Below are 56432 nucleotides of genomic sequence, written 5' to 3' on the forward strand. Positions count from 1 at the left end.
CTGCCGGTGGGGCGAACTCGACATCATCGCCACCGAAAGGGACCACAGTGCGGTGGTCTTCGTGGAGGTGAAGACCCGCACCACCGCCGAGTTCGGTGGCATCGAGGAAGCCGTGACGCCGGAAAAGGCCCGCCGCCTGCGCCGGCTGGCCAGTCTGTGGCTCGCCGAACAGGACTCCCGCTGGCCTGATGTTCGGATCGACGTGATCGGTGTCCGTCTCGGTGGCCGGCAGCCGGAACTGGTGCACCTGAAGGGCATCGGCTGATGGCGCTGGGACGGGCCTACTCGGTGGCCATCCGCGGCCTGGACGGCGTCATGGTCGAGATCGAAGCCGACATCACCTCAGGGCTGCCGGGAGTGCATCTGGTCGGCCTGCCCGACGCGGCACTGCAGGAGTCGCGGGATCGGGTCAGGGCGGCGGTGGCGAACTGCGGCAACAGCTGGCCGATGTCACGCCTCACGCTCGGGTTGTCGCCGGCCACACTGCCGAAAGGCGGCTCGATGTACGACCTGGCCATTGCCTGTTCGGTGCTGTCGGCACATTTGAAGACGCACTGGGGGCGGCTGGAAAAGACGGTCCTGCTCGGCGAATTGGCGCTGGACGGTCGGGTGCGCCCGGTCAAGGGCGTGCTGCCCGCGGTCATGGCCGCCAAGCGCGAGGGCTGGCCGTCGGTGGTGGTGCCTGCGGAGAATCTGGCCGAGGCCAGTCTGGTCGACGGCATCGAGGTGTGGGGCGTCCGCACGCTGGGTCAGCTGCAGGCGTGGCTCAATGGGAAGGCGGGCCTGGACGAGAGGGTCGACACGACGGCGCCGGCCGCCGACGACAGCGTTGACCTCGCCGACGTGGTGGGGCAGACCCAAGCGCGGTGGGCAGTGGAGATCGCCGCTGCGGGCGCCCACCACCTGATGCTCACGGGCCCTCCGGGCATCGGTAAGACAATGCTGGCCCAACGGCTTCCGGGGCTCCTGCCCGACCTGACCGACGACGAGGCGTTGGAGGTCACCGCCATCCATTCGGTGGTGGGGTTGCTCACCGGCGATACGCCCTTGATCACGCGTCCGCCGTTCGTCGCGCCCCATCACACGTCCAGTGTCTCGGCGTTGGTCGGCGGCGGCTCCGGGATGGCGCGACCCGGTGCGATCAGCCGGTCGCATCGCGGCGTGTTGTTCCTCGACGAGTGCGCCGAGATCGGGACCAGCGTGCTCGAAGCCCTGCGAACCCCGTTGGAGGAAGGTCAGATTCGGCTGGCCCGTCGTGACGGCGTGGCGTGCTATCCCGCGCGCTTCCAGTTGGTGCTCGCGGCCAACCCGTGCCCGTGCGCACCGCCGAATCCGAGGGATTGCGTGTGCCCGTCGGCCGACCGGCGCCGATATCTGGGCAAGCTGTCCGGGCCCTTGATGGACCGCGTCGATCTGCGTGTCGACATGCATCCGGTGCTGGCCGGGGCGTTCGGTGATCACGCGGCCGAATCGACCAGTGCTGTCCGCGCGCGAGTCGCCGCCGCCAGAGCCGCCGCAGCCGAGCGGTGGCAGGACGTCGGGGTCCGGACCAACGCCGAAGTGCCGGGGCCGGTGCTGCGCCGCAAATTTCGGCTGAGCCGGGATGCGATGAAGCCGTTGCGCAAGTCGCTCGATTCCGGGCGGCTGAGTATCCGCGGTGTCGACCGCACATTGCGCGTCGCGTGGTCCCTGGCCGACCTGGCGGGCCGCGATTCGCCCAATCTCGAAGACGTCAGCACGGCGTTGGGTTTCCGAGAGGGAGAGCTCCGATGAGTGACGACGATCTGGGACGACGGGCGTGGGCGTATCTGTCGCGCGTGGCCGAGCCGCCGTGCCCACGGCTGACCCAGTTGGTGGCTGACCGGGGCCCGGTCGAGGTGGCGGACATGATCCGCCGTGGTCACGAGGACCCGGACCTCACCGGCAGTGTCGCCGCCCGCCGTGAGGTCGATTGTGCAGAAAGGGATTTGGAGATTCTCGATCGCCGCGGTGGGCGGCTGATCACGCCCGACGACGACGAGTGGCCGTACCTGTCATTCGTCGCGTTCGCGAACAAGGCGGTGAGGGAGCGGCCATCGGGTTATCCGCCCATGGTGCTGTGGGCACTCGGCCCGGCCCGGCTCGATGACGTCGCTGAGCGTGCTGCCGCGATAGTCGGCACCAGGGCCTGCACGTCGTACGGCGAACATGTCGCTGCCGAGATCACAGCCGGCCTCGTCGAACGCGACGCGGCCGTGGTCTCGGGCGGCGCCTACGGCATCGACGGGGCGGCGCACCGCGCGGCGCTGGCGTCGGACGGGGTCACCATGGCGGTGCTCGCCGGGGGTGTCGACGTGCCGTATCCGTCCGGGCATTCGGCGCTGCTGCACCGGGTGGCCACCTCGGGGCTGCTGCTCAGTGAGTATCCGCCGGGGGAGCGGCCGACCAGGTACCGGTTCTTGACCCGAAACCGCTTGGCGGCGGCGCTATCCGGTGCCACCGTGGTGGTGGAGGCGGGTTTGCGCAGCGGGGCGGCCAACACCGCGGCGTGGGCGACCGCGATGGGGCGCAAGGTATGTGCGGTGCCCGGCCCGGTGACGTCGGCCGCTTCGGCGGGATGCCACGTTCTCATTCGCAACGGTGCGGTCCTGGTCGACCGGGCCGAGCAGATCGTCGAATTGATCGGGCGGGTAGGCGAACTGGCCGATGAACCCGAGCATCCGGAAACACCGCTGGATGACCTGACCCCGGACCAGCTTCAGGTGTACGAGGCGCTGCCGGCGCGGGGTTTCCGCAGCCTCGAGCAGATCTCGGTCGGTGCGGCCCTGCCGCCCGAACGTGTGCTCGGACCGTTGGCGCTGCTGGAGATCAGCGGCCTGGTGGAGAAGCAGGACGGGCAGTGGCGGATCAGGCGGGCGGGGTGAGGCGTGCTCATTCGAGGACCGCCACCGAGCGCAGGACTTCGCCGCTGTGCATTTTGTGGAAGGCGTCTTCGATCTGGTCGAGCCCGATGCGCTCGGTGACGAACTTCTCCAACGGCAGCCGGCCCTGCAGGTACAGGCTGATGAGGGTGGGGAAGTCGCGTTCGGGCAGGCAGTCGCCGTACCAGGATGACTTCAGCGATCCACCGTGGGAGAAGAAGTCGATCAGCGGCATCTCGAGGGTCATGTCGGGTGTCGGAACACCCACGAGGACAACGGTTCCGGCGAGGTCGCGGGCGTAGAACGCCTGCTTCCAGGTCTCGGGCCGGCCGACGGCGTCGATGACGACGTCGGCGCCGAAGCCGTCGGTCAGGTCCTGGATGGTTTCGACGGGGTCGAGGTCGCGGGCGTTGATGGTGTGGGTGGCGCCGAAGTCGCGGGCCCAGTGCAGTTTCTGGTTGTCGGTGTCGACGGCGATGATGCGTTTGGCGCCGACGAGGGCGGCGCCGGCGATGGCGGCGTCGCCGACGCCGCCGCAGCCGATGACTGCGACGGTGTCGTCACGGGTGACGCCGCCGGTGTTGATGGCGGCGCCGATGCCGGCCATGACGCCGCAGCCGAGCAGGCCGGCGACGGCGGGGTCGGCTTCGGGATCGACCTTGGTGCATTGGCGTTCGTGGACGAGGGTTTTGTCGGCGAAGGCGCCGATGCCCAGGGCGGGGGTGAGTTCGGTGCCGTCGGTGAGCGTCATTTTCTGGGTGGCGTTGAAGGTGTCGAAGCACAGGTGGGGGCGGCCGCGTTTGCAGGCGCGGCATTCGCCGCAGACGGCGCGCCAGTTGAGGATGACGAAGTCGCCGGGGGCGACGTGGGTGACGCCGGCGCCGATGGCTTCGACGGTGCCGGCGGCTTCGTGGCCGAGCAGGAAGGGGTATTGGTCGTTGATGCCGCCTTCGCGGTAGGTGAGGTCGGTGTGGCACACGCCGCAGGCGATGATGTCCACGATGACCTCACCGGGTCCGGGATCGGGGATGACGATGTCGACGAGCTCGATGGGCTGCTTCTTGGCCCGGGAAATCACACCACGCACTGTCTGACTCATCTCAGGGTGCCTCGCTGAGCGCCGCGACGGGGCACGCATCGACTGCCGAGCGAACCGCTGTTTCGATGCCGGCCGGGACCTCTCGCCCCTCGAAGTGGTAGTTCAGGTTTCCATCGTCATCGAGGCTGAAGGCATCGGGTGCTTGGGCGACGCACACGCCGTGGCCCTCGCAGCGGTTGTAGTCGACGTTTACTTTCATGGTTGTCCTAACTGGTGATGGCGAGCTCGGCGGTAGTCGCTCGGAGCAGTGGGTTGTCGATTGCGCGCGCCTAAGCGGCGATCAGCTTGAGCGGCAAGCGTTCATAGCGGCGGATGATGTTGTTGACCGCCCATGTCGGCCTACCGGTCAGCTCTATCCGGTCCACGCGATCGAGTAGCGCCCGCAACATCGCGGTTGTTTCCAGGCGCGCCAGGCCCTGTCCGGCGCACGCGTGGGCACCGTGTCCGAAACCGACGTGCCGGCCGGCGTCACGCCGGATGTCGAAGACCTCGGGGTTTTCCCACTCGCGTTCGTCGCGATTGGCGGAGGCATAGATCACCAGGACCCGTGCGTCCGAAGGGATTCGCACTCCGGCGATTTCGGTCTGTTGGGCCGCGCACCGCGCGAAGGCGCGCAGCGGTGGCTCGCAGCGGACGACCTCATTGATGGCGTTTGACATGAGGTCGGGTTCGTCCTTGAGGAGTTGCCATTGGTCGGGGTGCATGGCGAAGAGCTTCAACGCATTGGCGATGGCGCTCATGGTGGTATCGATCGACGGGGCGATGTAGTCGACGAGCAGCTTCGGGCATTCGTCGTGCGTCAGCTTGCCTTCGTCTGCGGCGGCGAGCAGCTCATCTGCCATGCTGCCCTCGATGACGTTGCGTTCGCGCACCACGCGCCGCGCGAAGCGCAGCATGAGCACAGTGTTGGGTACCGCTTTGATCGCCTGCCAGTTGAGCGGCCCGAGTACGTCGAATGTTGCCCCAGCCCAGGCAACCAGGTGATCGCGCTGGTCGCGCGGCCAACCGATGAGGTCGGGCACGACGGCCAACGGCAGCGCAGCCGCGAGATCTTCGACACCGTCGACATCGCCCTTTTTGAGCGCAGTTTCGACCACGGAGCGGGCCGTGTCATCGACAGTGTCACTGATGGCGCGTAGCGCACGAGGCAGCATGCGGTGCGCGACGCTCTTGCGGCGCTGTTCGTGCTCGACACCGTCGCTGTTGAGCGTGGTGCCGCGAGACATCCGGTTGGTGATCGGATTGAGTGCCACACCGTGGCCCGACAGAAAGGTCTTGTCGTCGCGTAGCACCGCTTTGCATTCGGCGTAACGCGGTACCGCATACGTCCGTTGCTTTGGCAGCCATACCACCGGACCGAGGTCGCGCATTCTCTGGTAGTGGGGATACGGGTTGGCGATGGCGTCGACGGAGTAGATGTCGGGTTCGTAGACGGGTAGGCCGGCGGGTGGGCGTCGCATTGGTGTTCCTCTCATGACTTTGGCGGTGGACGAAGGGTGGCTGCGCTCACGGTCGGCGCTGAAGGAACTGTTCTGCGTTCGCGGACGTCACTGTCCGCCAGTTGATTTCGTGGTCGGAGTCAAGGGCGGCGATCTGTTGGGCCACGCCAAACGCTGGTGTCCAGCAGTAGTCGCTGCCGTACAGGAGGCGGTTCGACCCGACTACGTCCCGGAGCACTCGAGCTTGGGTCGGCAGTGGATGCCCGGCAGTGTCGAACCACATACGCTGCAGCTGGGCATCGGTCGTCAGAGGCCCGGGCGCATCGCCGTTGGGTGCCGGCCACAGGCCGCGGAACAGCTCGATCCGTGCGGCGAGAAGCGGCAGGGCGGCACCGCAGTGCGGGATCAGGAAGCGAATGTGCGGATAGCGACTCATGACACTCGCGAACATCAGGTCGGTGATCGAACGCGTCGTCTCGAACATGAACTCGAGCATCGGCGCAGGCCGCCCCAACGTGGCGTGTGGGTCCGGTGGCGACGTCGGATGGACGAAGACGATCGATCGCCGCTTGTCGAGGCATTCCCACAACGGCTCCAGCGAGTCGTCACCGAGGTAGCGTCCGCCGCTGTTGCTCATGAGTATCACTCCCGCCGCCCCGTGAATGTCCGTTGCGCGGATGGCTTCGTTGATGGCGGCATCCACGTCGGGAAGTGGAAGCGAGGCGAAGAAGGAGAAGCGCTCAGGATGCGCGGCGACCGTCTGGGCTGCGAAGTCATTGACGTGCCGCGCCAGTGCCGGGGCGTCGGCCGTACTTGCAAACGACAGGCCAGGAGAGGAGAGCGACAAGATGGCGTGCCGAATGCCGTTGTCCTGCATCAGTGAAAGGTGCTGTTCGGCGCTCCAGGAGGGCCATTGGGGCATGCCGTCGGGATGTTGGATGCCTTCAGCGATCGCGGCTGCGACGTATTCGCGGGTGAGAAAGTGGGCGTGAACGTCCACCAGGGGAGCGGATGACATGGTGATCGCCTAATTGGTCTGGATGGTCGGGTGGGCGCTGTGTGTCCGAGCGGACAACGTGAAACCCGGTATTGCCGTGCACAGGCTCCACCCGTCGCGGCCCGCGGACATCACGGTGCGATCGGGCCGGATGACAGCGGCCGTCGCATGGCCGCGGCGCAACCACCGTTCCAGCTCACCGCCGGGCTCGGCGACATGAACGACGATGCCGTGCTCAGCGAGCTCGGCGAAGTGGAAGGCCAGCGGACGGGTCGTGGTGACGAGCGCAAAGCCGTTGCCCAACAATGCGTCGAGGCGCCGGCCGTCGGTAAGAACCGGGTTGGGGCACAGGGTGCCGGCAAGGTGCCAGGGCGTGCGGCTCCTGTGCACCAGGGCCGATTCGCGCAGCCGGGGGGTCGTGCCGTGGGTGAGCTTGTCTCGCAGACCGGGTATAAATCGCAGCCGAGGTGCGACGGTGCGTCGCACGATGTTTCCGACATGTCCACCGGCTGTAATTGCCCACCCCATGCCCAGTGCCAGGCCGATCATGCTGCGCGCGTGCGGTTTCCGTTCTGTTTGATAGGTCGCCAGCACTGCCTCGGGCAGCTCTCCGTTGATCACGCCGGCAACCTTCCACGCCAGGTTTATCGCGTCGCGCAGGCCCGCGCCCATGCCTTGCCCGATGAAGGGCGGTGTGAGATGGGCGGCATCGCCGAGGACGAACACATTGCGGTCCCGCCAGCTGTCGGCGATCTGTGCGCGAAAGGTGTACTCGGTGACTCGCACGAGGTCGAGCTCAGCGTCGGCGACATCGCCGATCCAGGGGGCCACCAGGGCCCGTAGGGTCGCCATCGTGCTGAAGTCGGCCGCGGTTTCCGAAGGCCGCAGCCGAAATTCCCAGCGGTAGCGGTCGGGACCGATCCGCATGTAGGTCGCAGCCCGAACGGGATCGCACACCTGATGCACACCATCCCACTGATTGAGCTCGGCCTCAGTGACCACGTCGGCGACCAGCCAGCGCTGCTCGAACCGCAGGTCGTCCATGGCGGCGCCGATGGAGGCTCGCACGATGCTGTTGGCCCCGTCGCAGCCGAGCACGTAGCTGGTTTCGACGACGTGCTCTGTTCCGGTGGCGCGGTCGGAGTAGGTCACTCGGACACGGCCCGGTTCGTGTTGGGTGACGCCGGTGACCTCGGAGTTGCCGTGCAGCTGCACATTTGGGCGCGTGGCCAGGTTGGCGCGCAGCAGCTGCTCCAGTTCGGGTTGGTCGAACATGTTGGCTTGGGGGAAGCCATGTCGGCTGCGGGCGGGGTCGCGGTCGAACTGGGCCAGCGTGTGGTGGTTCTGGTCGAGAAGCCGCAAGCCGAGCGCCGGCCGGGAAATCGCGGCGAATTCTTCGGCGACACCGAGCCGGGCGAGGATGCGATGAATTTCGTCATCCAGGTGCACCGCGCGTGGCTGGGGATAGACCGATTCCCAACGGTCGAGAACCAGCGTGGGCACACCGTGGTCGGCGAGCAATGTCGCCGCGGTGACACCGGTCGGTCCCGCGCCGACGACGACAACGGGTACGGATTGCGTTACAGGGTCAGGCATTTCGGTCCTCGACTCGGGTCAGCCGATGATCGGCTTGCGGTTGGCGACGAGAGTGTCGAGGCGGGCCTGCATGGCGGCCTCGATTCTGGCTGCGAAGTCCTCGGCGGTTTCCCCGGTATGTGGCGTCATCGGGGGCAGGACGGCGGTCACGAGCTTGGTCGGCAATGCGACGTAGGGGAGCATGCCGGCAACGCCGATGTTGAGTCCCCATGGAATGGTGACGCTGATGGGCAGTGTCTTCATTCGCAGGCGCCGGGGCAGGCCCAGCTGGCGTGCGAGCCGTCGACCGTCGGACACGACGAACAACGAGTCACCGGCGCCTGCCGTCACGACGGGGACCACCGGAACCCCATGGCTCATGGCCAGGCGTGCAAATCCGCAGCGTTCATCGAAATGCACCTGGTTGCGGTCGCGCCAGGACTTCGCGGCGTCGACGTCACCGCCGGGAAACACCAGCACGTTGTGCCCGGCGGCAAAAGCGGCGTCCGCCGATTCCCGGCTCGCGGGCCGGCCGTCGAGAAACTCGGCGATGCGCCCGGCGCCGACTGTCCACGCCACCTGGTGAACGAGCGCGGTGGTCGGCCGCCTCAGCGCCGCTTTCTCGCGCACCGCGATCATCGCCAGCACGTTGAGGTCCACCAGGCCACCGAAGCCGTGATTGGCGACGAGCAGCGCCGGTTCGGGGATCGCGGCGTCGAGGTGGATGTCGTGGCGGTGGTACCACTTCAGGTAGTTCGGCACAGCCCTGCGCACAACGGATTTGAGTGCAGACGTCGTCGAGGAGGGGTCGGTCATGATCGCTCCTCGATGTCCCACGCGAGCGCGTAGCGACCGAGCGTCGCGGCAATGGCATCGGTGTCCGTGCCGGTGCCCACGACCACGGTCACCGCGACGGTGCCGTCGTCGACGGCCGCCTCGACCTCGACGACACCGGGCAGGCCTGTCAGCGCATCGGTGATCGCGCGGCGGGCGGCATCGGCGCGCAGTGGCAATTTGAACGGCTTACCAACGGCGGTCACCGGAATGGCGTCGATCACGATCACCGACTTGGGTGCCGCGGCAGACTCGGCGACGTGCTCGACGGCCCACTGCCGCAACGTCCCCGGAGTCGCGACAGCGTCTGGCCGCAATGTCACATAGGCGACCGGCACCTCACCGGCGTGCACGTCGGGCCGGCCGACTGCCGCAACGCCCGTGACGTCGGGGTGAGCCAGCAGTGCGTCCTCGATCATCGCCGGGTCGATGTTGTGCCCGCCGCGGATGATCAGGTCCTTGGCGCGTCCGCACAGATGGACGAAACCCTCGTCGTCGACCCAGGCGAGGTCGCCGGTGTCGAGCCAACCGTCGACGAGCTTGCCGTTGCCGTCGAGGACGAAACCGGCAGAGCTGCGGTCGGTGACGTAGCCCGGGAACACGGTGGGGCCACCGACCACGAGGGTGCCGATCTGGCCGGCCGGCAGTTCGTGCCAGTCGCCGTTGTCGTCGATGTCGACGGTCTTGAGTTGTTGGTAGGGGAGCCGCTGACCGGCCGAGCCGGGCCGGGGATGGTCGGGGAAGCTGCGCGCGCTGGCGCAGGTGGCCTCGGTCAGGCCGTAACCCTCCAGCAGGGGGACACCGATGTGCGACTCGAAATCGCTGCGCACCGCAGGCGGCAGCGCGGAGGCACCGACAATCGCCATCCGCAGACTGGAGATGTCGGCATCGACGGGGAGCTGGCTGAGCACGGCGTACACCGTCGGTACCGCGCTCATGGTGGAGATCCCGTAGCGCTCAACGATTTTCCAGAAGTTGCCGTACAGCCCCATGTCCCGGTAGCCGAGCGGGCCCGCCCACAGCACCTGCTGTCCGCGGAGCAGCGGCGCAAGCAGCGTCACCACGAGTGCGTTGACGTGGAACAGCGGCAATGCGGCGAACAGCACCGACGATTCGTCGAGCAGTGTGTTGGCGGCGATCATCCAGGCATCGGCCACCTCGTTGGCGTGTGTGTGGGCGGCCAATTTCGGTGCGCCGGTGGTGCCGCCGGTGTGGAACAGCGCGGCCAGATCGGTGGATTCCGGTGTGGTGCCGTGGAATCGAGTGCCGTCGTGCGCGGCGGACAGTCGCGTGAGGTAGTCGACCTTCGCGCCCGGCACCGCGGGGACGTCGACGGGTGTGGCGCCGGTCGGTCCGATCAGCAGGATGGTGTCGATCAAGCCGGCGCCGACGAGGCGCTCTGCCACCGCCCATGTCGAGGTGTCGAGTTGAGCGTCCGCCGTGATGAGGACCCGAGCGCCGGAGAGCCGGACCAGCTCGCTGACGTGCTCCGGCGACAGTGCGCCGTTGATGGGCGCGGCGATGCCGGCCACCTGGGCCGCCAGCGTCGCGGTGATCAGCTCATCGCAGTTCGGTGCGATGAGCGCGACCGCGTCACCGCGCTGAATGCCCAAGTCGTACAGCAGGTTTGCGATCTGGTGCACGTCGTGCAGCAGGTCGCCGAAGGTGCGGCGCACCGGGTGCTCCCACCGCGCACCGTCCGGCAGGACCGTGACAGCGATGCGCTCCGGCCACAGCTTCGCGGCCCGCACCAGCATTGCGTAGGTGGAGCTCGGCAGCCCCCGCTCGGAGAGCGGGACCGCTTCGATCGCCGCCAGGTCGGCCGGGCTGGAGTAGCTGGGCCACAACGGGTTCGGGCTCATGCGTACTTCACGATGTTGCGTTGGGCACCGAGGTCGATGGCGCCGTCGTCGGTGGCGACGGTCGTCTCGACGATGTCACCGTCGTGCAGGTATTTCGGGTTGCGCGCCTGGCTCTTGAAGAAGGCTTTCCATTTCACGGCGGGCGGCAGCAGCGACCCGATGAGTGCGACCACCTTGTGCGGTGCGCTCAGCGCGGTGCCGACGGGCGTGCCGGTCAGGACCAGGTCGCCGGCGCTGAGATCCTGGAAGCGGGTCAGCGATTGCAGGGCCTGCAGCGGCGAGTAGATCATGTCGCCGGCGACGCGCATGTCCTGCCGCAGTTCGCCGTTCACGCGCAGCTGCAGGCGCAGCTCGCCGAAGCGCTTGAGCTCGGCGGCGGTCAGCAGCACCAGGGCCGGACCGACGGGCGTGAAGGTGGGGTAGGACTTGGCTTCGTAGAACTGCGTCTGGGGCAGCTGGATGTCGCGCGCGGACACGTCGTTGGTGACCACCAGCCCGGCCACGTAGTCGGCGAGGTTGGACTCGTCGATGGTGCTGCCCACCGGGATGTCGGTGCCGATGACCAGCCCGATCTCCACTTCGTAGTCCAGGAACCGTACGTGGCTGGGTTTGACGATCGCGTCCGACGGGCCGGTGATCGACGCCGACGACTTGCGGAAGAACGTCAACGGGATCGAGGCCGGCTCCATCCCGGCGTCTTTGACGTGCGAGGCGTAGTTGGTCATCTGGGCCACCACGCGGCAGGGCGCGATCACGGGGGAGAGCAGATCGAGACTGTCGACCGGCACCGTGGTGGTGTCGGAGGCGGCGGCGTCGATGGCGGCGCGGTCGGCGAGCAGGGCGCCGGTGGTGGTCGCGGCGGTGGCGATCTTGGCGGCGCCGGTGGCGGTGTGCACCCACCAGGCGTCGGCGGTGCGCAGAACGGAGATGGTCATGACTTGGCTGCTTTCAGTAGGCCGATGAGGCGGTTGACGTCGAATTCGTTGTTGCTTCGCAGTGCGGTGAGCAGTTCTCGTACCTCGCCGCGCGCGTGCCGGGGACTGGTGCCGAGGAAGTCTGCGGTGGCCGGCGGTCCCCATTGCGCCAGTCCGGAGGCGCTGAACTCGGCCCATCCGGGTTCGAGGGTGCTGTCGAACATGTCGCCGTCGGTGAAGTGCTCGACCATGAAGCCGTCGGGGTCGCGCCAGTAGTCGAAGATCTGGCTGCCCTGGATGTGCCGCCCGATGCCCCAGGATCGTTGGTAGCCATGGTCTTTGAGGTATTCGCCGCCGGCGGCGAGGGCGTCGAGGTCACTGACCTGATACGCCGAGTGGACGTAGCGGTTCGCCGGTCCCAGCGCCAGCGCCAGCGTGTGATGGTCGGTCGGGATCGAGCCGCGGTCACAACGGATGAAGCTCATCGTCGGACCGCGTCCGCGCTGTCCCGGGAAGTACAGGAAGTCGCTGACGATCAAGCCGAGCGTATCGAGGTACCAGTCCAGTGCCGCACGGTATTTGGTGGACTGGACGACGACGTGGCCGAGGCGCTGCACCGTCGTCGGCACCCGGGGCGGCCGCTGGGTGGCGTTGATCCGTTCGAGGTCGTGGCCGAGGTTGAGGGTGTGCGGTGCTTGCGCCGGCAGTGGGCTCAGCGGATGGGTGCCGGACACCACGCGTACCGGAATGCCGCTGGGGTCGGTCAGTTGCACGCCCGTTCCGCCGATCGATTCCGGTAGCGCAGTGACCCGCGAGCCGGTCTTGTCGGCCAGTCGCACCAGGTCCGCGTCGTCTGCGGCGGCGAACGCCATGCCGCGGAAACGCGTCTGCGGGCCGCGCCGAATCAGGACACACGGCGCGTCGGGATCGCCACCGCGTAAATGCAATTCGGTGTCGGTGCGCAGCGCGGTCCCGAAGCCGAATGCGTGGGCGAAGGCCTCGGCGCGCGCCAGGTCGGGTTTGTCGAATTCCAGCCAGGCGAGGTCCGTCACCTTGATCAGCAGGTTGCGTGAGCGTCCCGGGTGCTCGCCGGCCAAGGCCCCCTGAGCGCTGTGCAGGCCGTTGTGGGCGCCAATGGTGTTGCTGCTCATCGCGAGTACTCCTTCTGCGACGTTCGGACTGCGGTGCCGACCGCACCCCGGACCTTGTCGATCACGGCTGTCGCGTCGGTGGGGCTGTGGTCTCCGCGCCATGCCACGTGCTGATCGGGACGGATCAGCACCAGGTCGCGTTCGTAGAGCCTGCGGGTGTGCGCGTCGCGGACGTCGACGACGGTCACGGGGACGCCGCGATCCGCGGCCGCGGATGTCAGCTCTGTGACGTCGATGTCGGTGAAACGCAGCAGGGTGAATCCGGGCCCGAACAGGTCGAACAGCGGCGTGCCGTCGGGCAGGAAGACGCTCGGCGGCCGGGCGCCCGGCGTGGTGCCTGGGATGTACCGGTGCGAGGGGCCGGCCGGCGGGTGGCCCGGTTCCGTACAGATGACCGGTGAATTGTCGTAGCGGTATCCGTATTCGATTCCGTCGGCCTCGTTTTCGAGATTGCCGAGGTCCAGGATCTCGCGTCCCAGCCGGGCCCGGTCGCGCTCGCCGGCCCAGCCCTGTCCGGAAAGCGATGCGCGGTTTGCCATTTGAATGGCCAGCCGCACCAGGGTGTGCCGGGCCGAGGCATCCCGGTTGGCGATCCCGACGGCGCGGCGCTCGACGGCGTAGGCGCTGAGCAGGCGCGGGCCGCCCCACCCGTTGACGACGGCCGCCAGTGCCCAGCCCAATCCGACAGCGTCACCCACGCCGGTGTTCATGCCGTAGCCGCCGTTGGGTACGACCTGGTGGGCCGAGTCGCCGGCCAGCCACACCCGTCCGTGCCCGTAGGAATCGGCCAGCGACAGCCGGGGCCGCCACTCGTTGGCAACGACGATGTCACAATCGAATTCGACACCCAGTCGGGCGAACAGGAACTGCTTCGGATCGATCTCCTCGGTCTTGACGCCCATACCGATCAGCGTGTGCAACGTCCAGGTGTCGCGGTCGTTCTGCGAGATCAGGGTCCAGCCTTCGGGGGACTGCGTGTGCCAGGTGGTGCCGAACCGCTCCAGCACCTCGCGTGCGGTGGACCTGAAATGCACCATGTAGACGCGGCCGTCCATCGGCGTCTGCCGCTGTTCCATGAATGCCCGGGCGGTCCCTGCGAGAACCTTGCGTAGCCCGATCTCACGCGCGGCCATCCGGCGGATGTCGATGTCGTGCAACGCAATTCCGAGTCCGCGGCGCACGATGCTGCCGGCGCCGTCGCATCCGGCCAGAAAGTCGGCCCGGACCGTACGGGTCTCGCCGGTCGCGCTGCAGTTGATGACGGCGTCGACGCCGTCGGCATGCTGGCGAAACGACTGCAGGGCCCAGCCGTAACGGACGTCGACGTCGGTGCGCGTCTCCAGAATGTCTTTGAGCGCCGGTTCGAGAATCGCCTGCGAAACTCGCATCGGCGGCTCCAAGGTCATGGTGCCGTCGGTGCAGGCGCGGATCGCGTCCCGGCGCGCGACCACGCCGGGGTAGGGGAATCGTGCCAACTCCCAGCCGCTGAGTTTGGTGACCCACGCGACGTCGAACGGATTATCTTCCGGCACAGCCACTTTGCGCAGATCATCGGCGATGCCGAGCTGCCGGTACAGCTCCATGCTGCGGCCGTTGGTGATGTCCATCTTGGGGTGGGTCGTCGTCGACGGATTGCGTTCGACGAGCAGCGCCGGCACCCCCTGGCGGGCCAAGGTCAGCGCCAGGGTGAGGCCGACGGGTCCGCCGCCGGCGATCAGTACCGGGACTCGGTCGAGCGGCGAGGGTTCGATCATCGTTGATCCCTTCGAGTGGCAACAACTATGTACTGAATTGAACAGAAGTGTTCAATGTAAGTCAAGGGTGTATTTTGAACACAGTTGTTCAGAAGGTTGGCGATATGTGCAATCACTGTTGCTATCGTTTTGGATTGGACAGGTGATGCGGACGGTTCGGAAGGAGCGGCGCGATGACCACGACTGACGACCGGATCGTGACGGCGGCAGTGCGACTCTTCGTCGAGAAGGGCACCACACAGGTCACCATCAGTGAGCTGGCGCAAGAGGCCAACGTCGCCCGCGGCACCCTGTACCGGAACGTCGGTTCGATGGACGATTTGTTCGACCGGGTCGTCGGTGAGGTCACCGCGGACCTTCATCGGCGCGTGTCGGCTTCGTTCGCCACGATTGACGATTCCGCGACAAGGCTGGCCACCGGCATCCGGATGTGGGTCCGGTACGCGCACGAGAATCCGCAGCTGGGCAGGTTCGCCGTCAAGTTCGGCCTCGGCGAGGAGACGTTGCGGTCGTGGATGACCGGACCGCCGAGCAGTGATGTCGACGCAGGTGTCGCGGCCGGCCGCTACCAGCTGGGCGAGGTCGGCGTCGACAGTGTCGCCTCGCTGGTCCTCGGCGCCACGGTCAGTGCCATGTGGATGGTGCTGGAAGGCCATCAGACCTGGCGTGAGGCCGGCTCGTCCACTGCCGAACTCGTGTTGCGCGCCTTGGGGATTGATGCCGAAGAGGCGCACCGTATCGCCACCGATCCGCTTCCCGTACTGCCTCCGAGCGCCTGAATGGCCGCTGGCACGGCCCGCGTTCGCCGCAGCTTCAGGTGGTTCGCTGCTGTCATCGGATTGGTCGTCGCACTCGTGGCAGGAGAGTGCCTGTGGGTACGTGCCTCGCCTGTCGCGATGCCTGTGGTGCCCGAGGGCGGCTACGGATTCAGCGTCGGTGCGCCGCAGTCCTGGATGAGCGATGCCGACGCCGATCGGGAACTCGATGCAGTGGCCCGCACCCGGGCCGAGTGGATGCGGGTGCTGATCGACTGGCACATCGTGGAACCCGTTAAGGGCCAATATAATTGGCACTACGTCGACCACTGGGTGAACGCCTCCAAGAAACGTGGGCTGAAGGTGCTCGGACTGATTGCGTACAGCCCCACCTGGGCTCGGGCGACGGGCTCGTATTTCAGTGCGCCACCGATCAATCCGGCGGACTACGCCGCGTTCGTCACGGCCGTCGTGCAGCGATACGGCGACCGCGTCGCGGACTGGGAGATCTGGAACGAGCCGAACCTGCCGCTGTTCTTCGGCTTCACCGACAACCGCGCCGCGGTCTACACCGGGCTGCTCAAGGCGGCGTATCCCGCGATCAAGGCACTTCAGCCCGGCGCCACCGTCATCGCCGCCGGGCTGAGCCGCGCCACCGGCCCGGACGCGCCGACCAAATTCCTCGCCGACATGTACGCCAATGGCGCGCGGAACTTCTTCGACGCCACCGCGATGCACCCGTACGTGTTCCCGGGTGGCATTGCCGAAGACGGCGACAACGGCTGGTCGGACCTGGTGCGCGTGCACGACCTGATGACCGTCAACGGCGACGGTGACAAGAAGGTGTGGATGACGGAACTGGGTGCCTCGACCTGCGCGCCGCAGGCCCGCGGCGTCAGCCAGGACGAGCAGGCGCGCCAGATCCTGCAGGTGCTCTCGGGCGTGGCGGGCGCCGGTTGGAGCGGCCCCGCGTTCATCTTCGCGGTGCGCGACACCGACACCGCCAAGCGTGACGACCTCGAATCCAACTTCGGCGCGCTGCTGACGTCGGACTGGAAGCCCAAGTACACGGCGGCGGTGCTGGCTCGGTAGCCCACCACCGCGGCTGTGCCGCTCGTATAGTCGAGGCGTGGCAGGCCGTCCGATTCATACGTTCGAAGTACTCCGCACCCACCGCCTGACCCCGCACATGATTCGTGTTGTGTTCGGCGGCAAAGGGTTCGACACCTTCACTCCCAAGGTATTCACAGATTCCTACGTCAAGTTCGCCATCGTGCCCGCGGGCGTCGAGGTGGCCGGCTTGGCGCAGCCCCTGACCCTGGACAGCTTCGAGGAGCTGCCGGCCGACCAGCGCCCGACGGTGCGGACCTACACCGTGCGCAGCGTCGACACCGAGCAGCGCGAACTCACCGTCGACTTCGTGGTGCACGGCGACACCGGTGTGGCCGGACCGTGGGCGGCGTCGCTGGCACCGGGCGACCCGGCGTACCTCATGGGGCCCAATGGGGCCTACAGCCCGAACCCGGCCGCCGACTGGCACCTGCTGGCCGGCGACGAAGCCGGGCTGCCGGCGCTGAGCACCGCGCTGGAAGCGTTGCCGCCCAACGCGATCGGCCACGCCTTCATCGAGGTCGACGGACCCGACGACGAGCTCGACCTGACCGCGCCCGCGGGCGTGAATATTCAGTGGATCCACCGCGGCGGTCGCGCCGACCTGGTGCCGGACGACCAGGCCGGCGACAACGCGCCGCTCATCGCGGCGGTCCGCGCGGCCGACTGGCTGCCCGGCCAGGTCCAGGTGTTCGTCCACGGCGAGGCGCAGGCCGTCATGCACAACCTGCGGCCGTATCTGCGCAAGGAGCGCGGCGTCGGCGCCGAATGGGCGTCCATCTCCGGCTACTGGCGCCGTGGCCGCACCGAAGAGACCTTCCGGCAGTGGAAGGCGGAGCTGGCCAAGGCCGAAGCCGAGACATAGGCCGAAAAGCCGACGCGTAGGCCGGCGCTAGTGTGCGATCCTCAGCCGAAGTTGCAACGGAAGGGCGGGCCTGATGGCGTTCGGTGACTACCAACTCGAGATCTATCTGCAGGGGCTCGGCGGCGTCGTGCCGACGCTGCCGATCTCGTTCGCGGAACTCGAGGAGCGCGCCCAGGCCGCGATGCCGCCGTCGATCTGGTCGTACGTCGCAGGCGGCGCCGGTGACGAGCGGACGCAGCGCGTCAATGTCAGCGCCTTCGACCGCTGGGGCCTCATGCCGCGGATGCTGGTCGGGGCCACCGAGCGCGACCTGACCGTCGACCTGTTCGGGCTGAAGCTGCCGTCGCCGCTGTTCCTGGCGCCCATCGGCGTCATGGGCATCTGTTCGCGAGACGGCCACGGTGACCTGCATGCCGCGCGGGCCGCGGCCCAAACCGGTGTCCCCATGATGGTCTCGACGCTCACCAGTGATCCGCTGGAGGACGTCGCCGCCGAATTCGGTGACACCCCAGGCTTTTTCCAGCTCTACACCCCGAAAGACCGGGACCTCGCGGCCAGCCTCGTCAGCCGCGCCGAGGCGGCGGGATACCAGGGCATCGTCGTCACCCTCGACACCTGGGTGCCCGGCTGGCGTCCCCGCGACCTCTCGACGGCCAACTTCCCGCAGCTGCGCGGCCACTGCCTGTCCAACTACACCAGTGACCCGGTGTTCCGGGCCAAGCTGCCCGTGCCGCCCGAGCAGAACCCGCAGGGCGTGGTGATGCAGTGGGTGCAGGACTTCGGCAACCCGCTGACCTGGGATGACCTGCCGTGGCTGCGGTCGCTGACGAAGCTGCCGCTGCTGGTCAAAGGTATCTGCCATCCCGACGACGCGCGGCGCGTCCGCGATGCCGGGCTCGACGGCATCTATTGCTCCAACCACGGTGGCCGGCAGGCCAACGGCGGAATCCCGGCCATCGACTGCCTCCCAGGGGTCGTCGCGGCGGCCGACGGGCTGCCGGTGCTGTTCGACTCCGGCGTCCGGACCGGTGCCGACGTCGTCAAAGCACTGGCGCTCGGGGCGACCGCCGTCGGCATCGGGCGGCCGTACGCCTACGGAATGGCACTGGCCGGCACTGCCGGCGTCGTCCACGTGGTGCGGTCCTTGCTGGCCGAAACAGACCTGACCATGGCCATCGACGGCTACCGTTCGCTGTCCGACCTGACGCCGGATGCCTTGCGCCGCGTCGAGGTGCATTGAGGCGCGTACTTGATAAGTGGATGCAAGGATTGATTTTACATCCACTTAACGCATAAGTGGATGTAAAATGTCGGTGTGCATCCACTTGACGCCGTCACTTATGAGGATGTGCGCTGGGAGCCGCAGGTTCGTTACGCAGGTATGCCACCAAAGTACGGCACCTATCACCCGGCTATACCCGCAAGCATCGCCGAACTCGACCTGGCACTGCCCGACGCCGTGGTGGCCGAGGCTGAAGCGGCGAGCCGCGAGATTGCCCGGTTCGACGCCGAACTGGGCGGTGAGATCGCGCCGTTCGCTGCAGTCCTGCTGCGGTCAGAGTCCGCTGCCAGCTCACAGATCGAGAACCTCTCGGCGTCGGCACGATCTATCGCTGAGGAAGAGCTCGTCGGTGGCACTGGCAAGCGCAACGCCGCCGACATCGTCGCGAACACCGCCGCGATGCAGGCGGCATTGGCGCTGTCGGGGACCATCGACGCGGCTGCCATCCTGGCGATGCACGCTGCGCTCATGGCTAATCAGCCGCGGCACACCCCGGGGCAGTGGCGCACTGAGCCGGTGTGGATCGGTCGCGGGTCGACACCGATCGGAGCGACGTTCGTAGGCCCCCGCCACGAACTCATTCCCGCTGCGATCGACGACCTCATCGCGTTCACGAAGCGAACCGACACTGCAGTACTGCCGCTCATCGCGGTGGCCCACGCGCAATTCGAGACACTGCATCCGTTCACTGACGGCAACGGCCGCACGGGGCGGGCACTGGTGCAAGCGCTGCTGCGCAACAAGGCACTGACCCGTCAGATCACCGTGCCGGTGTCGGCGGGCTTGCTGGCCGATACGGACGGATATATCGGGGCACTGATGGCGTACCGGGAGGGTGACGCCGCGCCCATCGTGGAGCTATTTGCCGAGGCGAGCGTGCGCGCGACGGTCAACGGTCGGCAGCTGGTCACAGACCTGCGCACCATCCGCGCCAGCTGGAACGACAGGATCACCGCGCGCGCGGATTCCGGAGCGTGGAAGGTGGCCGACCTACTGACCAGCCGCCCAGTGATCAATGCCGCGTTGCTCGTGGACGCGGGCATCGTGGCCCAAACCGCACATGCCCAGCGAGTGCTGACCCCATTGGTTGAGGCAGGCGTAATCATCGAGACCACCGCCGGCCGCCGCAATCGCGTATGGCGATCCGCGGAAGTTCTTGCCGCACTCGATGCGTTCGCCGAACGTGCGGGCAGGCGCGTCGACGCTTGAGGTCACAGCTCGGCCACCGACGGGTGGCGTGACGGGCGATCGCGCGGGCGTTCTGCCAACGTAGGGGAGTGCACCAGGCGGTTCTCGACGAGTTCGATCAGTTCCTCGAACTCGAATGCGGGCGTTCCGAACACACCCGGCGTGCCTATCTGTGTGACCTGCGGTCGTTGGGGGAATTCCTCGGTGACGACGCGACCATCGCGGATCTGGACCTCATGACGCTGCGGTCGTGGCTCGCCGAACAGGCCGGCAGGGGCGCGGCGCGGACCACGCTGTCCCGCCGGACGTCGGCGGTCAAGACCTTCACCGCGTGGGCGGTGCGGCGCGGGCTGCTCGAGACCGATCCGGCGGTGCGGCTGCAGACCCCCAAGGCCCACCGTGCGCTGCCCGCCGTGCTCCGTCAGGATCAGGCGGTCGATGCCATGTCGGCGGCGAATTCCGGTGCGGAGCAAGGTGATCCGCTCGCGCTACGGGATCGGCTGATCGTCGAGATGCTGTATGCCACCGGCATCCGCGTCAGCGAGCTCTGCGGCCTGGACATCGACGACGTCGACCAGAGTCGCCGGCTCCTGCGCGTCCTCGGTAAAGGCGACAAGGAGCGCACCGTGCCCTTCGGTGAGCCGGCCTCGCACGCATTGCGGGCGTGGCTGTCCGACGGCCGCCCCGCACTGGCCGTCGCGACATCCGGCCCGGCGCTGCTGCTCGGGGCGCGGGGACGGCGCCTCGACCCCCGCCAGGCGCGGACCGTCGTGCACCAGACGATCTCCGCGGTGGACGGTGCGCCCGACATCGGGCCGCACGGCCTACGGCACAGCGCGGCCACCCATCTGCTGGAAGGCGGCGCCGACCTCCGGGTGGTGCAGGAGCTGCTCGGCCATTCGTCGCTCGCGACCACGCAGCTCTACACGCACGTGACCGTCGCCCGGCTGCGCGCCGTCCACGACCAGGCCCACCCCCGGGCGTAACTCGCCGTCGCGAGCATTTCGGGGCCACTCGCGGCTGGTGAACGTGCGCATCCTGCACGCCAATTGCGGCGTGTCGCCGTACAAACGCGGCCGCTCGCGGTTAGGGGGCATCGGGCTTGAGGCGGATCGGGGTGGTGGCGAGCAGGTCCAGGGGATCGACGTAGTCGGCATTGGACGACGCACCCCACATGGCGCCCCAGTGCAGGCAGCTCCCGCCGCAGCCCGGGTGGCCGGCCGCCAGCGTGCCGAGTGGCGAACCCGCGGCGACGACGGCGCCGGGCCGGACCGCCGCACGCACCGGCTCGTAGCTGGTCCGCAGTCCACCCGGATGAGCCACCGACACCACCGGCCGGCCCGCGAGCTCCCCGGCGAACACCACGGTGCCCGGGGCTGCGGCGTACACCGTCTGGCCCGGGGCGCCGGCGAGGTCGACGCCACGATGCCCGCGCTGCCAGTTCGGCCGGGGCGCGTCGAACACCCGCACGACCGCCGGTCGCGGCCGCAGCGGCCAGTCCAGCCGGTCGCCGTCGGCGCGCGCCACGCCGGCCGGCCAGAGGGTGGCGAGCACCACAAGCACGACGATTCGCATCAGCCCAGTTCAACGCCCCGGCCGAGGCTTCGGCACCCCCAGAGACCCGATCTGTGGATAACCGGCGCACTGTGGACAAAGCACCCCTGGGAAGCGTGTAAACTTCCACCTGCAATCCGCATTCGTGGGTTGACTTCGCGCGCCTGCACAGCGGCTCGATCTCGGGTCGCCACCGCATGCCGGGCGGTCCCATCTCGGACAACCGAGTTGGGTCCGGCACGCAGCAGACGCCAGGGTCCGGGATCACCCGATACCGGACGACAACCGATATATAAGTGAGGCACACCCATGGCCGTAGTGACCATGAAGCAGCTGCTGGACAGCGGCGCACACTTCGGGCACCAGACCCGTCGCTGGAACCCCAAGATGAAGCGGTTCATCTTCACCGACCGCAACGGCATCTACATCATCGACTTGCAGCAGACGCTGACCTACATCGACAAGGCGTACGAATTCGTCAAGGAGACCGTTGCCCACGGCGGCACCGTGCTCTTCGTCGGTACCAAGAAGCAGGCGCAGGAGTCCATCGCCGACGAGGCCACCCGCGTCGGCATGCCCTACGTGAACCAGCGCTGGCTGGGCGGCATGCTCACCAACTTCTCGACCGTTCACAAGCGCCTGCAGCGCCTGAAGGAACTCGAGTCGATGGAGCAGACCGGTGGCTTCGAGGGTCGCACCAAGAAGGAAATCCTCATGCTGACGCGTGAGAAGAACAAGCTCGAGCGCAGCCTCGGCGGTATCCGGGACATGCAGAAGGTTCCGTCGGCCATCTGGGTCGTCGACACCAACAAGGAGCACCTGGCCGTTTCCGAGGCCATCAAGCTCGGCATCCCGGTCATCGCGATCCTGGACACCAACTGCGATCCCGACCAGGTCAACTACCCGATCCCGGGTAACGACGACGCCATCCGCAGCGCCGCGCTGCTGACGAAGGTGATCGCCTCCGCGGTTGCCGAGGGTCTGCAGGCCCGTTCGGGTGCCAAGACCGAGGCCGAAGGCGCCGAGCCGCTCGCCGAGTGGGAGCAGGAACTGCTCGCCGGCGCGACCGCCGGCACCGACACCGCGGCCGCTGAGACCGCCGAAACCACCACCACAGAAAGCTGAGATGGCTAACTACACCGCTGCTGACGTAAAGCGACTGCGGGAGCTCACCGGCTCCGGCATGCTCGACTGCAAGAACGCACTGGTTGAGACCGAGGGTGACTTCGACAAGGCCGTCGAGGTCCTGCGCATCAAGGGTGCCAAGGACGTCGGCAAGCGCGCTGAGCGCGCCACCGCCGAGGGCCTGGTCGCCGCCAAGGACGGCGCCCTCATCGAGCTGAACTCCGAGACCGACTTCGTCGCCAAGAACGCCGAATTCCAGGCTCTCGCGGATCAGATCCTCACCGCAGCTGTCGCGGCCAAGGCCAACGACGTGGAGACCCTCAAGGCCGCCACCGTCGACGGCACCACCGTCGAGCAGCTGGTCGCGGACCTGTCCGCGAAGATCGGCGAGAAGCTCGAACTGCGTCGGGTCGCCTACTTCGACGGCACCGTCGAGACCTACCTGCACAAGCGTGCCGCGGACCTGCCGCCGGCCGTGGGTGTGCTGGTCGAGTACAACGGTGCTTCTGAAGAGGCCGCGCACGCGGTCGCGCTGCAGATCGCCGCGCTGAAGGCCAAGTACCTCACCCGTGAGGACGTGCCCGCCGACCTGGTCGCCAACGAGCGTCGTATCGCCGAGGAGACCGCCAAGGAAGAGGGCAAGCCCGAGGCCGCACTGCCGAAGATCGTCGAAGGCCGCGTCACCGGCTTCTACAAGGACGTCGTGCTGCTCGACCAGCCGTCGGTGTCCGACAACAAGAAGACCGTGAAGGCCCTGCTGGACGAGGCCGGCGTCACCGTGACCCGCTTCGTGCGGTTCGAGGTCGGCCAGCAGTAAAACTTGGGCAGCTCACCCGCTGCCCACTGACAAAACCCCGCGCACAATTCCGGCGATCCCGGAGTGCGCGGGGTTTTGCTTTTCCGGCTAGGGCCGGGGGAGCTTGCGGTGCAACGGATTCGCGGTCACCGGCGCGCGACGGCGACTCGCGGGCAGGCTGCTGACGACGTCCGGGCGGTCCGCCGTCACGCGGGTGGCGTCCTGCAGCCGCATGCCCGATGAGTTGCCGGCGCCCAGCGCGGGCGCGCCGATTCTGCGCTTGGCCTGGCCGCTGCAGCTCGGGCAGGGGGTATCGGCGGGCGCGGTCGCCATCGAATGCTGTTCGGTGAAGTCCGGGCAACCCCGGCCACACCGGAATACGTAGGTAGGCACAACGACACCATAAGCCCTCTCGGGCAACGTCATCCGGATGTAACTTGCCCGATCCGCAGACGAGACACCTTCATTATTGAATACTTCCATTCGGAAGTATATGTTGGTATCGCTACGGAGGTAAATGTGCCGGAATTGCTGTTCCCCCTGGATTCGACGAAGAAGTTCACCGACCAGAAGCTGGTCGGCCACAACCGCTGGCACCCGGATATCCCGCCCGCCGTCACCGTCAAGCCGGGGGACAGCTTCCGGGCGCACTGCCGGGAGTGGTTCGACGGCGCGATCCACAACGACGACTCGGCCGAGGACATCCTCAATGCCCCGCTCAAGGGCGTGCACTGCCTGTCCGGGCCGTTTGCGATCGAGGGTGCCGAGCCAGGTGACCTGCTGATCGTCGACATCCTCGACGTGGGGCCCATCCCGCAGGAAGACTCGGGGCCACTGGCCGGACAGGGCTGGGGATACACCGGCATCTTCGCCAAGCAGAACGGCGGCGGGTTCCTCACCGATCAGTTCCCCGACGCCTACAAGGCGATCTGGGATTTCTCCGGGCAGAAGGCCAGCTCACGCCACGTGCCCGGGGTGAAGTACACCGGCATCGTGCATCCCGGCCTCATGGGTACCGCGCCGTCGGCCGCGCTGCTGGCCAAGTGGAACGCCCGCGAAGGCGCCCTGATCGCAACCGATCCCGACCGCGTGCCACCGCTGGCATTGCCGCCCGAACCGCAGGACGCGATCCTCGGCTCATTGAGCGGCGACGCCTTCACCAAGGCGGCCGCCGAAGCCGCCCGCACCGCGCCGCCCCGGGAGAACGGCGGAAACCAGGACATCAAGAACCTCACCAAGGGCAGCCGGGTGTTCTATCCGGTGTTCGTCCCCGGTGCGAACCTGTCGTTCGGCGACCTGCACTTCTCGCAGGGCGACGGCGAGATCACGTTCTGCGGGGCGATCGAGATGGGCGGGTTCATGGACCTGCACGTGGATCTGATCAAGGGTGGCATGGAGACCTACGGCGTGCACGAGAACGCGATCTTCATGCCGGGCAACACCGATCCGCAGTACTCGGAATGGCTGGCCTTCTCGGGCACCTCGGTGACCCTCGACGGCGAGCAGAAGTACCTCGACTCGGATCTGGCCTACCAGCGGGCATGTCTGCACGCCATCGACTACCTGACGAAGTTCGGCTACAGCCCGGAGCAGGCCTACCTGCTGCTCGGGTCCGCGCCGATCGAGGGGCGGCTCTCCGGAGTGGTGGACATCCCGAATTCCTGTGCGACGGTGTACATCCCGACGGCGATATTCGACTTCCCGGTGGCGCCGTCGGCGTCCGGGCCGTACCAGATCGATCCCGGAATGGGCGCGCCACACGCCAGCTTCTGATTGCGCAGCCGACAGCCAGTTCCCCGATTTCCTTGGGGGACTGGCTGTTTGGCGGTGTCAGATCAGTCGCGAAGGTCCGCCGGGGAACCCGGCCGCTGTAGCGTGACCAGCAGTTCGGCCAGCGCCTCGGGCTGCAGTGACGTCGACGTGCACAGCGCGGCCAGCTGCTCGGACTTGTTGAGCCGCTCGCGGTTCTGGCGGTACAGCGCAGCGCCCCTTCGGGTCTGGTAGACCAATACCCGTCGGCGATCGACCACATCGGCCTTGCGCAGCACCAGGTTGTCGTCGACCATCCCGTCGACGAGCCGGGTCAGACTCGGTCCGGGCAGCAGCGTCACCTCGGCCAGTGCCGTCATCGGTTTGCCGGCACCGCCTTCGAGCGCGGCCAGCACATGCCACTGACGCACCGTCAAACCGGCCAGGTGATCTGTCACCACGCGGTCGATTTCGAACGCAACCGACTTCACCAATCGAGCGAGTTCCTCGACGGTGTCGGCACGGGCGCCGGGCTTCATTTCCATGGTGACGCCCAGCCTACCGTGGTGGGACCCCTCGTCTCGCCGTGAAACAGCGCTGATCGGGAGGTATCTTCAAATTGAATTCTGGTCACCCGGGCGGCGGACGTCGTGGTCGTCGCGATCGGAGTGGCATGGCTGGGCCGGTGTCCCAAGGTGAGGTGATGGTGAATCCGAAACCCGCGACGATTCCCGCGCGCCCCGACCGGGATGTGGTCGACATCGCGCTCGTGGTGCCGTTGAGCGGGCCCGCCGGGATGTTCGGACCTTCGTGCGAGGCGAGCGCCGAACTCGCCGCCGAGGACATCAACGCCGCCGGCGGCATACTGGACCGGCCCGTCCGGATTCATCCGGTGGACGCCGGGGCGCCGCTGCGTGATCTGGCGGACGAACTGGGCCGCCTGGTCGCCCAGCAGCAGATCGACGCGGTGGTGGGCTGGCACCTGTCGAATGCGCGGCGCGTCATCACGCCGCAGACGGCCGGCCGGGTGCCCTACGTGTACACCACGTTCTACGAGGGCGGCGAGAGCACCGACGGGGTGTACATGGTGGGCGAAACCCCAGAGCAGCAACTGTTTCCGGCGTTGACGTGGTTGCGTGAGCACCTCGGGCTGAAACGCTGGTGCATCGTCGGCAACGACTACATCTGGCCGCGGCAGACCGCCCGCGTGACCAAGGAGTACATGTGGCGATCGGGCCTCGAATTCGTCGGTGAGGCATTCGTTCCGCTGGGCGGGCGAGATTTCCGGCCCATGCTCGACGTCATCGCCAGCTCGGAGGCCGACGGGGTGCTGGTGTTGATGGTGGGCGCCGACAACGCGGCGTTCAATCGCGCGTTCGCCCGTGCCGGTCTGGACCAGAGCGTCGTGCGACTGTCGTTGATGATCGGTGAGGACGTGTTGTGCGCCAGCGGAAGTGGGGCCACCACCGGCCTGTACACCGCATGCGGCTACTTCGAGAGCCTGCCCACGGAGGTCAACATGGGCTTCGGGTCGCACTATCAACAACGGTTCGGCAGTGCGGCCCCGGCACTCAACAACATCGGTGAATCCTGTTACGAGGGACTGCTTTTGCTCACCGCGCTGGCCCAGACGGCCCGCAGCCTGGAGGTCGCCGCAATCGACCGGGCGCGCTCCAATGTCGCGTACCAGGGCCCGCGCGGCGAGGTCGTCATGCGTGGTGCTCATACTCGTCAACCGGTGTACCTCGCCAGCGCCGACCAGCTCGAATTCGATGTGATTGCCGAGCTGACGCCCTGACCGATGGTCATGGCCCCGCCCGGTGATCAGGGCGAGGCCATGACGATTCATCAGCTCGACTGCGGTGCAACCGCAGTCTTCAGTTCCTCCGTGCTGGTGGCATCGGTGTAGCCGTCCTTCTTGCACATGTCATGGCAGTCCTTCGTGAGCGTGCAGGTCAGCGAGGACACGGTGCCATGGTGAAAAGGACAGTCGTGCACCATGTCCGGCAGTTCGTACCGCTTCTGGTCGACGACGTCCAGCAGCGTCTGACCCGCCCACAGCGGCTCCTTCTCGATCTCCTCGCGAAGTGGATTGCGCCGCGCCAGGTAGTACTTGCCCTTGGTCGCGATGCACATCACCGGGGACAGTACGAACGACAGTGTCAGCGCCAGGTACGGCGACCACGCCGCGAGGAAATCACCGAAAGCGTGGTAGAAGGCCAGGATCGAGAACACCGAACCCACCAGCATCGAGACGAACCCGACGGGATTGATGCTGTAGAGGTAGGCCCGCTTGAACTCGACGTAAGACGGGCTGAGCTTCAGCAGCGGCTTGTTGATCACCAGGTCGGCGACGATCGCACCGATCCAGGCGATCGCGACGTTGGAGTAGAACCCCAGGATGGTGTTGAGCACGGCGAACATGTCGCTGAGCATCAGTGCCAGCGCGATGGCGATGTGCAGGCCGAGGTACACCACCCGGCCCGGGTGCACATGCAGAATCCGACTGAAGAAGTTCGACCAGGACAACGAGCCCGAATACGCGTTGGTGACATTGATCTTCACCTGCGACAGCAACACCATCAGCGTGGCCAACCCGAGGGCGAGGGCGTCGTTGTGGATGACCGAGCCGAAGCCGCCGAGGAACTGCTCGATGGGTTCGGTGGCGGCCGCGAAACCGACCTTGCCCGCGACGTAGAAGGCCAGGAAGGCGCCGCAAATCTGCTTGGCCGCGCCGAGAATCACCCAGCCGGGACCGGCGGCGAGTACCGCGGCCCACCACCGCAGTGGCGGTGTTTCCGACTTCTCGGGCATGAAGCGCAGATAGTCGACCTGTTCACCGATCTGGGCGATGAGCGACAAGGCCACGCCGGCGCCCGCCCCGACCCCGATGGCCGTCACCTGTTCGCTGCCGCCGTTGCCGGCCCAGTTCAGGAACCCCTGGAAGCCAGCCGGATCCGCCGTCGCGATGAAGGCGATGGGGGCGACGAACAGGATCAGCCACAACGGCTGGGTCCAGACCTGGAACTTGGCCAGGGCCGTCATGCCGTAGAGCACGAGCGGAATGATGATCAGTGAGCCGATGATGTAGCCCAGCGCCAGTGGAATGCCGAACGCCAATTTCATCGCCTGCGCCATGATCGCGCCCTCGAGCGCGAAGAAGATGAAGCAGAAGCTGGCGTAGATGAGGCTCGTCAGGGTCGAGCCGAAGTATCCGAAACCCGCTCCGCGCGTGAGCAGATCCATGTCGATGTTGTACTTGGCGGCGTAGTACGCGATCGGGATGCCCGTGAGAAAGATCGTGACCGCGGCGACCAGGATCGCGACGACCGCGCTGGCCGCGCCGTGGGTGACGGCGATCGAGGCGCCGATCGAGTAGTCGGCGAGGTAAGCGATGCCGCCCAACGCGGCCACGGCGCATGCCATCGGTGACCATTTGCGAAAAGACTTGGGCGCGTAGCGAAGTGAGAAGTCCTCGATGGTGTCCTGGTTGGCCCAGGTGACAAAGCGGGACCACGTGTCGTCGGTCACGTAATTCCCCAGGGGTTGCTGTCACGTAATTCCCCAGGTGTGGGCCTCGTGTTGGTCTTACCGGTCGGGGCGGGCGTTGTCTAGGTGGTGGTGCGGCCGGGTCGTTTCCGGGGTCGGTAGCTGGGTCCGTCCATGAGGACTTGGTGGCTGGTGTTGATCAGTCGGTCGAGTAGGGATTCGGCCACGACGGGGTTGGGGAACAGCGGGTACCAGTCTTTGGGGGCGCGGTTGCTGGTCAGGATGAGGGGTTTGCCAGCGATGGCCCGGTCGGAGACCAGATCGTAGAGATCGTCGGATTGGGTGGTGGTGTGCTCACGCATCGCGAAGTCATCGACGATCAGTACCAGGGGCCGGGTGTACTCGCGCATGCGCTGGCCGATGGTGCGGTCGGCGTGTCCGCCGGCAAGGTCGGCGAGCATGCGGGCGCATTTGACGAAGCGGATGTCCCCGCCGCGGCGGGCTACGTGATGTCCGAGTGCTTGTGCCACATGGGTTTTGCCGACGCCGACGGGGCCGTAGAGGATGACTGATTCGCCGGCGTCGAGCCAGCGCAGGGCGGCCAGGTCGCGCAGCATCGCGGCGGGCAGTTTCGGGTTGGCGGTGAAGTCGAAGTCTTCGAAGGTGGCCTGTTCTTCGAACTTGGCGCGGCGCAATCGCCGTGTGAGAGCGGCGGATTCGCGGCGGGCGATCTCGTCTTGACAGAGGGCTTGCAGGAATTCGAGGTGGCCGAGGCCGCCGTCGCGGGTTTGGGCGAGCCGGGCATCGAGGGTGTCGAGCATGCCGGACAGTTTCAGGGTGCGCAGCGCGGTGCGTAGCGCCGGATCACAGATAGACATGGTGGGCTTCCTTTGAAGGTTGATTATGTTGCAGCAGTGTGGAATTGGTGACGATCAGGCGATGATGCCGGTATCGGTGCCGAACTGGTCGGGGCCACGCAGAAACGCCCCCGCCGCGCCGGTGCTGGCGGGCGGTTCGTCGCCGGCGTGTTCGGTGCCGGCGGCCAGGATGCCTTTGATGGTGCGGTAGGACGGGTCACCGACGGCGATGGCGCGGGCGCACGCGGCCTCCAACCGGTCGCAGCCGTGTTTGTCGCGCAGCCCGAGCACTCCTTGCGCGGCGCGCAGATGGTGGATGGCGTTGTCGGCCATGAACGCGGCGATCACCGCGACGCAGGCCGGGCCGACCAGTTCGGCGGTGCGCCGGCACCAGGTCGGGGTTTTCATCGCGAACGCGACCTTCTCCGGCGGGTAATGGGCGAAGTCGGTCGAGCGCCCCGATGGGCGGCGCACGTGGATGGCCACCACCGCATCGGCGTGAAAGACCTGTACCACGTCGCCGGCGGTGCGGGCATGCAGGCGTTGCCCGATCAGCCGCCACGGCACCGAGTACAACGCCTTGCCGACCTTGAGGTGCGCGTCGGTGCCGACGGTGCCGATCGACCAGGTGGACAGTTCAAATACTCTGGGCGGCAACCCGATCAACGCGCTGGCTTCGATCGCTTCAAACACCCGCAACGGCGGCGCGCCCTCCAGTGCCCGACACGACCTCGCCCCGGCCACCTCGATGCTCCAGCGCTGGGCGTCGGTTTGCATCGCGGGCAGCCCGTCGAACTGGCGGCCGCGCCAGAACGAATCCCGGATGTATTGCATGGGCCGTTCGACGCGGGGTTTGTCTTTGGGTTTGAACGCCCGCGCCGGGTCGATCAGGGTGCCGTAGTGGGTGGCCAGCTCGGCATAGGCGCGGTTGATCTTCGGGTCATACAGGTCGGGTTTGTCCACCCCGGTCTTGAGGTTGTCACACACCAACCGGGCCGGGACCCCGCCGAAGAACTCGAACGCCGCGACATGGCAAGCGCACCAGGTGGTTTGGTCCATCCGGATCACCGGGCGCACGAACAGGTGCCGCGAACACGCCAACACCATCACGAACGCCCACACCGCCACCCGGCGGCCCACCGCGGGATCGAACCACATGCCCAGGCGACCGTAGTCGATCTGCGCTTCACTGCCCGGCTCGACCGGCCCGCGCGGCACGGTCACCTTCGCTCGTGCCACCTCTTCCGCGAAATGTGTTGCGATCCAACGCCGAACCGAGGACTCCGACACCGCTACCGCATGCTCGTCCCGCAACCGCTGAGCGATCGTGGCGATCGTGACATCGGCATCGAGCCAGGTCTTGATCTGGTCCCGGTGCGGTTCGATCAGCGGCCAGGTCAGCGCCCGCGCCGCAGGATCGGACAGTTCCGGGAACCACCCGCCGATCAGCTCCGACCACTGTGGCGCGGTCAGCGGCTCCGTACCCGGGCCGATACCCGCCGCGACCGCCGGAGCCAAATATTTGCGGACGGTCTTGCGGTCAATGCCCAGCGACTCCGATAACTGGACCTGCGAACGGCCCGCGTGCCAGTGGGTGAACAACTCGACCAAATCGAGCATCACGATACTTCTCCTCGCCATCAGCGCCCTTCCATCCACCATCAGATGGATGCAGAGCGAACCGGTAAACGAGGCCCACACCAGGCAGACACACCGCCCAGGGTGGGGAATTACGTGACAGCCAGGGTGGGGAATTACGTGACGGACAACCCCTCAAACCTGGGGAAATACGTGACCGCTGACACACGGGCCGACGCGGGCCGCGGCCATCGGTTGGCCGTGCACTTCGTCTAAGGATTGCTCGGTAGTCATGAAGGCGTTTCCTGTCGAATCCGTCGTAATCGCCAGTGATGCAATGCATCAGGCAGGCAGGTCGGATGCGGGCGCCGATGACCGGACCGGTCCGCGACCTGCAGCGGCCGGGTCGAACGGAAATTAGCACCAGTTACTTCCATATGGCAGTAGTCCAAATGGAACGTTACGGCCGGGAAACTACGTGTTTACACTGCGCGTTCGCGCGCGCGGCAAGCCGGTGTCCGGGCTCACAACCGGAAATCTGCGGGTAAGGCGCGGGCGTGCGTCAGCTCGCTGGGATCGGCTGGGGCGGCGTCACGCCGCTGCCGGCACTGGCCGGACGGCTGCCGCCACGGAAACTTCCGCACCACGGAAGCGGCGGCAACGGCCGCTTTGTCGGGCAGCCAGCCTTATGCTGTCTCACAGGTTGCGTCAATTGGGGGTGTGCATGACTGTCGGGCCCGAGAACGGGGCTGAAAGGCAGCCGTGGAAAAAGTCGGCTCAAGGTGGCGGGCCGGAGCCTGCGCCCGGGTCCGAGTCGAGCCCGCCGCCGGTACCTCCGGCGACTCTCGCGCCGAATCCCACCCCGGAGATTCCGCAATTTCAGCCGCCCCCGCCGCCGCAGGACCCGCAGGGGTCGGTCCGCTGGCAGGACCCGGCCACGGCCAAGCCGCGGCAGCCGAGTGTCGCCGAGGCGCGGGCCCGAGACAAGGCGCAGAAGGCGCGTGAGGCCGAAGAAGAGATCGAGCGGGTGAAGGCCGAGAAGGCGCGCAAGCGTGCGGCCACCGGCAAGAAGGTTCTCATCGGTTCGGCGGTCGGCGTCGGCGTGGTTGCGGTGGTCGCCGCCGGCTACGCGATCTTCCACCGTGACGACCGGATCGGTGCGTCCTGCGTCAAGGACGGCACCAACGAAGTGGTGCCCGACAGCTACTGCAGCAGCGGGCACAGTTCGGGCGGCAGCACGTTCTTCTACGCCGGATCGTCGTATCGCTATTACTACGGCGGCTCCAACAGCGGCGTCGGCAGCATCGCGCACGGCGGCACCCTGACCCTGCCGAAAGGCACCACGGCCACAACGAAATCCGGGACCTCCATCTCCAAGTCGGGGTCGTCGGTGTCGCGCGGCGGCTTCGGCTCATCGAGCAGTGGAAGCTCCGGCAGCTGATGCGGCGCGAACGCAGCACCCCGCGGCCGGGGTGGCAGAAGATCATCGCCGACCAGGGCATGTGTTTCGACACTCCCGCCACGAGCGCCGACGGCAGCATGCGGCCCTACTGGGACGAGTCGGTGCACTACGTGTTCGAGATGGACGAGGTGCTCTCGATCGAGGCCTCGGTCGAGGTGCTGCATTCGATGTGCCTGGAAGCCGTCGAGAACATCGTCCTGACCGAGCGCTACCGCGACTTCGGGCTCCCCGAGTGGAGCTGGCCGCACATCGAAAAGTCGTGGCGCCGTAGCGACCCGCACCTGTACGGCCGCTTCGACCTGCGCTACGACGGGCGCCGGCCCCCGGTTCTGCTGGAGTACAACGCCGACACCCCGACGTCGCTGCTCGAAGCCGCGATCCTGCAGTGGTACTGGAAGACCGATGTCTTTCCCGCCGACGACCAGTGGAACTCGCTGCACGAGAAGCTGGTGGAACGGTGGAAGGAAATCCAGGATCGGTTGCCCGGCAACGAAACCCATTTCACCTGGTCGTCCGCCGACACCAGCGGCGAGGACAACGTGACGCTGGCCTACCTCCAGGAGTGCGCCGCCGAGGCCGGTCTGCACACCGTCGGCCTGGCCATCGAGCAATTGGGCTGGGACCGGGACCTGCAGCGGTTCGTCGACCTGGAAGAGGCGCCGATCTCGACGCTGTTCAAGCTCTACCCCTGGGAATGGGTGCTCGACGACGAATTCGGCAAGTACGCGGCCGAATCCCTGCCGGAGACCATGTGGATCGAGCCGCTGTGGAAATCGCTGCTGAGTAACAAGGCCATCCTGGCGGTGCTGTGGGAGATGTACCCCGGGCACCCGAACCTGCTTCCGGCGTACATCGATGATCCGCACGAGCTGACCGAATACGTCCGCAAGCCCAAGCTCGGCCGCGAAGGGGCGAACGTCACGATCGTCGGCGCGGGTTACGAGACCCAGACCGGCGGCGTGTACGGCGAAGAGGGCTACGTGTACCAGTTGCTCGATCCGCTACCGCAATTCGACGACATGCGTCCCGCGCTGGGCGCCTGGATCGTCGGCGACGAATCGGCCGGACTCGGTATCCGCGAGACCTCGGGTCTGGTCACCGACAACGGCGCAGCCTTTGTGCCCCACCGCATCCCGCAGTGACCGGAAGGAAACGAACTTCATGACCCTCACCGCTCTTGGCAACGACTACTGGTCGATCGTCGGGCACGGCGCGTCGGCCATCGCGCTGTACGCGATCGTCGGCGGCGCGCTGATGATCCTCGGCTTCTTCGTGATCGACTGGACCACCCCGGGACCGCTGCGCGACCTGGTCCGGTCGGGGCGGCCGAATGCCGCGGCGGTGGCGGCCTCCGGTGTGGTGTCGATGGCCTTCATCGTGGTGCTGGCCATCTACAGCTCGTCGGGTGACCTGGCGGCCGGTCTGATCAAGACCCTGGTCTTCGGCCTGGTCGGCATTGCCGCACAGGCACTTTCGGTGCGCCTCATCGGTGCTGTCAAGGGCCTGGACATCGGCGAGATGCTCCACGAGGAGAAGTTCTCCCCGGTGGTGCTCGACGTCGCGGCCTCGTATCTGGCATTCGGCCTGATCGTCGCTGCCGCGATTCTCTGATCGCCGCTATTCGGGCGGCAGCAGGCTCGTCAGCGTCTCGCGGAACTGCCGGCGCTGGGCCGGGCTCAGGTCGGCCAACAGGGCGTCGTCGGCGGCGCGGATTCCGGCGACCGTCTTGCTCAGCAGGGTACGGCCGGACCGGGTCAGTTCGGTGGGCCGGGACCGTCCGGCAGCGACGGTCGACGGCCGGGTGATCAGCTCGCGGTCCTGCAGCGCGCGCACCACGATGTTCATCGCCTGTGGCGAGACCCCGACGAACCGCGCCATCTCGGCGTTGGACATGCCGGGCCGGTTGTCGACCATCCGCAGGCAGACGAACTGTGGGAAGGTCAGGCCGATCGGGTCGAGAACATTGGCGGTGATCTCGGCGCGCAGAGCAGTGGCGACCCGGTTGAGCAGATAGCCCAGGGGAGCTTCTTCACCTTCGAACATGTCAATTATATTGACATATATCAACCCCGTTGATAGACCGGAGGTATGACCAGACCCACAGATGCCCTGTTCGAAAGCGCGTACCGCGGCGAGGCCCCCGAGATGGGTGCCCGGCCGCCGTGGAGCATCGGCAGGCCGCAGCCCGAGATCGCCGCGCTGATCGACGCCGGCAAGGTCCACGGCGACGTCCTCGATGCCGGTTGCGGCGAGGCCGCCACCGCGATCTACCTGGCCGAGCGTGGCTTCACCACTGTGGGTCTGGACCAGTCGGCCACCGCCATCGAACTGGCCCGGGCCGAGGCCGCCCGCCGCGGCGCGCACAACGCCAGCTTCGCGGTCGCCGACATCAGCGACTTCACCGGATACGACGGCCGCTTCGGCACCATCATCGACAGCACGCTGTTCCACTCCATGCCCGTCGAGCTCCGGGACGGCTACCAGCGCTCCATCGTGCGGGCCGCCGCTCCCGGCGCGACGTACCTCGTCCTGGTCTTCGATCGCGGCGGCATGCCTGCCGGCCCGGCCAACCCGGTGACCGAGGACGAGCTGCGCGACGTCGTCGGCAAGTACTGGGTGATCGATGACATCTCGCCGGCCCGTATCCACGGCAACATGCCCGCGGGCTTCGGGACGATGGGAGCGCCCGGTACGGGATTCGCCGACGTCGACGTCCGGGACGAGCCGAACGGACTCAAGTCGGTTCGCGCGTGGTTGTTGCAGGCGCACCTGGGGTAGTCCGCCAGGTGGCCGTCCGCCCATCGGGTTCCACCCTCCTTGCCTCCGGCTCGATCGCCATGAGGCAGGATGGAGCCGCTGCCGATCGCCGTGGCAGCTGTGACGTGTGGGGACCGAAGGAGTCTGATGGCCAGCCCAGACAACGAGGCAGACAACGGTGGCCACGGTTTGATCCGGCCGGCCTACCAGCGGGTGCTGCTCAAGCTCGGTGGTGAGATGTTCGGCGGCGGCGCGGTGGGTCTGGACCCCGATGTCGTCGCGCTGGTCGCCCGGCAGATCGCCGAGGTGGTGCGCGCCGGCGCCCAGGTCGCCGTCGTCATCGGTGGCGGCAACTTCTTCCGTGGTGCGCAGCTGCAGCAGCGCGGCATGGAGCGGACCCGCAGCGACTACATGGGCATGCTCGGCACCGTGATGAACAGCCTTGCGCTGCAAGACTTCCTGCAGAAGGAAGGCATCGACACCCGCGTGCAGACCGCCATCACCATGGGGCAGGTCGCCGAGCCGTACATCCCGCTGCGGGCGCGCCGGCACCTCGAGAAGGGCCGCGTCGTCATCTTCGGCGCCGGCATGGGCCTGCCGTACTTCTCCACCGACACCACCGCAGCGCAGCGTGCGCTGGAGATCGGTGCCGAGGTCGTCCTGATGGCCAAGGCCGTCGACGGCGTGTTCACCGCGGACCCGCGTGAGGTGCCCGACGCCCAGATGATCACCAACATCACCCACCGCGAGGTGTTGGAACGCGACCTGAAGGTCGCCGATGCCACCGCGTTCAGCCTGTGCATGGACAATGGCATGCCGATGCTGGTCTTCAATCTGCTGACCGAAGGCAATATCGCGCGCGCCGTCGCGGGTGAGAAGATCGGAACGCTGGTCTCCAGCTAGGGCTGGGGCGGGGCGAGCGGGACTGACGGGAGAAAAGAAGTGATCGAGGAAACCCTCTTCGATGCCGAAGAGAAGATGGACAAGGCCGTCTCTGTGGCCCGTGACGACCTGGGGTCGATCCGCACCGGCCGGGCCAACCCGGGCATGTTCAACCGGATCAACATCGAGTACTACGGCTCGATGACGCCCATCACCCAGCTGGCGAGCATCAACGTCCCCGAGGCGCGCTTGGTCGTCATCAAGCCGTACGAGGCGGGCCAGCTCAAGGCGATCGAGGACTCGATCCGGAACTCGGACCTCGGCGTCAACCCGAGCAACGACGGCAGCGTCATCCGCATCTCCATCCCGCAGCTGACCGAGGAACGCCGCAAGGAACTGGTCAAGCAGGCCAAGGGCAAGGGCGAGGACGCCAAGGTGTCGGTGCGCAACATCCGGCGCAAGGCGATGGACGAGCTGTCCCGGATCAAGAAGGACGGCGAGGCCGGCGAGGACGAGGTCGCGCGCGCCGAGAAGGATCTCGACAAGACCACCGCCACCTACACGGCCCAGATCGACGATCTGGTCAAGCACAAGGAAGGCGAGCTGCTGGAGGTCTAGCACCTCCCAGCCGTGACTTTCGTGACCACCGACACCGCTCCGCCCGGGGAGCCCAAGAAGACATCGCGCGCCGGCCGCAATCTGCCCGCGGCCATCTCCGTCGGCGTGGTGCTCGGCGGCACCGTCATCGCGACGTTGTTGTGGGCCCCGCAGCTGTGGGTGGCGCTGGTGGCACTGGCCATAGCCCTGGCCACCCACGAGGTGGTGCGGCGGCTGCGTGAAGGCGGCTACGCCGTGCCGGTGATTCCGCTGTTGATCGGCGGCCAGGCCATGATCTGGCTGACCTGGCCATTCCGGGAGGCCGGCGCGCTCGGCGCGTTCGGCGCCACGGTCGCGCTCTGTCTGATCTGGCGGTTGCTGTCGGGCGGGCTGAAAGCCGCGCCGGTCAACTACACCCGCGACGTCTCCGTGACCATCTTCCTGGCGGCCTGGGTGCCGCTGTTCGGCGCCTTCACGGCGCTGCTGATCTACCCGCACCACGGCGGCTACCACGAAGGCGCCATGCAGGTGTTCTGCATGATGCTGGGTGTGGTGGCCTCCGACATCGGCGGCTACACCGCCGGCGTGCTGTTCGGTAAGCACCCGATGGTGCCGGCGATCAGCCCCAAGAAGTCCTGGGAGGGCTTCAGCGGGTCGCTGCTGTTCAGCATCGCCGTCTCGGTGCTGTCGGTGCACTTCCTGGCCGGCCGGCCGCTGTGGGTCGGCGTACCGCTCGGCATCATGCTCGTCATCACCGGCACCCTCGGCGACCTGGTGGAATCTCAGGTCAAACGAGACCTCGGGATCAAGGACATGGGCACTCTGCTGCCTGGTCACGGCGGTCTGATGGACCGGATCGACTCGATTCTCCCGTCTGGGGTCGCGGCGTGGCTGGTGCTGGAGCTGCTGGCCTGACGGTCCGTGCCACGGCTCGCGAATTGAGCCAGCACGCCAGCGCGCCGAGCACCAGGCCGACGACCACGCCGAGGTCCGGACGCTGGCCCAGCAACAGCCAGGACAGCACGCCGGCGATCGCGGGGATGACCGCGAACAGCATGGCGACCGCGGCGGCGCCGTAGCGGTCGATCGCCCGCACGTACAGCGTCATGCACAACGTCGCGTTGAGCAGCACCACGGCTCCCACCGCCAGGACCGCGGTGTGCAGGTTGGTCACCGTCCACGGCATGAAGGCGGCCATGATCGCCACCGGGACCAGCGACGCCGCGTTCTGCAGCGCCGCGGTGGCGCGGAAATCCACGCCGCGGCAGAACCGCTGCTGGTAGACGCCGCCGGAGGCCAGAGCCAGCAGAGAGACGACCAGCAACACGATCACGGCGTCGACGCCACCGACCATCAGCAGCCGCTGGGCGCACGCGGCCAGCACCGCCAGCGCGCCCAGGATCAGGGCGGCGACGCGCATGACGGTCAGTCGTTCGCCCAGGAAGAGGGCGGCCAGCAGCGCGGTGGCGACCGGGTTCATCGAGATGACGACGGCACCCAGCACCGCGGGGGCGCCGTGCATCAGCGCCAGGTACAGGCAGATGAACTGCACGGCCTGGGTCAGCAGGCCACTGATCACGACATGAACCAGCCGCGTGCCAGTGGGCCATTTCACACGCGCGGCCAGTGCCCAGGTGGTCAGGATCGCGGCCGCCAGGCCGAACCGGAACACCAGCGTCGCCATGGGTGCCAGGGCCGAAACAGCAAGGGCGCCAATGGGATAGCCCAGTGCATAGACGAAGGCCAGGAGCGACGCGGGACGGGGTGGCATGGGGCCATGGTGCGTGTTCAGCGGGCTGGGGTCCAATGATTTTCGGCTGTGATTTCTTCGGCGGCGTCCGGTCGATGCGATACTGGAACCCGTTATGGCCGTTTCCCTTCCTCTGGTGTTCGATGCACCGCGCCGCGGCATGCCGCCGCGGCACCTGGCCGACCTCGACGCCGACGGTCGGGTCGAGGCCGTCGCCGAGCTGGGACTGCCGAAATTCCGGGCCAAGCAGCTGGCCAACCAGTACTACGGCCGGCTGATCGCCGATCCGCACGAGATGACCGATCTGCCCGCCTCGGTGCGCGATCAGGTGGCCTCGGCGCTGTTCCCCGACCTCATCACCCCCGCGAAGCAAATCCAGTGCGACGCCGGGGAGACCCGTAAGACGCTGTGGCGCGCCGTCGACGGCACGACGTTCGAGTCGGTGCTGATGCGCTACCCGCAGCGCAACACCGTCTGCATCTCGTCACAGGCCGGCTGCGGCATGGCCTGCCCGTTCTGCGCCACCGGTCAGGGCGGCCTCAAGCGGAACCTCTCGACCGCCGAAATCCTCGAGCAGGTCCGGGCGGCGTCGGCCGCCATGCGCAACGAGCATGACGGCCGGCTGTCCAACATCGTCTTCATGGGCATGGGGGAGCCGCTGGCCAACTACAACCGGGTGGTGGCGGCCGTCCGAAGAATTACTGCAGCACCTCCTGACGGTTTCGGAATCAGTGCCCGGTCGGTGACGGTCTCGACCGTCGGCCTGGCACCAGCGATCCGCAAACTCGCCGACGAGAAGCTGGGTGTGACGCTGGCGCTGTCCCTGCACACGCCCGACGACGAGCTGCGCGACACCCTGGTGCCGGTCAACAACCGGTGGAAGGTCTCCGAAGTCCTCGACGCCGCACGGTATTACGCCGACGTGACCGGCCGCCGGGTGTCGGTGGAGTACGCGCTGATCCGCGACGTCAACGACCAGCCTTGGCGGGCAGACCTTCTGGGCAAGAAGCTGCACCGCGCGCTGGGGCCGCTGGTGCACGTGAACCTGATTCCCCTGAACCCGACGCCGGGCAGCGAGTGGGACGCGAGCCCGAAGCCCGTCGAGCGCGAGTTCGTGCGCCGGGTGCAGGCTGCCGGCGTCTCCTGCACGGTGCGCGACACCCGCGGCCGCGAAATCGCCGCTGCCTGCGGGCAATTGGCGGCTGAAGGCTAGTCGGCTAGCGCAGACCGACAGCGTGCCGCAGCTGCGCCAGCAGCTGTTCGGTGTCGTCGCTCGGGACGAGGTAGTGCGACACCGCGATCCGGATGGCCGTCGCGGCCTTCACTTCGGCGTTCGGTCCCGACAGCAGTTTCTGCAGCCGGGCGCGCATGGTCGGGACGACGCTGGGCAGCTGCGCCAGCACCGCCTCGGGCTCGATGTCGATGACCCGCACGCCGGAATAGGTCTTCTGGTACTGCACGATGAATTGCAGTGCGGCATCAAGTTTTTCGCTGCCGCGTAGTCCTTCCGTGGCCGCGGTCATGCCGTCGACGAACAGGTCGCGTTCGTACCGCCCGAACGACTCGAGCAGCTCTTCCTTCGACGCGAACCAGCGGTACAGCGTGGGCCGGGACACGCCGGCCTGCGTCGCCACCTCGGACAGGCTGAGCTTGGTCTGGCCCTGACGGGCAAGCACTTCCGCGGTGGCCACGAGGATTCGGCTGGGGGTCGAGGCGTCCTCGACGGAGCCGCCCTGATTGCTCGCCGCGCTGTCCACGAAACCGATGGTACTACTCGGTAACTTAGTCGACGGTTCCGGTGAGGCCCAGTTCGTCCAGCGCCTTACGGGTGGAATCTGCCAGTGCCGCTTTGGTGTTCGATTCACCCGGTTCCCATGCGGTGACCGTCACGATCATCGACGTCGGCGTCTGGCACAACACCAGGAACAGGTGGCCGTTCAGGCGTTCGAGGTCCACCGGCGTCAATCCCGGCTCGACCAGGCGGGCATGGAAATTGTCGGCGTCGGTGCCGTCGGGCCGGTTGAAGGCGGGCGGGAACACGCCGAGGTTCGAGCAGCCGATGGGCTTGCCGACCTTGAGCACCATCTTCTCCAGGCGCCGCACCGCGAACTTCGGCACCAGGGGAGTGAGCGGCAGCGGCGTGAGCATCATCCGGGTCCACTCGTCGACACCGGCGAGTTCGCGTCGGATGTCGCCGCGCAACTCGGACAGGTCGGTGCTGACCTTCTCGGGATCCGCCATCACGGTGATGGTGCTGAGCGCATTGCCCCGGGTGTCGCCTTCGGTGCGGATGTTGACGGGGAACGAGAGCATGGCCCGGCCGTCGTCGCCCAACCGGCCCACCACCTGCCCGACCCGGGCGGCGAGCGCGGCGAACATGACGTTGCTCGTGCCGCCGAGGGCCTTCGCGCGCTGGTACCACTCCTCGATCTCGACGTGGACGGTGACAAACGGCGGCGTCACCGGCGTGGTGCTCCCGCTGGACACCGGCGCGCTCACCGATTTGGCCGACGCCGCGAGGTCGCCCTTCTGGTCGCGGGCGATCTTGGCGGCGCCGACGACGGCCTTGAACCAACTGGGCACCGCGCGCACCGTCTGGCGGAGGTCTTCGCGCAGTGCGTCGCGCCGGGTGCGGGCGCCGGCGATCGGGTAGCCGAGATCGCGCGGCGACCCGTTGACCGCGTCGGCGACGGCTTCGGCGATGGCCAGGCCGTCACCGACGGTGTGCGACACCACGAGCGACACCGCCGCGCCGCCGCCTTCGAGTTGCTGCACGCCGAGGTGCCACGGCGGGCCGTGTTCGGGGTCGACCGGGATGTAACCGCGTTCGTTGACCCAGTCGTTGACCTCGGCGACGGGTCGCGTCCCGGGAGCGACGTCGAGGTCAACCGGTCCGGTGGAGCGGACCCACCGGTGGCGGCCGAACGGCAGCGGCGACCGTTCGATCCGGCGGCCCAGCAGGCCACCGCTACCCAGATTGCGGTGCAGGCGACGCAGGCCATCCAGGTCGACCGGATGTTCGTAGATCCAGGTGTATTGGATCAGCGGGCCGCGGCCCAACGCCCGTAAGCCGGTGAAGGAGGCTTGATCGCCCAGGTCGATCGTGTTGTCGGCTACGGTCATGTCGCGAATGTTACCCAGCCCACAATATTTTGCTGCGCGAGCCTGTGGGTTGTCTGGGGGGAAGCTGATCCGGCGGATCGGTCCGACGCGCTATGATGAATTGAGAATTTCTTCAATCCATCAATTAGGGGTGCGGCAGATGGTCGACAGCGTGCTCGACGGTCCCGAACGGCCGCTGTACGAGATCAAGGCGAACCTCTTCAAAGCGCTGGCGCATCCGGCGCGCATCCGGGTGCTGGAAATCCTGTCGACCTCTGACGGTCCGACGCCGGTGAGCGACATCCTCGCGGCCAGCGATATCGAGCCGACGCTGCTGTCCCAGCACCTGGCGGTGCTCAAGCGTCATCACGTCGTCAGCGGGTATCGGGCCGGCAACGCGGTCTACTACACGCTGGCCCATCCGAAGATCGCCGAACTCCTGCTCATCGCGCGGACCTTCCTCGCCGATACCCTAGCCGCCCAACGTGATCAGCTCGACGCCGTCGGCTCGCTGCCGCCGATCGGCACCAGCCGATGACCACGCTCGCCGCTGACCGCATCACCAGGTTGCTGCCGTCGCGCGCGGACTACGCCGGCCTGGGGCACTCGTGGCGGCGTGACGTCCTCGCCGGGGTGACGGTCGGGGTGGTCGCGTTGCCGCTCGCGCTGGCGTTCGGCATCAGCTCAGGGGTCGGCGCGGCGGCCGGTCTGGTCACCGCGGTCGTGGCGGGGCTGGTGGCGGCGGTGTTCGGCGGGTCGCACGTCCAGGTGTCCGGGCCGACCGGGGCGATGACGGTCGTGCTGGCGCCGATCGTGGCGCAGTACGGACTGGGCAGCGTCGCCGCGGTCACCATCTTGGCCGGGGTCATCGTCGTGGTGGCCGGCGTCACCGGCGTCGGGCGTGCGGTGACGTTCATCCCGTGGCCGGTGATCGAAGGATTCACCCTCGGCATCGCCGCCATCATCTTCCTGCAGCAGGTCCCGGCGGCATTCGGGCAGGCGGCACCCGCCGGACGGTCCCCGCTGGTGGCCGCGGGCGTCGTCGTCTCGCACATCGACACGGGTGCGGCCCGGCCGGCCCTGCTCGTCACGGCGCTGGTGGCGGTCCTGATGATCGTGCTGCCCAGGTTGCATCCGGCTGTGCCGGCCTCGCTGGTGGCCGTTGTCGCCGCGACCGCGCTGGTGGCCGGTACCGGGTTGTCCGCCATGCGGATCGGGGCGCTGCCGTCGCGGCTGCCCGCTCCCGTCTGGCCGCACGCCGACCTGGCGGTCCTGCACTCCCTGTTCGGTGCGGCACTGGCCATCGCCGCACTGGCCGCCATCGAGTCGCTGCTGTCGGCGCGGGTCGCGGCGACGATGTCCCCGACCGGGCCCTACGACCCGAACCGGGAACTGGTGGGGCAGGGACTGGCGTCGGTCGCCTCCGGGGTGTTCGGCGGCATGCCCGCCACCGGGGCCATCGCCCGCACCGCGGTCAATGTGCGGTCCGGCGCGCGGACCCGCGTGGCGGCCATCGTGCACTCGCTGGTGCTGCTTGCCGTGGTGTACCTGATCAGCGGTCTGGTGGGGACCATCCCGCTGGCGGCGCTCTCGGCGGTGTTGATGGTGACGGCGTTCCGGATGATCTCGCCGCACACCGTCACCCGGATTCTGCGGTCCACGCGTTCGGACGCGGTGACTTTTCTGCTGACCGCGACGGTCACCGTCTGCTTCGACCTGATCCAGGCCGTCGAGATCGGCATCGCGGTCACGGCACTGTTCGCGCTGCGCGCGCTGGCCCGCCGCAGCAGTGTCACGCGGGAGGAACTGCCGGGGCCTTATATGCCCGGCGACGAGCGCATCGCCCTGCTGCGGCTCGACGGCGCGATGTTCTTCGGTGCGGCCGAACGGATTTCGACCGCGATCACCGACGGCAACCACCCCGAGACGTCCGTCGTCATCATCAGGCTGTCGCAGCTCGGCATGCTCGACGCGACAGGCGCGCACACCTTGACGCAGATCGTCGAAGACCTCGAGGCACGCGGCATCACCGTGATCATCAAAGGGGTCAGGCCGGAGCACCGGGATCTCCTCGCGGGCGTCGGCATCATCGACTCCCTGCGGCACGAGAACCATCTCATCGAAAACTTGGACGATGCCATCGCCCACGCCCGCAGCCACACCACCCGCAGCGCCTCGAAAACCCATCCAGGAAAAGGAAACCCGATATGAGTCTGATCGACGAGCCACGCCTCGGCGACGACGTCGCCGTCCACAGGAAGGCGTCCGAGGTGCGCCCGGGCTCGGGTGTCCTGGTGATCAACCGCGGCCCCGGACCCGGCGGCCAGTTCCTGCTGGCCGACGACGTCGTCGCCGCCGGCCGGCACCCCGACAGCGCGGTGTTTCTCGATGACATCACCGTCAGCCGGCACCATGCCGAAATCCGTTGGCTGGACGACGAATACTGGATCATCGACGCCGGCAGCCTCAACGGCACCTATGTGAACGGGACCCCGGTTCAGGCCCTCCCACTCACCAGCGGTGACGAAATCCAGATCGGCAAGTTTCGCCTCGGCTTCACCTGCCGGCCGCAGGACCGGTGACCGCGCCGGTCTGATCCGGGCCCTCCGCCGACCCTGCCGTATATAATGTGCCGGTGGATGAGCAGTCGCCCGACAGGGTTGTGAGCAAGGAAGCCGCCATCGGACCGGAGGCCCGGTTGTCGTGGCTGTTGTCGTGGTTGGCCGGCATGATCGGCGCGGTCGCGTTCCTGCACAGTGCCGGATACTTCGTCACCTTCATGACGGGCAACACCGAACGCGCCGTGCTCGGCTGGTTCGACGTCGCGGAACGGCAGAAAGTGTCCGGAGCCGGGCCGCAGGCGGCGTTGTGGTTGATGGCCTGCTTCCTGGCGGGGGTCTTCGTGGCGTCGTTCCTGCGGCGCAGGTACTGGCAGAACCATCCGCACGGGGCCACGGCCCTGGTGACCTTCGGCCTGTTGGTGGCGTCCGTCGTCGAGCTCTATGAGGACGGCTGGTACTACGAGGACGTCAACTTCACCGGCATCCTCATCATCTGTTTCTCGGTGGGCGCGCTGAACACCAGCTTCGTCAAGAACGGTGAAGTGGCGGTACCGCTCAGTTACGTCACCGGAACGGTCGTCAAACTGGGCCAGGGGCTCGAACGGCACATCTGCGGCAAGGGCACCGTCTACGACTGGCTCGGTTACCTCGCGCTGCTGGGGTCGTTCATGGTCGGCGCCGGCGTGGGCGGCGGGCTGGCCGACCGTCTCACCGGCCCGCAACTCATCGGCACCGTCGGAATTATCTGCGGCGCAACGACACTCGTCACGTTCTTCCATTCGGACAAGAGGCACCGCGAGCCCGAGCAGGCGCCGGAGCCCGCCGCCTAGCACCCGCCGACGACAAAGGCCACGAACTCACCGGAGTTCGTGGCCTTTGTCGTGAAGGCTGAGGTCAGCGGATCCAGCCGCGACGACGCAGCCACCAGCCGCGCACGACGATGACCAGCAGGAGGATGGCGAAGCCGATCAGCCAGGCGTCCTCGACGTGGCCGACGTGGTTACCGCGCAGCATCACCAGCAGGAAGATGGCGGACAGGATGCCACCGGCCTGAATCACGGCGCGGTTCATCTTGGACCAGCCCCACTCGGCAGAGGGGACGTCCTCGACATCGACGCCGGTGCTTCGTTCGACCTCGGTGGTGGCCACGGCAACTCCTTAACGATCCGGTGGATTGCCGACATTCTTACATACGACGCTCGGTCGTATTTGTTGGTGGCCACGTTGTTGCCGCGCGTTTATCCGGTCGACCACCGTTACTCGAATGCGGGCATCGGGCGGCACAATAGAGACGTGAGTGAGCGGCTACGAGTCCTGGTGCTCGGCAGTACCGGGTCGATCGGTACCCAGGCCCTGGAGGTGATCGCCGCCAACCCCGACCGGTTCGAGATCGTCGGCCTGGCGGCCGGCGGCGGCAACGCGGAACTGCTGGCCCGGCAGCGCGCCGAGACCGGGGTCACCAACATCGCGGTGGCCGATCCCGCCGCCGCCGAGCGCATCGGGGACGTCACGTACGCCGGCGCCGACGCGGCCACTCGGCTGGTCGAGGACACCGAGGCCGACGTCGTCCTGAACTCCTTGGTCGGCGCGCTCGGTTTGAAGCCGACGCTGGCCGCGCTGCACTCGGGTGCCCGGCTTGCCCTGGCGAACAAGGAATCGCTCGTCGCGGGCGGACCGCTGGTGCTCAAGGCGGCGCAGCCCGGTCAGATCGTGCCCGTCGACTCCGAGCATTCGGCGCTGGCGCAGTGCCTGCGCGGCGGCACCGGTGACGAAGTGGCCCGGCTCGTGCTCACCGCGTCGGGCGGCCCGTTCCGCGGCTGGGCGGCCAAAGACCTCGACGACGTCACCCCGGAGCAGGCCGGTGCCCACCCGACGTGGTCCATGGGCCCGATGAACACGCTGAACTCGGCGTCGCTGGTCAACAAGGGCCTGGAACTCATCGAGACCCACCTGCTGTTCGGCATCGACTACGACCGCATCGACGTCGTGGTGCACCCGCAGTCCATCGTGCACTCGATGGTCACCTTCACCGACGGCTCGACGCTGGCGCAGGCGAGCCCGCCCGACATGAAGCTGCCCATCGCGCTGGCGCTGGGCTGGCCGGCCCGCGTGCCGGGCGCCGCCCTGGCATGCGACTGGACCACGGCCTCGACCTGGGAATTCGAGCCGCTGGACGACGACGTCTTCCCGGCGGTCCGGCTGGCCCGGGAGGCCGGCACCCGTGGTGGTTGCCTGACTGCGGTGTACAACGCCGCCAACGAAGAGGCGGCAGCCGCGTTCCTCGACGGCCGGATCAGGTTCCCGGCGATCGTGCGGACCGTTGCTGATGTGCTGGGCGCTGCGGATCAATGGGCCGCCGAACCCAGTACCGTGGATGACGTACTTGATGCGCAGGATTGGGCCCGGGACCGGGCGCGGCGCATCGTCGCACAGGAGGTCGTGCCCGCCCGATGATGTATGCAATCGGCATCGCGCTGTTTGCGCTGGGTCTGCTGGTATCGGTGGCCCTGCACGAGTGCGGCCACATGTGGGTGGCCCGGGCCACCGGGATGAAGGTGCGGCGGTACTTCGTCGGCTTCGGCCCGACGCTGTGGTCCACGCACCGGCCCAACCGGCTCGGCTCGACCGAGTACGGCATCAAGGCCGTCCCGCTGGGCGGCTTCTGCGACATCGCGGGCATGACGTCGGTCGACGAGATCGCGCCGCAGGACGAGCCCTACGCGATGTACAAGCAGAAGGTCTGGAAGCGCGTCGCGGTGCTGTTCGCCGGGCCTGCGATGAACATCATCATCGGCCTGGTGCTGATCTACGGCATCGCGGTGTCGTGGGGCCTGCCGGACCTGCATGCACCGACCAGCGCCGTGATCGGTGAAACCGCTTGTGTGGCCCCGCAGGTGGCGAAGACCGGCGACAACCTGTTCGGGCCGTGCCCGCATCCGGGCGCCGGACCCGCCGCGGCGGCGGGCCTGAAGGCGGGGGACACCGTCGTCAAGGTCGGTGACAAGCCGGTGAGCACGTTCGAGGAGATGGCGAAAGCAATCCGCGGCATGAGCGGCGCCGTCCCGGTCGTCTACGAACGCGGCGGCCAGACGCTCACCACCACGGTCGACATCGAGCAGACGCAGCGCTTCACCGACAAGGAAGCCGCGACCGCGACACAGGTCGGCGCCATCGGCGTGACCGCGGCGCCGCAGCCGGGACCAACGCAGTACAACGTGCTGACGGCCGTGCCCGCGACGTTCACCTTCACCGGTGATCTGTCCGTCGAGCTGGGTAAATCCCTGGCGAAGATTCCGACCAAGATCGGCGCCCTGGTCCACTCGATCGCCGGTGGCGAGCGCGACAAGGAGACCCCGATCAGCGTCGTCGGCGCCAGCCGGATCGGCGGCGAGACCGTCGAACACGGCATCTGGGTGATGTTCTGGTTCTTCCTGGCGCAGCTGAACTTCGTCCTGGCGGCGGTCAACCTGCTGCCGTTGCTGCCGTTCGACGGTGGCCACATCGCGGTGGCGACCTTCGAGAAGGTCCGCAACATGATTCGCGCGGCCCGCGGCAAAGTCGCCGCGGCGCCGGTGAACTACCTGAAGCTGATGCCGGCCACCTATGTGGTGCTGGTGGTGGTCGGCGGCTACATGCTGTTGACCGTGACGGCAGACTTTGTGAACCCCATTCGACTTTTCCAGTAGGAGACCGTGATGACCTCCATCGGTTTGGGCATGCCGGGCGTCGGCAGCGAGCCGCCGGCCCCGCCGACCCTCGCGCCGCGCCGTAAGACCCGTCAGCTGATGGTGCGCGACGTCGGCGTCGGCAGCGACTACCCGATAGCGGTGCAGTCGATGTGCACCACGAAGACCCACGACGTGAACGCCACCTTGCAGCAGATCGCCGAGTTGACGGCGTCGGGCTGCGACATCGTGCGCGTGGCCTGTCCGCGGCAGGAGGATGCCGACGCGCTGGCCGAGATCGCCCGGCACAGCCAGATCCCGGTGATCGCCGACATCCACTTCCAGCCCAAGTACATCTTCGCGGCCATCGATGCCGGCTGCGCCGCTGTGCGCGTGAACCCGGGCAACATCAAGGAGTTCGACGGCCGGGTCAAGGAGGTCGCCAAGGCCGCCGGTGCCGCCGGCATCCCGATCCGCATCGGTGTCAACGCCGGCTCGCTCGACCCGCGGCTGCTCGAGAAGTACGGCAAGGCCACGCCGGAGGCGCTCGTCGAGTCGGCGCTGTGGGAGGCCTCGCTGTTCGAGGAGCACGGCTTCGGCGACATCAAGATCAGCGTCAAGCACAACGACCCCGTGATCATGGTGGAGGCCTACCGTCAGCTGGCCGCCAAGTGCGACTACCCGTTGCACCTCGGCGTGACCGAGGCCGGTCCGGCGTTCCAGGGGACGATCAAGAGCGCCGTCGCGTTCGGTGCGCTACTGAGCGAGGGCATCGGCGACACCATCCGCGTGTCCCTGTCCGCGCCGCCGGTCGAAGAGGTCAAGGTCGGCAACCAGATTCTGGAGTCGCTGAACCTGCGGCCACGCGGCCTGGAGATCGTGTCGTGCCCGTCGTGCGGCCGGGCCCAGGTGGACGTCTACAAGTTGGCGAACGCGGTGTCGGCAGGCCTCGACGGGCTCGACGTGCCGCTGCGCGTCGCGGTGATGGGCTGTGTCGTCAACGGGCCGGGTGAGGCGCGCGAGGCCGACCTCGGCGTGGCGTCCGGCAACGGCAAGGGCCAGATTTTCGTGCGCGGTGAGGTGATCAAGACCGTGCCCGAGTCGCAGATCGTCGAGACCCTGATCGAAGAGGCGATGCGAATCGCCGCCGAGTCGGGAACCGATGCGAGCGGTTCGCCCGTCGTAACCGTAAGCTGAGCACAGTCTTGTGATCGCGGTCACGGGCAGACGCAAATAGCAAACCAGGTCACACTCGCAGAAGGTCGGTGAATGTCGGCACCTCCGCTGTTCCGGATCGCAGATGCGCGCCGGATATCAGTGGTGCGCGAGGTTGCCCAGGTGCAGCAGGTCTTCGACGAGGACCCGGTCGGCACCTGCATGGTGGCCGCGCGCGTGGGCGACCACGGCCTCGATCCGGTGGCCATCGGCGGCGAGCTGTGGACCCGTAGCCAGCCCACCGAGTCGCTGTGCTTCGCCGGGGTGAATCTGATCCCGATGCGGGGCACCGCGGCCGACATGATGGTGTTCGCCGACAAGGTGGTGAGCGCGCCGCGGCGGTGTTCGTCGCTGGTGGGGCGCGCCGAGCTGGTGCTGCCGATGTGGCAGCAGCTGGCCCAGGTGTGGGGCCCGGCCCGCGAGGTCCGGGACTGTCAGCCGCTGCTCACCCTGTCCGATGCGCCGCAGTGCCCGGTCGATCCCGCGGTGCGTCCGGTCCGGATGGACGAGTTGGACGCGTATGTCGTTGCGGCAGTGGACATGTTCATCGGCGAGGTGGGAGTCGATCCGCGGATGGGCGACGGCGGCCGCGGCTACCGCAGGCGGCTGGCGGGGCTGATCGCCGCGGGCCGCGCCTGGGCGCGGTTCGAGGACGGCCAGGTCGTGTTCAAGGCCGAGATCGGCGCCCAGACGTCGCGGGTCGGTCAGATTCAGGGCGTGTGGGTACACCCGGACTGGCGTGGCCGCGGTCTCGGCGCCGCGGGCACCGCGGCGTTGGCGGCGGCGGTGCTGCGCAGCGGCCGGACCGCCAGCCTCTACGTCAACGACTTCAACGCCCCGGCCCGGGCGATCTACCGGCGTATCGGGTTCGGTCAGCTGGGCACCTACGCCACCGTGCTGCTGGACTGACGCGCATCCGCGTGCGGTGATGCCGCTGGTTCGGTTGCCCCGGGATTGCCGGTTCGTGAGCGGACCGCCGAGAGCGCGCAGACGACGACGGCGCCGCCACCAAGGACCGTCGGCCAGGTGAGCCGTTCGTGGAGGAGCAGCGCTGCCCAGAGGATGCTCAGCACCGGCTGCGTCAGTTGGGTTTGGCTGACCTGTGCCATGGGTCCGATCGCCAGTCCGCGGTACCACGCGAAGAATCCGAGAAACATGCTGACCGCGGCGAGGTAGGCGAACGACGCCCATTCCGTCGGGCCCGCGACGGGCGGACCCGTGGCCACCGACACCGCGGTGAGCGCGACCATGAGCGGGGACGCAGCCACCAGGGCCCACGAAATCGTCTGCCACGCACCGAGTTCGCGAGTCAACAGACCACCCTCGGCGTAGCCGACCGCCGCGGCCACCACCGCGCCGATCAGCAGCAGATCCGAGATGTGCAACGTCCCCAGGCCGTCGCCCTGCAAGCCGGCGAAGGCGACGGCGGCGACCGCGCCGAGCGCTGCCGCGAACCAGAAGCGGCTCGGCGGACGTTCCCCGGTGCGCAGTACCGAGACGACGGCCGTTGCCGCGGGCAAGAGCGCGATAACGACGGCACTGTGCGCGGCGGACGTGGTGGTCAGCGCATACGTCGTCAGCAGCGGGAAGCCGATCACCACGCCGCCGGCCACGATCAGCAGACGTCCCCACTCGACGCCGCGGGGCAGCCGCTGCCGGGTGACGGCGAGGGCTCCGGCGGCCAGCAGCGCGGCGACGACAGCTCGACCCGAGCCGACGAACAACGGGGACATGGCCCCGTGCTGCACGGCGATGCGGGTCAGTGGGACGGTGAACGAGAATGCGAGGACGCCCAGCATGCCCCAGGCAAAGCCGGAGTTCACGGATAGCGGTTCCAGCCGATTGCGGATAGCGCTACTTTGTATTTTCACATTTGACGATAGCAGTGGCGCCCGGGTTGAGCCATTGGAATTTGGGCCGCCGGGGCCGCGGCGTCAGGTCGACTGAGCGGCCAAAGCCTGCCCGAGCACGCGCACGCCATCGGCGAAGCGCGCGGGATCCGCGCCGGCGTAGCTGAGTCGCGTGTGGTTTCCGACCGGTTCGGCCGGAAACCACTCGATGCCATCGGGGATGAGGAGGTCGGCGCCGGCGCAATCGCGTACCAGTCGGTCCAACTCCACGTCGTCGGGCAGCCGGACCCAGAGATACAGGCCGCCTGCGGGAAGGTGGTCCACCACGGCTTGTGGCGCGTATTCGGCCAGGCAGTGCGCAAGCAGATCGCGGCGCTCCCGCAACTGCCGCCGCAGGCTGCGGAGATGCGTTCGCCATGCCGGCTGCAGGACGACGTCCAGGGCGGCCGACTGCAGAACGCCACTCACGTACATGGACTCGGCGGCCCGGTCCGCCAGGATCCGGTCGCGCACCGGGCCGCGGGCGATCACCGCACCCACCCGCACCGCCGGTGACATGCTCTTGGTCAGTGACCGCAGATACACCACATGCCCGACGTCGTCGTACGCCGCCAAGGGCAATGGGGTGCTGTCGATGCCGAAGTCGTGGGCCCAGTCGTCCTCGACGAGGAAGGCGCCGTGCTCTCGCACCACCGCCAGGATTTGTTCGCGCCGGGCCGGAGACCATTGCGCACCAGTCGGATTCGCGAAGTTCGGTTGTGCGTAGAACACGCGTGCACCTGTCTCCGTGAAAGCCCGGGCAAGGTCGGCGGGGTCAGGGCCGTCGCCGTCGCCGGTGACCGGGGCTGTTCGCACGCCGGCGTGTGCCGCCGCCAGGATCGCGCCCCAGTACGTCGGCGATTCCATGATCAAGGGCTGTCCGGGTCCGACCAGCGCGCGGAAGATGGAACTCAGCCCACTTTGCGTACCGGGGACGACGATGACATCGCGCGGCGCGGGCGCGGCGACTCCGGCCGGCGTCACCGCGGCCAGCTCGTTGGCGAACCACGTCTGCAACGCCGGCAGTCCCGTGACGGGGGACCTGGTCATCGCGGTATCGGCGCGCGCGGCGCGAGCCAGCGCGGTCCGCACGGCGCGGTCGGGGAGCAGGTCGACGGCGGGGAAGCCGGAGTGCAGTCCGATCGCGTCCTGGGTGATGTCGCGCAACGCGGTGGGCAGGCTCGGGGTCCGGGCATTGGCGCTTCGCAGGGCGCCGGCCTGCCAGTTGACATTCAACGGGCGCGCGGCGCGAGCGCCCCTGACGAAGCTGCCGGCGCCGGGCCGGCTTTCGACCAGGCCGAGGCCGATCAACGTCTGCATGGCCCGCTGCACCGTCACCGGGCTGGCCTCATACCGCGCCACGAGTGTGCGGCTCGACGGGAGTTGCGTGCCCGGCGCGGCATCGCGGATCCAGGTCCGCAGGTCGGCGACGATCCGGTCAGCGCTGCTGTGCCCCATCGCGGAATGGTAGCGCTTTTCAGAACGATGCTTCGCTCGTCGCGCCGCCGGCCGGTTGATCGGCTGCGTCCCCGGGCCGATGCCGTCCCGGGGTCGACGGATCTCACAAAACTGTCACGGTTGCGTCTCGGTGTGCCTCCGTGCCGCGCGCTGGTCACACTTCTAACATCAGCTCCAATGGCAACGCACACATCATCCGTTTCACGCTCGGCCGCGTTGTTGTCGGTGGTGGCGGTCGCAGGAGCGATGACGGCCTGCACCCCGAAACCCAACGGCCCCGAGCCCACCGCGCAGGCGTTCTTCGCCGCGCTCGGCCGCGGCGACACCGGCGCCGCCGCCGAGCTGTCCGACAAGCCCAATGACGCCCGCACCGCGATCAACCAGGCCTGGTCGGGCCTGCAGGCGACCAAGCTCGACGCGCAGGTGCTCGGCTCCAAGTACACCCAGGACACCGGCAAGATCACCTACCGGTACACGTGGCACCTGCCCAAGGATCGCATCTGGGCCTACACCGGGCAGCTCAACATGATCCGACAGGACGGCCGGTGGCAAGTCCGTTGGGGCAGCACGGATTTGCATCCCAACCTGGGGGAGCACCAGAGCTTCCAGTTGCGCGCCGACCAACCGATCCGCGCGTCGGTCAACGAACTCGGTGGCACGAATGTTCTGGTACCCGGGTACCACTACAACTACGCGCTGAATGCTCGTTCCGCGGCGGGCGAGCTGATGCGGACCTCCCGCGTGGTCGCCGACGTGCTGCGGCAGTTCGACAACACCATGGACGCCCAGCGGCTCGCCGAACAGGCGAGCTCGTCCACCGGGCCGCTGAACCTGATCACCCTGCGTCGCGAGGACAACGACAAGGTGTCCGGGGCGCTCGCGCATCTGCCCGGTGTGGTCATCACGCCGCAGCCCGAGATGGTGCCCACCGACCCCCGATTCGCGCCGGCCATCGTCACCGAGGTCAAGAAGCAGGTGGCCGATCAGCTGATCGGCCAGGCCGGCTGGCGCGTCGTCAGCGTCAACCAGAACGGCGCCGACATCGACGTGCTGAACGAGGTACCGGGTAAGCCGGCCCCGTCGATCACCATCAGCCTGGACCGCAACGTGCAGAACGCCGCCCAGGATGCGGTGAACATGGTGGGCCGCAAGGCGATGATCGTCGCGATCAAGCCGTCGACCGGCGAAATCCTGGCGGTGGCCCAGAACGCGGCAGCCGACGCCGACGGCCCGACCGCCACCATGGGCCTGTACCCGCCCGGGTCGACGTTCAAGATGGTCACCGCCGGTGCCGCCATCGAATCGGACATGGCCGGACCCAACACCCTGCTCGGGTGCCCCGGCACCATCGACATCGGGCACCGGACCATCCCCAACTACGACCGGTTCGATCTGGGGGTGGTGCCGATGTCGCGAGCCTTCGCGAACTCGTGCAACACCACCTTCGCCGAGCTCGCCAGCCGGATGGCACCGCGGGCTCTGACCAACGCGGCGGCCCAGTACGGCATCGGCGCCGATTACCAGGTCGCCGGCATCGACACCGTCACCGGAAAGGTGCCGCCCACGGTGAACCTGGCGGAGCGCACCGAGGACGGCTTCGGTCAGGGCAAGGTCGTGGTGAGCCCGTTCGGGATGGCGCTCGCGGCTGCCACCGTCGCGGCCGGCAAGACCCCGCTCCCACAGCTCATCGAGGGCCGCCCGACCACGGTCACCGGCAACACGGCGCCGATCAGCCCGAAGATGGTCGACGGCCTGCGGCCCATGATGCAGCTGGTGGTGACCAGCGGTACGGCCAAGGATCTGCACGCCAGCGGCGACGTGCGCGGAAAGACAGGTGAAGCCGAATTCTCGGGTGGCTCACATGCCTGGTTCGCCGGCTACCGCGGTGACCTGGCCTTCGCGGCCCTGATCGTGGGCGGCGGCGGGTCGGAGACCGCGGTGCGCATGTGCCGGGACATGTTCAAGGGACTGCCGCCGGATTATCTGGCCTGAGTAACCTGTTTGGGTGACCAACAGCGACGAGATCGCGGTCCTGCGCGTCTCCGACGCCGACCGCAACGGCACGCTCCGGCGGCTGCACAACGCGGTGGCCCTGGGGCTCATCGACATGGACGAGTTCTCCGAGCGGTCCGCGCTGGTCGCCCTCGCCCGGCAGCAGGCCGAGCTGGCGGTCCTGGTCGGCGACCTGCCCGCGCCCAACGCGATCGTGACGGGCTCGGCCGACCGCGTCGAGCTGCGCGGTGTCATGGGGTCGCTCAAGCGGCAGGGTGAGTGGGTCGTCCCGACCCGGCTCGCGCTGGTCCGCCGCGTCGGCTCCATCGACCTGGATCTGACGCGGGCCCGGTTCGGCGGGCCCATCGTGGTCATCGAACTCGATCTCAAGTTCAGCTCGCTGGACCTTCGGCTGCCCGACGGCGCCAGCGCCTCCATCGACGACGTCGAGGTTGCTGTCGGCAGTGCCACCGACCACCGCAAGGACGCGCCCGCCGATGGAACTCCGCACGTCATCCTGACCGGGCGGGTGGTCTTCGGTTCGGTCGACATCCGCGGACCGCGCCGGACCTGGTTCGGCCGCGGCGACCGCTAACTGCGGCGCCCGTTAAGCTGGGACGATGTCAGTTCGTACCGCGCTTCGCCCCGGCGAGGTGTCTCCGACCCTGCCGGTGCCCAAGTCGATCCCGCGTCCGGAGTACGCGTGGAAGCCGACGGTGCGCGAAGGCAGCGAGCCCTGGGTGCAGACCCCTGAGGTGATCGAGAAGATGCGCGTCGCCGGCCGCATCGCAGCGCAGGCGCTCGCCGAGGCCGGCAAGGCCGTCGCACCCGGCGTCACGACCGATCACCTGGACCGGGTGGCGCACGAGTACATGCTCGACCACGGCGCCTACCCGTCGACGCTGGGCTACAAGGGTTTTCCCAAGTCCTGCTGCACCTCGCTGAACGAGATCATCTGCCACGGCATTCCCGACTCGACGGTCATCGAGGACGGTGACATCGTCAACATCGACGTCACCGCCTACAAGGACGGCGCGCACGGCGACACCAATGCCACCTTCCTGGCCGGGGACGTGTCGGAGGAGCACCGGCTGCTGGTCGAGCGCACCCATGAAGCCACCATGCGGGCCATCAAGGCCGTCAAGCCGGGACGGCAGCTGTCGGTCGTCGGCCGGGTCATCGAGTCGTACGCAAACCGGTTCGGCTACAACGTGGTTCGCGACTTCACCGGGCACGGCATCGGCGAGACCTTCCACAACGGCCTGATCGTGCTGCACTACGACAAGCCCGAGGTCGAGACCGTGCTGGAGCCGGGCATGACCTTCACCATCGAGCCGATGATCAACCTCGGCTCGCTGGACTACGAGATCTGGGACGACGACTGGACCGTCGCCACCGTGGACAAGAAGTGGACGGCGCAGTTCGAGCACACCCTCGTGGTGACCGACGACGGCGCCGAAATCCTGACCCTGCCCTGACGTGACCGGCGGGGCGCTGCTGGTCGCCGGGACGACGTCGGACGCCGGCAAGTCGATGGTGGTGGCCGGCCTGTGCCGGCTGCTGGCGCGCAAGGGCGTGCGGGTCGCGCCGTTCAAGGCGCAGAACATGTCCAACAACTCGGCCGTCACGGTCGAGGGCGGCGAGATCGGCCGGGCCCAGGCGATGCAGGCCCGTGCCGCCGGATTGGCGCCGAGCGTGCGGTTCAACCCGATCCTGCTCAAACCCGGCGGGGACCGGACGTCGCAGCTCGTGGTGCGTGGCGTCGTCTCCGGCACGGTGGCAGCGGGGGACTACTTCACCCGGCGGACCCAGCTGGCCGCCGTCGTGGCCGACGAATTGGCTTCGTTGCGAAGCGAATTCGATGTGGTGATCTGCGAGGGCGCAGGCTCGCCGGCAGAGATCAACCTGCGGGCGACCGACGTGGCCAACATGGGGCTGGCCCGCGCCGCGAACCTGCCGGTGGTCGTCGTCGGCGACATCGACCGGGGCGGGCTGCTGGCGCACCTGTACGGCACCGTGGCGGTGCTCGAGCCCGATGACCAGAAACTGATCGCCGGCTTCCTGGTCAACAAGTTCCGCGGCGATCCGGCGCTGCTGGAACCCGGTCTGCGGCAACTGGAATCGCTCACGGGCCGCCCGACCTACGGCGTGCTCCCGTACTGCGACGACCTGTGGCTCGACGCCGAGGACTCGCTGTCGGTCACGCCGCGCGGACAGCTGGGCCGGCCG

56 protein-coding genes and 1 pseudogene (2 of these 57 cut by a window edge) are annotated in these 56432 nt (G+C 67.7%); 33 read left to right on the forward strand and 24 right to left on the reverse strand.

Annotated elements, in window-relative coordinates; genetic code table 11:
* The 3 genes in view from ACJEIK_RS12080 to dprA are tightly spaced (each overlapping or abutting the next) and all read left to right on the forward strand, a layout consistent with a single transcriptional unit that may run on beyond the window.
* Positions 1-265: the 3' portion of a YraN family protein gene (locus ACJEIK_RS12080; RefSeq protein ID WP_061004255.1), read on the forward strand. 92 nt of this gene lie to the left of the window's left edge; 265 of the gene's 357 nt are visible here — the last part of the coding sequence; its start codon lies off the left edge, out of view; it ends in the stop codon at positions 263-265.
* On the forward strand, positions 265-1773 hold the full coding sequence (locus tag ACJEIK_RS12085) for a YifB family Mg chelatase-like AAA ATPase (protein ID WP_061004258.1): 1509 nt from the start codon (positions 265-267) through the stop codon (positions 1771-1773). The genes ACJEIK_RS12080 and ACJEIK_RS12085 overlap by 1 nt, the downstream gene beginning before the upstream one ends.
* Entirely contained in the window at positions 1770-2903 is a 1134-nt protein-coding gene (gene dprA, locus ACJEIK_RS12090) for a DNA-processing protein DprA (protein WP_409431523.1), read from the forward strand. The genes ACJEIK_RS12085 and dprA overlap by 4 nt, the downstream gene beginning before the upstream one ends.
* Positions 2904-2910: 7 nt before the next feature.
* On the opposite strand, the gene ACJEIK_RS12095 is transcribed toward dprA, so the two are convergent.
* From ACJEIK_RS12095 to ACJEIK_RS12140, 10 genes are all read right to left on the reverse strand, one after another.
* Entirely contained in the window at positions 2911-3999 is a 1089-nt protein-coding gene (locus ACJEIK_RS12095) for an S-(hydroxymethyl)mycothiol dehydrogenase (RefSeq protein WP_409431524.1), read from the reverse strand.
* Between the two features lies 1 nt (position 4000).
* A complete protein-coding gene (locus ACJEIK_RS12100; RefSeq protein ID WP_061001136.1) occupies positions 4001-4198 on the reverse strand; it encodes a ferredoxin in 198 nt (65 codons plus the stop codon).
* A gap of 70 nt (positions 4199-4268) precedes the next feature.
* Entirely contained in the window at positions 4269-5459 is a 1191-nt protein-coding gene (locus ACJEIK_RS12105) for a cytochrome P450 (RefSeq protein WP_133425985.1), read from the reverse strand.
* Positions 5460-5505: 46 nt separating this feature from the next.
* Positions 5506-6438 carry an amidohydrolase family protein gene (locus ACJEIK_RS12110; protein WP_234785333.1) on the reverse strand — a complete coding sequence of 311 codons (933 nt, stop codon included), beginning with the start codon at positions 6436-6438 and terminating at the stop codon, positions 5506-5508.
* A gap of 27 nt (positions 6439-6465) precedes the next feature.
* Positions 6466-8031 (reverse strand): bifunctional 3-(3-hydroxy-phenyl)propionate/3-hydroxycinnamic acid hydroxylase, encoded by a 1566-nt coding sequence (locus tag ACJEIK_RS12115; protein WP_133425986.1) that lies wholly within the window; start codon positions 8029-8031, stop codon positions 6466-6468.
* An 18-nt stretch (positions 8032-8049) separates the two neighbouring features.
* On the reverse strand, positions 8050-8826 hold the full coding sequence (locus tag ACJEIK_RS12120; protein ID WP_409431525.1) for a 1-acyl-sn-glycerol-3-phosphate acyltransferase: 777 nt from the start codon (positions 8824-8826) through the stop codon (positions 8050-8052).
* Positions 8823-10706: an acyl-CoA synthetase gene (locus ACJEIK_RS12125; protein WP_409431526.1), complete on the reverse strand. Its 1884-nt coding sequence runs from the start codon at positions 10704-10706 to the stop codon at positions 8823-8825. The genes ACJEIK_RS12120 and ACJEIK_RS12125 overlap by 4 nt, the downstream gene beginning before the upstream one ends.
* Positions 10703-11641: a fumarylacetoacetate hydrolase family protein gene (locus ACJEIK_RS12130; protein ID WP_061001130.1), complete on the reverse strand. Its 939-nt coding sequence runs from the start codon at positions 11639-11641 to the stop codon at positions 10703-10705. Before ACJEIK_RS12130 ends, ACJEIK_RS12125 begins: the two co-directional genes overlap by 4 nt.
* On the reverse strand, positions 11638-12771 hold the full coding sequence (locus tag ACJEIK_RS12135; protein WP_409431527.1) for a VOC family protein: 1134 nt from the start codon (positions 12769-12771) through the stop codon (positions 11638-11640). The genes ACJEIK_RS12130 and ACJEIK_RS12135 overlap by 4 nt, the downstream gene beginning before the upstream one ends.
* Positions 12768-14525: an FAD-dependent monooxygenase gene (locus tag ACJEIK_RS12140; protein ID WP_409431528.1), complete on the reverse strand. Its 1758-nt coding sequence runs from the start codon at positions 14523-14525 to the stop codon at positions 12768-12770. Before ACJEIK_RS12140 ends, ACJEIK_RS12135 begins: the two co-directional genes overlap by 4 nt.
* Before the next feature lie 173 nt (positions 14526-14698).
* On the opposite strand from ACJEIK_RS12140, the gene ACJEIK_RS12145 reads away from it, so the two are divergent.
* The 6 genes from ACJEIK_RS12145 to ACJEIK_RS12170 all read left to right on the forward strand — a co-directional run bounded on the left by ACJEIK_RS12145 (position 14699) and on the right by ACJEIK_RS12170 (position 20711).
* On the forward strand, positions 14699-15304 hold the full coding sequence (locus ACJEIK_RS12145; RefSeq protein ID WP_061001127.1) for a TetR/AcrR family transcriptional regulator: 606 nt from the start codon (positions 14699-14701) through the stop codon (positions 15302-15304).
* 117 nt (positions 15305-15421) lie between these two features.
* Entirely contained in the window at positions 15422-16372 is a 951-nt protein-coding gene (locus tag ACJEIK_RS12150; protein ID WP_234785332.1) for a cellulase family glycosylhydrolase, read from the forward strand.
* Between the two features lie 37 nt (positions 16373-16409).
* Complete coding sequence (locus tag ACJEIK_RS12155; RefSeq protein WP_061001125.1) at positions 16410-17255, forward strand: siderophore-interacting protein; 846 nt, start codon at positions 16410-16412, stop codon at positions 17253-17255.
* Positions 17256-17328: 73 nt separating this feature from the next.
* Complete coding sequence (locus ACJEIK_RS12160) at positions 17329-18495, forward strand: lactate 2-monooxygenase (protein WP_061001124.1); 1167 nt, start codon at positions 17329-17331, stop codon at positions 18493-18495.
* Between the two features lie 141 nt (positions 18496-18636).
* Positions 18637-19746, forward strand: coding sequence for a Fic family protein (locus ACJEIK_RS12165; protein ID WP_082934575.1), 1110 nt, complete (start codon positions 18637-18639; stop codon positions 19744-19746).
* A gap of 68 nt (positions 19747-19814) precedes the next feature.
* Positions 19815-20711: a tyrosine recombinase XerC gene (locus ACJEIK_RS12170; RefSeq protein ID WP_064858020.1), complete on the forward strand. Its 897-nt coding sequence runs from the start codon at positions 19815-19817 to the stop codon at positions 20709-20711.
* Between the two features lie 100 nt (positions 20712-20811).
* On the opposite strand, the gene ACJEIK_RS12175 is transcribed toward ACJEIK_RS12170, so the two are convergent.
* Together ACJEIK_RS12175 and ACJEIK_RS12180 are read right to left on the reverse strand one after the other, a co-directional pair.
* The gene (locus ACJEIK_RS12175; RefSeq protein WP_064858019.1) at positions 20812-21300 is read right to left on the reverse strand and encodes a murein hydrolase activator EnvC family protein; all 489 of its coding nucleotides are present in this window, start codon (positions 21298-21300) and stop codon (positions 20812-20814) included.
* Positions 21251-21379 (reverse strand): annotated as a pseudogene (locus ACJEIK_RS12180) (hypothetical protein); the annotation flags it as partial. The pseudogene ACJEIK_RS12180 and the gene ACJEIK_RS12175, both read right to left, overlap by 50 nt.
* Before the next feature lie 209 nt (positions 21380-21588).
* Here ACJEIK_RS12180 and rpsB point away from each other — a divergent pair.
* Together rpsB and tsf are read left to right on the forward strand one after the other, a co-directional pair.
* Positions 21589-22404, forward strand: coding sequence for a 30S ribosomal protein S2 (gene rpsB, locus ACJEIK_RS12185; RefSeq protein ID WP_064858018.1), 816 nt, complete (start codon positions 21589-21591; stop codon positions 22402-22404).
* 1 nt (position 22405) lies between these two features.
* Positions 22406-23221 carry a translation elongation factor Ts gene (tsf, locus tag ACJEIK_RS12190; protein WP_020102030.1) on the forward strand — a complete coding sequence of 272 codons (816 nt, stop codon included), beginning with the start codon at positions 22406-22408 and terminating at the stop codon, positions 23219-23221.
* An 87-nt stretch (positions 23222-23308) separates the two neighbouring features.
* On the opposite strand, the gene ACJEIK_RS12195 is transcribed toward tsf, so the two are convergent.
* Entirely contained in the window at positions 23309-23593 is a 285-nt protein-coding gene (locus tag ACJEIK_RS12195; protein WP_165605487.1) for an FmdB family zinc ribbon protein, read from the reverse strand.
* A 126-nt stretch (positions 23594-23719) separates the two neighbouring features.
* Between ACJEIK_RS12195 and fmdA the strand changes: the two genes are divergently transcribed.
* Positions 23720-24973 (forward strand): formamidase, encoded by a 1254-nt coding sequence (fmdA, locus tag ACJEIK_RS12200; protein WP_064858017.1) that lies wholly within the window; start codon positions 23720-23722, stop codon positions 24971-24973.
* 62 nt (positions 24974-25035) lie between these two features.
* On the opposite strand, the gene ACJEIK_RS12205 is transcribed toward fmdA, so the two are convergent.
* Positions 25036-25494 (reverse strand): MarR family winged helix-turn-helix transcriptional regulator, encoded by a 459-nt coding sequence (locus ACJEIK_RS12205; protein WP_234789577.1) that lies wholly within the window; start codon positions 25492-25494, stop codon positions 25036-25038.
* Positions 25495-25652: 158 nt separating this feature from the next.
* On the opposite strand from ACJEIK_RS12205, the gene ACJEIK_RS12210 reads away from it, so the two are divergent.
* Complete coding sequence (locus tag ACJEIK_RS12210) at positions 25653-26747, forward strand: substrate-binding domain-containing protein (RefSeq protein WP_064858026.1); 1095 nt, start codon at positions 25653-25655, stop codon at positions 26745-26747.
* A 50-nt stretch (positions 26748-26797) separates the two neighbouring features.
* Here ACJEIK_RS12210 and ACJEIK_RS12215 read toward each other — a convergent pair whose 3' ends face one another.
* From ACJEIK_RS12215 to istA, 3 genes are all read right to left on the reverse strand, one after another.
* Positions 26798-28480, reverse strand: coding sequence for a purine-cytosine permease family protein (locus ACJEIK_RS12215; RefSeq protein ID WP_409431529.1), 1683 nt, complete (start codon positions 28478-28480; stop codon positions 26798-26800).
* Between the two features lie 80 nt (positions 28481-28560).
* A complete protein-coding gene (istB, locus tag ACJEIK_RS12220; RefSeq protein WP_074360265.1) occupies positions 28561-29316 on the reverse strand; it encodes an IS21-like element helper ATPase IstB in 756 nt (251 codons plus the stop codon).
* A gap of 54 nt (positions 29317-29370) precedes the next feature.
* Complete coding sequence (gene istA, locus ACJEIK_RS12225) at positions 29371-30915, reverse strand: IS21 family transposase (protein WP_109558051.1); 1545 nt, start codon at positions 30913-30915, stop codon at positions 29371-29373.
* An 826-nt stretch (positions 30916-31741) separates the two neighbouring features.
* Here istA and ACJEIK_RS12230 point away from each other — a divergent pair.
* From ACJEIK_RS12230 to ACJEIK_RS12240, 3 genes are read left to right on the forward strand one after another with little or no spacing between them, the layout of a single operon-like run.
* Complete coding sequence (locus tag ACJEIK_RS12230) at positions 31742-32314, forward strand: hypothetical protein (RefSeq protein WP_061001139.1); 573 nt, start codon at positions 31742-31744, stop codon at positions 32312-32314.
* Positions 32314-33477: a glutathionylspermidine synthase family protein gene (locus ACJEIK_RS12235; protein WP_061001117.1), complete on the forward strand. Its 1164-nt coding sequence runs from the start codon at positions 32314-32316 to the stop codon at positions 33475-33477. The genes ACJEIK_RS12230 and ACJEIK_RS12235 overlap by 1 nt, the downstream gene beginning before the upstream one ends.
* Before the next feature lie 19 nt (positions 33478-33496).
* A complete protein-coding gene (locus tag ACJEIK_RS12240) occupies positions 33497-33946 on the forward strand; it encodes a DUF350 domain-containing protein (protein ID WP_138248861.1) in 450 nt (149 codons plus the stop codon).
* A 6-nt stretch (positions 33947-33952) separates the two neighbouring features.
* On the opposite strand, the gene ACJEIK_RS12245 is transcribed toward ACJEIK_RS12240, so the two are convergent.
* A complete protein-coding gene (locus ACJEIK_RS12245) occupies positions 33953-34378 on the reverse strand; it encodes a MarR family winged helix-turn-helix transcriptional regulator (RefSeq protein ID WP_133425993.1) in 426 nt (141 codons plus the stop codon).
* 45 nt (positions 34379-34423) lie between these two features.
* Here ACJEIK_RS12245 and ACJEIK_RS12250 point away from each other — a divergent pair, with 45 nt between their 5' ends.
* The 4 genes from ACJEIK_RS12250 (at position 34424) to ACJEIK_RS12265 (ending at position 37486) form a co-directional block, all read left to right on the forward strand.
* Positions 34424-35113, forward strand: a complete 690-nt coding sequence (locus ACJEIK_RS12250) for a class I SAM-dependent methyltransferase (RefSeq protein ID WP_061001115.1) — start codon at positions 34424-34426, stop codon at positions 35111-35113.
* Between the two features lie 126 nt (positions 35114-35239).
* Entirely contained in the window at positions 35240-35995 is a 756-nt protein-coding gene (gene pyrH / locus ACJEIK_RS12255; protein ID WP_061001114.1) for a UMP kinase, read from the forward strand.
* A 39-nt stretch (positions 35996-36034) separates the two neighbouring features.
* Positions 36035-36592: a ribosome recycling factor gene (gene frr, locus ACJEIK_RS12260; protein WP_061001113.1), complete on the forward strand. Its 558-nt coding sequence runs from the start codon at positions 36035-36037 to the stop codon at positions 36590-36592.
* A gap of 21 nt (positions 36593-36613) precedes the next feature.
* Positions 36614-37486 (forward strand): phosphatidate cytidylyltransferase, encoded by an 873-nt coding sequence (locus ACJEIK_RS12265; protein ID WP_204158296.1) that lies wholly within the window; start codon positions 36614-36616, stop codon positions 37484-37486.
* Here the strand turns inward: ACJEIK_RS12265 and ACJEIK_RS12270 are convergent.
* Positions 37377-38342, reverse strand: coding sequence for a DMT family transporter (locus ACJEIK_RS12270; RefSeq protein WP_082761791.1), 966 nt, complete (start codon positions 38340-38342; stop codon positions 37377-37379). The genes ACJEIK_RS12265 and ACJEIK_RS12270 overlap by 110 nt on opposite strands.
* A 94-nt stretch (positions 38343-38436) precedes the next feature.
* On the opposite strand from ACJEIK_RS12270, the gene rlmN reads away from it, so the two are divergent.
* On the forward strand, positions 38437-39534 hold the full coding sequence (gene rlmN, locus ACJEIK_RS12275) for a 23S rRNA (adenine(2503)-C(2))-methyltransferase RlmN (protein WP_061001110.1): 1098 nt from the start codon (positions 38437-38439) through the stop codon (positions 39532-39534).
* Positions 39535-39538: 4 nt separating this feature from the next.
* Here the strand turns inward: rlmN and ACJEIK_RS12280 are convergent, their stop codons facing one another.
* Positions 39539-40078 (reverse strand): TetR/AcrR family transcriptional regulator, encoded by a 540-nt coding sequence (locus tag ACJEIK_RS12280; RefSeq protein WP_061001109.1) that lies wholly within the window; start codon positions 40076-40078, stop codon positions 39539-39541.
* Positions 40079-40103: 25 nt separating this feature from the next.
* Positions 40104-41444 carry a hypothetical protein gene (locus ACJEIK_RS12285; protein WP_409431530.1) on the reverse strand — a complete coding sequence of 447 codons (1341 nt, stop codon included), beginning with the start codon at positions 41442-41444 and terminating at the stop codon, positions 40104-40106.
* A 139-nt stretch (positions 41445-41583) separates the two neighbouring features.
* On the opposite strand from ACJEIK_RS12285, the gene ACJEIK_RS12290 reads away from it, so the two are divergent.
* From ACJEIK_RS12290 to ACJEIK_RS12305, 4 genes are read left to right on the forward strand one after another with little or no spacing between them, the layout of a single operon-like run.
* Entirely contained in the window at positions 41584-41961 is a 378-nt protein-coding gene (locus tag ACJEIK_RS12290; protein WP_135356334.1) for an ArsR/SmtB family transcription factor, read from the forward strand.
* The gene (locus ACJEIK_RS12295; RefSeq protein ID WP_174814025.1) at positions 41958-43634 is read left to right on the forward strand and encodes a SulP family inorganic anion transporter; all 1677 of its coding nucleotides are present in this window, start codon (positions 41958-41960) and stop codon (positions 43632-43634) included. The genes ACJEIK_RS12290 and ACJEIK_RS12295 overlap by 4 nt, the downstream gene beginning before the upstream one ends.
* Positions 43631-44005: an FHA domain-containing protein gene (locus ACJEIK_RS12300; protein WP_138248867.1), complete on the forward strand. Its 375-nt coding sequence runs from the start codon at positions 43631-43633 to the stop codon at positions 44003-44005. Before ACJEIK_RS12295 ends, ACJEIK_RS12300 begins: the two co-directional genes overlap by 4 nt.
* A 53-nt stretch (positions 44006-44058) precedes the next feature.
* Positions 44059-44814 carry a YoaK family protein gene (locus ACJEIK_RS12305; protein WP_138248868.1) on the forward strand — a complete coding sequence of 252 codons (756 nt, stop codon included), beginning with the start codon at positions 44059-44061 and terminating at the stop codon, positions 44812-44814.
* A gap of 64 nt (positions 44815-44878) precedes the next feature.
* Here the strand turns inward: ACJEIK_RS12305 and ACJEIK_RS12310 are convergent, their stop codons facing one another.
* Positions 44879-45133 (reverse strand): DUF2631 domain-containing protein, encoded by a 255-nt coding sequence (locus tag ACJEIK_RS12310; RefSeq protein ID WP_061001105.1) that lies wholly within the window; start codon positions 45131-45133, stop codon positions 44879-44881.
* A 123-nt stretch (positions 45134-45256) separates the two neighbouring features.
* Between ACJEIK_RS12310 and dxr the strand changes: the two genes are divergently transcribed.
* From dxr to ACJEIK_RS12330, 4 genes are all read left to right on the forward strand, one after another.
* Positions 45257-46438: a 1-deoxy-D-xylulose-5-phosphate reductoisomerase gene (dxr, locus tag ACJEIK_RS12315; RefSeq protein ID WP_409431688.1), complete on the forward strand. Its 1182-nt coding sequence runs from the start codon at positions 45257-45259 to the stop codon at positions 46436-46438.
* Positions 46435-47670: an RIP metalloprotease gene (locus ACJEIK_RS12320; protein WP_061001104.1), complete on the forward strand. Its 1236-nt coding sequence runs from the start codon at positions 46435-46437 to the stop codon at positions 47668-47670. The genes dxr and ACJEIK_RS12320 overlap by 4 nt, the downstream gene beginning before the upstream one ends.
* A gap of 9 nt (positions 47671-47679) precedes the next feature.
* On the forward strand, positions 47680-48846 hold the full coding sequence (gene ispG, locus ACJEIK_RS12325) for a flavodoxin-dependent (E)-4-hydroxy-3-methylbut-2-enyl-diphosphate synthase (RefSeq protein ID WP_061009581.1): 1167 nt from the start codon (positions 47680-47682) through the stop codon (positions 48844-48846).
* 72 nt (positions 48847-48918) lie between these two features.
* The gene (locus ACJEIK_RS12330) at positions 48919-49773 is read left to right on the forward strand and encodes a GNAT family N-acetyltransferase (RefSeq protein WP_409431531.1); all 855 of its coding nucleotides are present in this window, start codon (positions 48919-48921) and stop codon (positions 49771-49773) included.
* On the opposite strand, the gene ACJEIK_RS12335 is transcribed toward ACJEIK_RS12330, so the two are convergent.
* Both ACJEIK_RS12335 and ACJEIK_RS12340 read right to left on the reverse strand, forming a co-directional pair.
* The gene (locus ACJEIK_RS12335) at positions 49749-50663 is read right to left on the reverse strand and encodes a DMT family transporter (RefSeq protein WP_234880617.1); all 915 of its coding nucleotides are present in this window, start codon (positions 50661-50663) and stop codon (positions 49749-49751) included. The genes ACJEIK_RS12330 and ACJEIK_RS12335 overlap by 25 nt on opposite strands.
* Positions 50664-50798: 135 nt before the next feature.
* A complete protein-coding gene (locus tag ACJEIK_RS12340; RefSeq protein WP_409431532.1) occupies positions 50799-52211 on the reverse strand; it encodes a PLP-dependent aminotransferase family protein in 1413 nt (470 codons plus the stop codon).
* A gap of 246 nt (positions 52212-52457) precedes the next feature.
* On the opposite strand from ACJEIK_RS12340, the gene ACJEIK_RS12345 reads away from it, so the two are divergent.
* The 4 genes in view from ACJEIK_RS12345 to ACJEIK_RS12360 are tightly spaced (at most 25 nt apart) and all read left to right on the forward strand, a layout consistent with a single transcriptional unit that may run on beyond the window.
* Complete coding sequence (locus ACJEIK_RS12345) at positions 52458-54203, forward strand: penicillin-binding transpeptidase domain-containing protein (RefSeq protein WP_374704272.1); 1746 nt, start codon at positions 52458-52460, stop codon at positions 54201-54203.
* Between the two features lie 13 nt (positions 54204-54216).
* Complete coding sequence (locus tag ACJEIK_RS12350; RefSeq protein WP_020101980.1) at positions 54217-54798, forward strand: DUF1707 domain-containing protein; 582 nt, start codon at positions 54217-54219, stop codon at positions 54796-54798.
* 25 nt (positions 54799-54823) lie between these two features.
* Positions 54824-55681: a type I methionyl aminopeptidase gene (gene map, locus ACJEIK_RS12355; protein WP_135356337.1), complete on the forward strand. Its 858-nt coding sequence runs from the start codon at positions 54824-54826 to the stop codon at positions 55679-55681.
* 1 nt (position 55682) lies between these two features.
* Positions 55683-56432: the 5' portion of a cobyric acid synthase gene (locus ACJEIK_RS12360; protein ID WP_133426005.1), read on the forward strand. It continues 741 nt past the right edge of the window; the window shows 750 of its 1491 coding nt (coding positions 1-750); it begins with the start codon at positions 55683-55685; its stop codon lies off the right edge, out of view.

The organism is Mycobacterium sp. SMC-16, assembly GCF_046250085.1.
Taxonomy (GTDB): Bacteria; Actinomycetota; Actinomycetes; order Mycobacteriales; family Mycobacteriaceae; genus Mycobacterium; species Mycobacterium phocaicum.

Coding starts and splice junctions, on each gene's coding strand:
- ACJEIK_RS12085 (WP_061004258.1), top strand. CDS start 265: ATGGCGCTGGGACGGGCCTACTCGGTGGCCATCCGCGGCCTGGACGGC.
- dprA (WP_409431523.1), top strand. CDS start 1,770: ATGAGTGACGACGATCTGGGACGACGGGCGTGGGCGTATCTGTCGCGC.
- ACJEIK_RS12095 (WP_409431524.1), bottom strand. CDS start 3,999: ATGAGTCAGACAGTGCGTGGTGTGATTTCCCGGGCCAAGAAGCAGCCC.
- ACJEIK_RS12100 (WP_061001136.1), bottom strand. CDS start 4,198: ATGAAAGTAAACGTCGACTACAACCGCTGCGAGGGCCACGGCGTGTGC.
- ACJEIK_RS12105 (WP_133425985.1), bottom strand. CDS start 5,459: ATGCGACGCCCACCCGCCGGCCTACCCGTCTACGAACCCGACATCTAC.
- ACJEIK_RS12115 (WP_133425986.1), bottom strand. CDS start 8,031: ATGCCTGACCCTGTAACGCAATCCGTACCCGTTGTCGTCGTCGGCGCG.
- ACJEIK_RS12120 (WP_409431525.1), bottom strand. CDS start 8,826: ATGACCGACCCCTCCTCGACGACGTCTGCACTCAAATCCGTTGTGCGC.
- ACJEIK_RS12125 (WP_409431526.1), bottom strand. CDS start 10,706: ATGAGCCCGAACCCGTTGTGGCCCAGCTACTCCAGCCCGGCCGACCTG.
- ACJEIK_RS12130 (WP_061001130.1), bottom strand. CDS start 11,641: ATGACCATCTCCGTTCTGCGCACCGCCGACGCCTGGTGGGTGCACACC.
- ACJEIK_RS12135 (WP_409431527.1), bottom strand. CDS start 12,771: ATGAGCAGCAACACCATTGGCGCCCACAACGGCCTGCACAGCGCTCAG.
- ACJEIK_RS12140 (WP_409431528.1), bottom strand. CDS start 14,525: ATGATCGAACCCTCGCCGCTCGACCGAGTCCCGGTACTGATCGCCGGC.
- ACJEIK_RS12145 (WP_061001127.1), top strand. CDS start 14,699: ATGACCACGACTGACGACCGGATCGTGACGGCGGCAGTGCGACTCTTC.
- ACJEIK_RS12150 (WP_234785332.1), top strand. CDS start 15,422: ATGCCTGTGGTGCCCGAGGGCGGCTACGGATTCAGCGTCGGTGCGCCG.
- ACJEIK_RS12160 (WP_061001124.1), top strand. CDS start 17,329: ATGGCGTTCGGTGACTACCAACTCGAGATCTATCTGCAGGGGCTCGGC.
- ACJEIK_RS12165 (WP_082934575.1), top strand. CDS start 18,637: ATGCCACCAAAGTACGGCACCTATCACCCGGCTATACCCGCAAGCATC.
- ACJEIK_RS12175 (WP_064858019.1), bottom strand. CDS start 21,300: ATGCGAATCGTCGTGCTTGTGGTGCTCGCCACCCTCTGGCCGGCCGGC.
- rpsB (WP_064858018.1), top strand. CDS start 21,589: ATGGCCGTAGTGACCATGAAGCAGCTGCTGGACAGCGGCGCACACTTC.
- tsf (WP_020102030.1), top strand. CDS start 22,406: ATGGCTAACTACACCGCTGCTGACGTAAAGCGACTGCGGGAGCTCACC.
- ACJEIK_RS12205 (WP_234789577.1), bottom strand. CDS start 25,494: ATGGAAATGAAGCCCGGCGCCCGTGCCGACACCGTCGAGGAACTCGCT.
- ACJEIK_RS12210 (WP_064858026.1), top strand. CDS start 25,653: ATGGTGAATCCGAAACCCGCGACGATTCCCGCGCGCCCCGACCGGGAT.
- istB (WP_074360265.1), bottom strand. CDS start 29,316: ATGTCTATCTGTGATCCGGCGCTACGCACCGCGCTGCGCACCCTGAAA.
- istA (WP_109558051.1), bottom strand. CDS start 30,915: ATGCTCGATTTGGTCGAGTTGTTCACCCACTGGCACGCGGGCCGTTCG.
- ACJEIK_RS12235 (WP_061001117.1), top strand. CDS start 32,314: ATGCGGCGCGAACGCAGCACCCCGCGGCCGGGGTGGCAGAAGATCATC.
- ACJEIK_RS12240 (WP_138248861.1), top strand. CDS start 33,497: ATGACCCTCACCGCTCTTGGCAACGACTACTGGTCGATCGTCGGGCAC.
- ACJEIK_RS12245 (WP_133425993.1), bottom strand. CDS start 34,378: ATGTTCGAAGGTGAAGAAGCTCCCCTGGGCTATCTGCTCAACCGGGTC.
- ACJEIK_RS12250 (WP_061001115.1), top strand. CDS start 34,424: ATGACCAGACCCACAGATGCCCTGTTCGAAAGCGCGTACCGCGGCGAG.
- pyrH (WP_061001114.1), top strand. CDS start 35,240: ATGGCCAGCCCAGACAACGAGGCAGACAACGGTGGCCACGGTTTGATC.
- ACJEIK_RS12270 (WP_082761791.1), bottom strand. CDS start 38,342: ATGCCACCCCGTCCCGCGTCGCTCCTGGCCTTCGTCTATGCACTGGGC.
- rlmN (WP_061001110.1), top strand. CDS start 38,437: ATGGCCGTTTCCCTTCCTCTGGTGTTCGATGCACCGCGCCGCGGCATG.
- ACJEIK_RS12285 (WP_409431530.1), bottom strand. CDS start 41,444: ATGACCGTAGCCGACAACACGATCGACCTGGGCGATCAAGCCTCCTTC.
- ACJEIK_RS12290 (WP_135356334.1), top strand. CDS start 41,584: ATGGTCGACAGCGTGCTCGACGGTCCCGAACGGCCGCTGTACGAGATC.
- ACJEIK_RS12295 (WP_174814025.1), top strand. CDS start 41,958: ATGACCACGCTCGCCGCTGACCGCATCACCAGGTTGCTGCCGTCGCGC.
- ACJEIK_RS12300 (WP_138248867.1), top strand. CDS start 43,631: ATGAGTCTGATCGACGAGCCACGCCTCGGCGACGACGTCGCCGTCCAC.
- ACJEIK_RS12320 (WP_061001104.1), top strand. CDS start 46,435: ATGATGTATGCAATCGGCATCGCGCTGTTTGCGCTGGGTCTGCTGGTA.
- ispG (WP_061009581.1), top strand. CDS start 47,680: ATGACCTCCATCGGTTTGGGCATGCCGGGCGTCGGCAGCGAGCCGCCG.
- ACJEIK_RS12330 (WP_409431531.1), top strand. CDS start 48,919: ATGTCGGCACCTCCGCTGTTCCGGATCGCAGATGCGCGCCGGATATCA.
- ACJEIK_RS12335 (WP_234880617.1), bottom strand. CDS start 50,663: ATGCTGGGCGTCCTCGCATTCTCGTTCACCGTCCCACTGACCCGCATC.
- ACJEIK_RS12340 (WP_409431532.1), bottom strand. CDS start 52,211: ATGGGGCACAGCAGCGCTGACCGGATCGTCGCCGACCTGCGGACCTGG.
- ACJEIK_RS12345 (WP_374704272.1), top strand. CDS start 52,458: ATGACGGCCTGCACCCCGAAACCCAACGGCCCCGAGCCCACCGCGCAG.
- map (WP_135356337.1), top strand. CDS start 54,824: ATGTCAGTTCGTACCGCGCTTCGCCCCGGCGAGGTGTCTCCGACCCTG.